Origin of the sequence: Saliterribacillus persicus (assembly GCF_003337485.1) — a bacterium.
Lineage (GTDB): Bacteria > Bacillota > Bacilli > Bacillales > Amphibacillaceae > Saliterribacillus > Saliterribacillus persicus.
Genome location: NZ_QPJJ01000007.1, coordinates 1 through 57,671, shown reverse-complemented (window position 1 = coordinate 57,671; position 57,671 = coordinate 1). Strand labels below are relative to the sequence as shown.

At 34.5% G+C, this 57,671-nt stretch carries 63 protein-coding genes (1 of these 63 running past the window's edge); 21 read left to right on the top strand and 42 right to left on the bottom strand.

Features of this window, described 5'->3' with window-relative positions; all coding sequences use genetic code 11:
• Both hemE and DFR57_RS09390 read right to left on the bottom strand, forming a co-directional pair.
• Nucleotides 1-696, bottom strand: the 5' portion of a protein-coding gene (hemE, locus tag DFR57_RS09395) for a uroporphyrinogen decarboxylase (RefSeq protein ID WP_114352897.1). It extends 339 nt beyond the left edge of the window; the window shows 696 of its 1,035 coding nt (coding positions 1-696); it begins with the start codon at nt 694-696; the stop codon falls past the left edge of the window.
• A gap of 127 nt (nt 697-823) precedes the next feature.
• A complete protein-coding gene (locus DFR57_RS09390; protein ID WP_245937434.1) occupies nt 824-2,962 on the bottom strand; it encodes a transglycosylase domain-containing protein in 2,139 nt (712 codons plus the stop codon).
• 282 nt (nt 2,963-3,244) lie between these two features.
• Here DFR57_RS09390 and DFR57_RS09385 point away from each other — a divergent pair, with 282 nt between their 5' ends.
• Complete coding sequence (locus tag DFR57_RS09385) at nt 3,245-3,742, top strand: antibiotic biosynthesis monooxygenase family protein (RefSeq protein WP_114352896.1); 498 nt, start codon at nt 3,245-3,247, stop codon at nt 3,740-3,742.
• Between the two features lie 37 nt (nt 3,743-3,779).
• Here DFR57_RS09385 and DFR57_RS09380 read toward each other — a convergent pair whose 3' ends face one another.
• Nucleotides 3,780-4,253, bottom strand: coding sequence for a thioredoxin family protein (locus DFR57_RS09380; protein ID WP_114352895.1), 474 nt, complete (start codon nt 4,251-4,253; stop codon nt 3,780-3,782).
• A 2-nt stretch (nt 4,254-4,255) separates the two neighbouring features.
• Nucleotides 4,256-4,678: a disulfide oxidoreductase gene (locus tag DFR57_RS09375; RefSeq protein WP_114352894.1), complete on the bottom strand. Its 423-nt coding sequence runs from the start codon at nt 4,676-4,678 to the stop codon at nt 4,256-4,258.
• Between the two features lie 244 nt (nt 4,679-4,922).
• Here DFR57_RS09375 and DFR57_RS09370 point away from each other — a divergent pair, with 244 nt between their 5' ends.
• Together DFR57_RS09370 and DFR57_RS09365 are read left to right on the top strand one after the other, a co-directional pair.
• The gene (locus tag DFR57_RS09370) at nt 4,923-5,372 is read left to right on the top strand and encodes a ferritin-like domain-containing protein (RefSeq protein WP_114352893.1); all 450 of its coding nucleotides are present in this window, start codon (nt 4,923-4,925) and stop codon (nt 5,370-5,372) included.
• 207 nt (nt 5,373-5,579) lie between these two features.
• Nucleotides 5,580-6,785, top strand: a complete 1,206-nt coding sequence (locus DFR57_RS09365; RefSeq protein WP_114352892.1) for a M20 family metallopeptidase — start codon at nt 5,580-5,582, stop codon at nt 6,783-6,785.
• 106 nt (nt 6,786-6,891) lie between these two features.
• Here the strand turns inward: DFR57_RS09365 and DFR57_RS09360 are convergent, their stop codons facing one another.
• The 4 genes from DFR57_RS09360 to DFR57_RS09345 all read right to left on the bottom strand — a co-directional run bounded on the left by DFR57_RS09360 (nt 6,892) and on the right by DFR57_RS09345 (nt 9,788).
• Entirely contained in the window at nt 6,892-7,107 is a 216-nt protein-coding gene (locus DFR57_RS09360; protein WP_114352891.1) for a helix-turn-helix domain-containing protein, read from the bottom strand.
• A 10-nt stretch (nt 7,108-7,117) separates the two neighbouring features.
• Entirely contained in the window at nt 7,118-7,594 is a 477-nt protein-coding gene (locus tag DFR57_RS09355; RefSeq protein WP_114352890.1) for a DUF2975 domain-containing protein, read from the bottom strand.
• A gap of 237 nt (nt 7,595-7,831) precedes the next feature.
• A complete protein-coding gene (locus DFR57_RS09350; RefSeq protein ID WP_114352889.1) occupies nt 7,832-9,049 on the bottom strand; it encodes an ABC transporter permease in 1,218 nt (405 codons plus the stop codon).
• Nucleotides 9,042-9,788 carry an ABC transporter ATP-binding protein gene (locus DFR57_RS09345; RefSeq protein WP_114352888.1) on the bottom strand — a complete coding sequence of 249 codons (747 nt, stop codon included), beginning with the start codon at nt 9,786-9,788 and terminating at the stop codon, nt 9,042-9,044. The genes DFR57_RS09350 and DFR57_RS09345 overlap by 8 nt, the downstream gene beginning before the upstream one ends.
• 529 nt (nt 9,789-10,317) lie before the next feature.
• On the opposite strand from DFR57_RS09345, the gene DFR57_RS09340 reads away from it, so the two are divergent.
• Both DFR57_RS09340 and DFR57_RS09335 read left to right on the top strand, forming a co-directional pair.
• Nucleotides 10,318-10,755 (top strand): HIT family protein, encoded by a 438-nt coding sequence (locus DFR57_RS09340; protein ID WP_114352887.1) that lies wholly within the window; start codon nt 10,318-10,320, stop codon nt 10,753-10,755.
• 75 nt (nt 10,756-10,830) lie between these two features.
• Nucleotides 10,831-11,217, top strand: coding sequence for a YtxH domain-containing protein (locus DFR57_RS09335; protein ID WP_114352886.1), 387 nt, complete (start codon nt 10,831-10,833; stop codon nt 11,215-11,217).
• A gap of 33 nt (nt 11,218-11,250) precedes the next feature.
• Here DFR57_RS09335 and DFR57_RS09330 read toward each other — a convergent pair whose 3' ends face one another.
• The gene (locus DFR57_RS09330; protein WP_114352885.1) at nt 11,251-11,598 is read right to left on the bottom strand and encodes a DUF1878 family protein; all 348 of its coding nucleotides are present in this window, start codon (nt 11,596-11,598) and stop codon (nt 11,251-11,253) included.
• A 149-nt stretch (nt 11,599-11,747) separates the two neighbouring features.
• Between DFR57_RS09330 and DFR57_RS09325 the strand changes: the two genes are divergently transcribed.
• Nucleotides 11,748-12,287: a DUF3267 domain-containing protein gene (locus tag DFR57_RS09325; RefSeq protein WP_114352884.1), complete on the top strand. Its 540-nt coding sequence runs from the start codon at nt 11,748-11,750 to the stop codon at nt 12,285-12,287.
• Between the two features lie 185 nt (nt 12,288-12,472).
• Nucleotides 12,473-12,652 carry a hypothetical protein gene (locus DFR57_RS09320; RefSeq protein ID WP_114352883.1) on the top strand — a complete coding sequence of 60 codons (180 nt, stop codon included), beginning with the start codon at nt 12,473-12,475 and terminating at the stop codon, nt 12,650-12,652.
• A gap of 241 nt (nt 12,653-12,893) precedes the next feature.
• Here DFR57_RS09320 and DFR57_RS09315 read toward each other — a convergent pair whose 3' ends face one another.
• Nucleotides 12,894-12,977 carry a YjcZ family sporulation protein gene (locus tag DFR57_RS09315; protein WP_114352882.1) on the bottom strand — a complete coding sequence of 28 codons (84 nt, stop codon included), beginning with the start codon at nt 12,975-12,977 and terminating at the stop codon, nt 12,894-12,896.
• A gap of 188 nt (nt 12,978-13,165) precedes the next feature.
• On the opposite strand from DFR57_RS09315, the gene DFR57_RS09310 reads away from it, so the two are divergent.
• Nucleotides 13,166-14,113 carry a peptidylprolyl isomerase gene (locus DFR57_RS09310; protein WP_114352881.1) on the top strand — a complete coding sequence of 316 codons (948 nt, stop codon included), beginning with the start codon at nt 13,166-13,168 and terminating at the stop codon, nt 14,111-14,113.
• Between the two features lie 127 nt (nt 14,114-14,240).
• Nucleotides 14,241-15,461: a hydrolase gene (locus tag DFR57_RS09305; protein WP_245937433.1), complete on the top strand. Its 1,221-nt coding sequence runs from the start codon at nt 14,241-14,243 to the stop codon at nt 15,459-15,461.
• A gap of 162 nt (nt 15,462-15,623) precedes the next feature.
• On the opposite strand, the gene DFR57_RS09300 is transcribed toward DFR57_RS09305, so the two are convergent.
• From DFR57_RS09300 to DFR57_RS09275, 6 genes are all read right to left on the bottom strand, one after another.
• The gene (locus DFR57_RS09300; RefSeq protein WP_114352879.1) at nt 15,624-18,551 is read right to left on the bottom strand and encodes an AAA family ATPase; all 2,928 of its coding nucleotides are present in this window, start codon (nt 18,549-18,551) and stop codon (nt 15,624-15,626) included.
• Between the two features lie 17 nt (nt 18,552-18,568).
• Nucleotides 18,569-19,804: a metallophosphoesterase family protein gene (locus tag DFR57_RS09295; RefSeq protein ID WP_114352878.1), complete on the bottom strand. Its 1,236-nt coding sequence runs from the start codon at nt 19,802-19,804 to the stop codon at nt 18,569-18,571.
• Nucleotides 19,805-20,007: 203 nt separating this feature from the next.
• Complete coding sequence (locus DFR57_RS09290) at nt 20,008-21,276, bottom strand: ABC transporter permease (RefSeq protein ID WP_114352877.1); 1,269 nt, start codon at nt 21,274-21,276, stop codon at nt 20,008-20,010.
• The gene (locus DFR57_RS09285; RefSeq protein WP_114352876.1) at nt 21,269-22,168 is read right to left on the bottom strand and encodes an ABC transporter ATP-binding protein; all 900 of its coding nucleotides are present in this window, start codon (nt 22,166-22,168) and stop codon (nt 21,269-21,271) included. The genes DFR57_RS09290 and DFR57_RS09285 overlap by 8 nt, the downstream gene beginning before the upstream one ends.
• A gap of 186 nt (nt 22,169-22,354) precedes the next feature.
• Nucleotides 22,355-22,705, bottom strand: a complete 351-nt coding sequence (locus tag DFR57_RS09280) for a YlbF/YmcA family competence regulator (protein ID WP_114352875.1) — start codon at nt 22,703-22,705, stop codon at nt 22,355-22,357.
• Nucleotides 22,706-22,771: 66 nt separating this feature from the next.
• Complete coding sequence (locus DFR57_RS09275) at nt 22,772-23,908, bottom strand: DUF445 domain-containing protein (RefSeq protein ID WP_170132952.1); 1,137 nt, start codon at nt 23,906-23,908, stop codon at nt 22,772-22,774.
• A gap of 148 nt (nt 23,909-24,056) precedes the next feature.
• Here DFR57_RS09275 and DFR57_RS09270 point away from each other — a divergent pair, with 148 nt between their 5' ends.
• The 3 genes from DFR57_RS09270 (at nt 24,057) to DFR57_RS09260 (ending at nt 26,559) form a co-directional block, all read left to right on the top strand.
• Nucleotides 24,057-24,269 carry a hypothetical protein gene (locus DFR57_RS09270; RefSeq protein ID WP_114352873.1) on the top strand — a complete coding sequence of 71 codons (213 nt, stop codon included), beginning with the start codon at nt 24,057-24,059 and terminating at the stop codon, nt 24,267-24,269.
• Between the two features lie 100 nt (nt 24,270-24,369).
• Nucleotides 24,370-25,260: a PucR family transcriptional regulator gene (locus DFR57_RS09265; protein WP_114352872.1), complete on the top strand. Its 891-nt coding sequence runs from the start codon at nt 24,370-24,372 to the stop codon at nt 25,258-25,260.
• Nucleotides 25,261-25,458: 198 nt separating this feature from the next.
• Nucleotides 25,459-26,559, top strand: a complete 1,101-nt coding sequence (locus DFR57_RS09260) for an ABC transporter ATP-binding protein (protein WP_114352871.1) — start codon at nt 25,459-25,461, stop codon at nt 26,557-26,559.
• A 195-nt stretch (nt 26,560-26,754) separates the two neighbouring features.
• On the opposite strand, the gene DFR57_RS09255 is transcribed toward DFR57_RS09260, so the two are convergent.
• Nucleotides 26,755-26,955, bottom strand: a complete 201-nt coding sequence (locus DFR57_RS09255) for an alpha/beta-type small acid-soluble spore protein (protein WP_114352870.1) — start codon at nt 26,953-26,955, stop codon at nt 26,755-26,757.
• An 89-nt stretch (nt 26,956-27,044) separates the two neighbouring features.
• Nucleotides 27,045-28,430: a class II fumarate hydratase gene (gene fumC / locus DFR57_RS09250; RefSeq protein ID WP_114352869.1), complete on the bottom strand. Its 1,386-nt coding sequence runs from the start codon at nt 28,428-28,430 to the stop codon at nt 27,045-27,047.
• Nucleotides 28,431-28,635: 205 nt separating this feature from the next.
• Here fumC and DFR57_RS09245 point away from each other — a divergent pair, with 205 nt between their 5' ends.
• Nucleotides 28,636-29,553 carry a zinc dependent phospholipase C family protein gene (locus DFR57_RS09245; protein WP_114352868.1) on the top strand — a complete coding sequence of 306 codons (918 nt, stop codon included), beginning with the start codon at nt 28,636-28,638 and terminating at the stop codon, nt 29,551-29,553.
• A gap of 80 nt (nt 29,554-29,633) precedes the next feature.
• On the opposite strand, the gene DFR57_RS09240 is transcribed toward DFR57_RS09245, so the two are convergent.
• The 3 genes from DFR57_RS09240 to DFR57_RS09230 form a co-directional block, all read right to left on the bottom strand.
• Entirely contained in the window at nt 29,634-30,155 is a 522-nt protein-coding gene (locus tag DFR57_RS09240; RefSeq protein ID WP_114353051.1) for a CueP family metal-binding protein, read from the bottom strand.
• Nucleotides 30,156-30,541: 386 nt separating this feature from the next.
• Entirely contained in the window at nt 30,542-31,348 is an 807-nt protein-coding gene (locus DFR57_RS09235) for a M15 family metallopeptidase (RefSeq protein WP_114352867.1), read from the bottom strand.
• Between the two features lie 263 nt (nt 31,349-31,611).
• Entirely contained in the window at nt 31,612-31,857 is a 246-nt protein-coding gene (locus tag DFR57_RS09230) for an IDEAL domain-containing protein (RefSeq protein ID WP_114352866.1), read from the bottom strand.
• A gap of 219 nt (nt 31,858-32,076) precedes the next feature.
• Here DFR57_RS09230 and DFR57_RS09225 point away from each other — a divergent pair, with 219 nt between their 5' ends.
• Nucleotides 32,077-32,967, top strand: a complete 891-nt coding sequence (locus DFR57_RS09225; RefSeq protein WP_114352865.1) for a cation diffusion facilitator family transporter — start codon at nt 32,077-32,079, stop codon at nt 32,965-32,967.
• A 24-nt stretch (nt 32,968-32,991) separates the two neighbouring features.
• Here DFR57_RS09225 and DFR57_RS09220 read toward each other — a convergent pair whose 3' ends face one another.
• The 9 genes from DFR57_RS09220 to DFR57_RS09180 form a co-directional block, all read right to left on the bottom strand.
• On the bottom strand, nt 32,992-33,528 hold the full coding sequence (locus DFR57_RS09220; RefSeq protein ID WP_245937432.1) for a GNAT family N-acetyltransferase: 537 nt from the start codon (nt 33,526-33,528) through the stop codon (nt 32,992-32,994).
• A 17-nt stretch (nt 33,529-33,545) separates the two neighbouring features.
• Nucleotides 33,546-33,842 (bottom strand): AzlD domain-containing protein, encoded by a 297-nt coding sequence (locus tag DFR57_RS09215; protein WP_114352864.1) that lies wholly within the window; start codon nt 33,840-33,842, stop codon nt 33,546-33,548.
• The gene (locus DFR57_RS09210; protein ID WP_114352863.1) at nt 33,839-34,555 is read right to left on the bottom strand and encodes an AzlC family ABC transporter permease; all 717 of its coding nucleotides are present in this window, start codon (nt 34,553-34,555) and stop codon (nt 33,839-33,841) included. Before DFR57_RS09210 ends, DFR57_RS09215 begins: the two co-directional genes overlap by 4 nt.
• Nucleotides 34,556-34,583: 28 nt before the next feature.
• Nucleotides 34,584-35,339 (bottom strand): type I methionyl aminopeptidase, encoded by a 756-nt coding sequence (gene map, locus DFR57_RS09205; protein WP_114352862.1) that lies wholly within the window; start codon nt 35,337-35,339, stop codon nt 34,584-34,586.
• A 183-nt stretch (nt 35,340-35,522) separates the two neighbouring features.
• The gene (locus tag DFR57_RS09200; protein ID WP_114352861.1) at nt 35,523-35,624 is read right to left on the bottom strand and encodes a YjcZ family sporulation protein; all 102 of its coding nucleotides are present in this window, start codon (nt 35,622-35,624) and stop codon (nt 35,523-35,525) included.
• 108 nt (nt 35,625-35,732) lie between these two features.
• On the bottom strand, nt 35,733-36,488 hold the full coding sequence (locus DFR57_RS09195; protein WP_114352860.1) for an SDR family NAD(P)-dependent oxidoreductase: 756 nt from the start codon (nt 36,486-36,488) through the stop codon (nt 35,733-35,735).
• Between the two features lie 24 nt (nt 36,489-36,512).
• Entirely contained in the window at nt 36,513-37,649 is a 1,137-nt protein-coding gene (locus DFR57_RS09190) for a trans-sulfuration enzyme family protein (RefSeq protein ID WP_114352859.1), read from the bottom strand.
• Nucleotides 37,650-37,815: 166 nt separating this feature from the next.
• The gene (locus DFR57_RS09185) at nt 37,816-38,661 is read right to left on the bottom strand and encodes a DegV family protein (protein ID WP_114352858.1); all 846 of its coding nucleotides are present in this window, start codon (nt 38,659-38,661) and stop codon (nt 37,816-37,818) included.
• A gap of 101 nt (nt 38,662-38,762) precedes the next feature.
• Nucleotides 38,763-39,761, bottom strand: a complete 999-nt coding sequence (locus DFR57_RS09180) for a DoxX family membrane protein (RefSeq protein ID WP_114352857.1) — start codon at nt 39,759-39,761, stop codon at nt 38,763-38,765.
• A gap of 114 nt (nt 39,762-39,875) precedes the next feature.
• On the opposite strand from DFR57_RS09180, the gene DFR57_RS09175 reads away from it, so the two are divergent.
• A complete protein-coding gene (locus tag DFR57_RS09175; protein WP_114352856.1) occupies nt 39,876-40,463 on the top strand; it encodes an HAD family hydrolase in 588 nt (195 codons plus the stop codon).
• Between the two features lie 41 nt (nt 40,464-40,504).
• On the opposite strand, the gene DFR57_RS09170 is transcribed toward DFR57_RS09175, so the two are convergent.
• The 5 genes from DFR57_RS09170 to qoxA all read right to left on the bottom strand — a co-directional run bounded on the left by DFR57_RS09170 (nt 40,505) and on the right by qoxA (nt 45,142).
• The gene (locus tag DFR57_RS09170; protein ID WP_147269782.1) at nt 40,505-41,089 is read right to left on the bottom strand and encodes a hypothetical protein; all 585 of its coding nucleotides are present in this window, start codon (nt 41,087-41,089) and stop codon (nt 40,505-40,507) included.
• Between the two features lie 184 nt (nt 41,090-41,273).
• Nucleotides 41,274-41,579 (bottom strand): cytochrome aa3 quinol oxidase subunit IV, encoded by a 306-nt coding sequence (qoxD, locus tag DFR57_RS09165; protein ID WP_114352854.1) that lies wholly within the window; start codon nt 41,577-41,579, stop codon nt 41,274-41,276.
• Nucleotide 41,580: 1 nt separating this feature from the next.
• On the bottom strand, nt 41,581-42,186 hold the full coding sequence (qoxC, locus tag DFR57_RS09160) for a cytochrome aa3 quinol oxidase subunit III (protein ID WP_114352853.1): 606 nt from the start codon (nt 42,184-42,186) through the stop codon (nt 41,581-41,583).
• Complete coding sequence (gene qoxB / locus DFR57_RS09155) at nt 42,183-44,129, bottom strand: cytochrome aa3 quinol oxidase subunit I (protein WP_114352852.1); 1,947 nt, start codon at nt 44,127-44,129, stop codon at nt 42,183-42,185. The genes qoxC and qoxB overlap by 4 nt, the downstream gene beginning before the upstream one ends.
• Nucleotides 44,130-44,146: 17 nt before the next feature.
• Nucleotides 44,147-45,142 carry a cytochrome aa3 quinol oxidase subunit II gene (gene qoxA, locus DFR57_RS09150; RefSeq protein ID WP_114352851.1) on the bottom strand — a complete coding sequence of 332 codons (996 nt, stop codon included), beginning with the start codon at nt 45,140-45,142 and terminating at the stop codon, nt 44,147-44,149.
• Nucleotides 45,143-45,528: 386 nt separating this feature from the next.
• Between qoxA and DFR57_RS09145 the strand changes: the two genes are divergently transcribed.
• From DFR57_RS09145 to DFR57_RS09130, 4 genes are read left to right on the top strand one after another with little or no spacing between them, the layout of a single operon-like run.
• The gene (locus DFR57_RS09145; RefSeq protein ID WP_114352850.1) at nt 45,529-46,242 is read left to right on the top strand and encodes a response regulator transcription factor; all 714 of its coding nucleotides are present in this window, start codon (nt 45,529-45,531) and stop codon (nt 46,240-46,242) included.
• Nucleotides 46,229-47,629 (top strand): sensor histidine kinase, encoded by a 1,401-nt coding sequence (locus DFR57_RS09140; RefSeq protein ID WP_114352849.1) that lies wholly within the window; start codon nt 46,229-46,231, stop codon nt 47,627-47,629. Before DFR57_RS09145 ends, DFR57_RS09140 begins: the two co-directional genes overlap by 14 nt.
• Nucleotides 47,630-47,631: 2 nt before the next feature.
• Nucleotides 47,632-48,357: an SDR family NAD(P)-dependent oxidoreductase gene (locus DFR57_RS09135; RefSeq protein ID WP_114352848.1), complete on the top strand. Its 726-nt coding sequence runs from the start codon at nt 47,632-47,634 to the stop codon at nt 48,355-48,357.
• A 31-nt stretch (nt 48,358-48,388) separates the two neighbouring features.
• The gene (locus tag DFR57_RS09130; RefSeq protein WP_114352847.1) at nt 48,389-49,411 is read left to right on the top strand and encodes a TIGR00341 family protein; all 1,023 of its coding nucleotides are present in this window, start codon (nt 48,389-48,391) and stop codon (nt 49,409-49,411) included.
• 83 nt (nt 49,412-49,494) lie between these two features.
• Here DFR57_RS09130 and DFR57_RS09125 read toward each other — a convergent pair whose 3' ends face one another.
• Together DFR57_RS09125 and DFR57_RS09120 are read right to left on the bottom strand one after the other, a co-directional pair.
• Nucleotides 49,495-51,306, bottom strand: a complete 1,812-nt coding sequence (locus DFR57_RS09125; RefSeq protein WP_114352846.1) for a bifunctional diguanylate cyclase/phosphohydrolase — start codon at nt 51,304-51,306, stop codon at nt 49,495-49,497.
• Between the two features lie 177 nt (nt 51,307-51,483).
• A complete protein-coding gene (locus DFR57_RS09120; RefSeq protein WP_114352845.1) occupies nt 51,484-52,071 on the bottom strand; it encodes a DUF5317 domain-containing protein in 588 nt (195 codons plus the stop codon).
• 321 nt (nt 52,072-52,392) lie between these two features.
• Here DFR57_RS09120 and DFR57_RS09115 point away from each other — a divergent pair, with 321 nt between their 5' ends.
• Together DFR57_RS09115 and DFR57_RS09110 are read left to right on the top strand one after the other, a co-directional pair.
• Complete coding sequence (locus tag DFR57_RS09115) at nt 52,393-53,307, top strand: cation diffusion facilitator family transporter (RefSeq protein ID WP_114352844.1); 915 nt, start codon at nt 52,393-52,395, stop codon at nt 53,305-53,307.
• Between the two features lie 21 nt (nt 53,308-53,328).
• Nucleotides 53,329-53,634 carry an ArsR/SmtB family transcription factor gene (locus DFR57_RS09110; RefSeq protein ID WP_114352843.1) on the top strand — a complete coding sequence of 102 codons (306 nt, stop codon included), beginning with the start codon at nt 53,329-53,331 and terminating at the stop codon, nt 53,632-53,634.
• Nucleotides 53,635-53,692: 58 nt separating this feature from the next.
• On the opposite strand, the gene DFR57_RS18465 is transcribed toward DFR57_RS09110, so the two are convergent.
• The 5 genes from DFR57_RS18465 to DFR57_RS09085 form a co-directional block, all read right to left on the bottom strand.
• The gene (locus DFR57_RS18465; RefSeq protein ID WP_245937431.1) at nt 53,693-54,127 is read right to left on the bottom strand and encodes a hypothetical protein; all 435 of its coding nucleotides are present in this window, start codon (nt 54,125-54,127) and stop codon (nt 53,693-53,695) included.
• Nucleotides 54,128-54,202: 75 nt separating this feature from the next.
• Nucleotides 54,203-54,502 carry a hypothetical protein gene (locus tag DFR57_RS09100; RefSeq protein ID WP_114352842.1) on the bottom strand — a complete coding sequence of 100 codons (300 nt, stop codon included), beginning with the start codon at nt 54,500-54,502 and terminating at the stop codon, nt 54,203-54,205.
• A gap of 47 nt (nt 54,503-54,549) precedes the next feature.
• Nucleotides 54,550-55,911, bottom strand: coding sequence for a SpoVR family protein (locus tag DFR57_RS09095; protein ID WP_425450965.1), 1,362 nt, complete (start codon nt 55,909-55,911; stop codon nt 54,550-54,552).
• A gap of 187 nt (nt 55,912-56,098) precedes the next feature.
• Nucleotides 56,099-56,842 carry a methyl-accepting chemotaxis protein gene (locus tag DFR57_RS09090; protein ID WP_114352840.1) on the bottom strand — a complete coding sequence of 248 codons (744 nt, stop codon included), beginning with the start codon at nt 56,840-56,842 and terminating at the stop codon, nt 56,099-56,101.
• Nucleotides 56,843-56,892: 50 nt separating this feature from the next.
• Nucleotides 56,893-57,399 carry a protoglobin domain-containing protein gene (locus DFR57_RS09085; RefSeq protein WP_114352839.1) on the bottom strand — a complete coding sequence of 169 codons (507 nt, stop codon included), beginning with the start codon at nt 57,397-57,399 and terminating at the stop codon, nt 56,893-56,895.
• Nucleotides 57,400-57,671 lie beyond the last annotated feature (272 nt).

Below are 57,671 nucleotides of genomic sequence, written 5' to 3'. Positions count from 1 at the left end.
TTGTAAACCGGTGAAAATTTTGTGCATTACGGGTTTAATATAAGTACGATAATCGGCTACGTTTAGAGCCCCTACCCATGAATCGAAAATCTGAATTGCTTTAGCCCCTGCTTTCACTTGAGCTTCTACATAAGTAATGGTCATCTCAGCAAGCTTATCCATTAGCAAAAACCATGCTTTTGTATCGCTATACATAAAGGCCTTGGTTTTATGATAATTTTTAGATGGACCTCCTTCAATCATGTAGCTTGCAAGAGTGAAGGGTGCTCCGCTGAACCCAATCAATGGAACATTTAATTGTTCTTCGGTTAATAATCGTATCGTTTCTAGTACGTAAGGGACGTCTGATTCTGGGTCAATTTCTCCTAATTTTTCAACATCCTTGCTACTTCTAATAGGATTATCGATCACTGGACCAATCCCAGACTTAATTTCAACATCGACACCAATTGCAGGCATTGGGGACATGATATCCTTATAAAGCACTGCTGCGTCAACATTATACATATCTACTGGTAATTTTGTAACATACGCACACAGCTCAGGCTGATGTGTAATTTCAAATAACGAGTATTTTTCTTTTAACTTACGATATTCCTTTTGCGATCTCCCTGCTTGGCGCATATACCAAACTGGTGTATAAGGAGTTTGTTCACCTCTGAAGGCTTTTAAAATTGTATCATTAAAATTTCCCATCTGATTCACCCTTCATATTCGTTCTATTCTACTATAAATTGTTCAGCATTTTCTGTATAGACATTCAGTAAAATGTTCACTAAATTGTAATTATTATAACTAAAAAGTAATTGTAAAGAGATTCACTTTAAAAGTCAACGGATAGCTCTGCGATGTTAGAGGGGTTTCCTTTTTCATTTGTTAATGGATCCATTGGTACAACATAATACTCATAGGTGCGAAATAGGTTGATATTATCTAGCGTATATGTCCCCTTACCTGTCACTGTACCAAGTAAAACATCCTCCCCATCTTTCTTTTCGTATACCTCATAAACAATCCGTTCATCAGGGTCCGCCTTCCAGCTTAGTTCTCCGCGAATTAAGGTCCATCCCCCTAAGCTATAATCGACCTTCAAGTCACTAATAGTAGGTAATTCGATTGGATCTTCTAACTCCTCAACTGTTTCTGGTTTTGAGAAGCTCCCCTCCAGCTCTTTTCTTTTGTCTACCTCTGTTAAAATTGATTTAGTAAGCTTGGTGGGAGCTTCACTACCGCTTGTTAAGTAATTGCTCTTATTCGCTTCATCATAACCCATCCACATCGCGCTAACGTAAGAGGGAGTCATTCCGACAAACCAGGCGTCCTTCACCATACCTTCAACCGTTGGGTGCTGAGTAGAACCCGTTTTACCAGCCAAGGCCTTGTCAAAATCTCCGTGCCTCGCAGTCCCAGATGCTGCTGTTGTTTCTAGCATTCGGACCATATTCCACGCTACTTGTGGATCAAAAACATCCTCATTTTTTCTTGTATTTTGCTTTAAGGGCTGGTTATTTCGATTAAGTACTTCTGTTATAGAGCTAGATTGTATCCATTTACCTTCATGAATAAATGTGCGATAGGCTTCTGTCATTTCAATAGGAGTGACGCCAGTTGTTAAACCACCTAGCGCTATCGCGAGTCCATCGTCTTCAATCACTATATCCATTTTATCCAAATACGATTTACTATAACTGATTCCAATTTGATCTAATAACCAGACTGCTGGTGCGTTTTTGGACTGCACAATCGCATCATAGACTGTAACCTCACCATCAAATAAACCATTGGCATTAGAAACCGAGTAGCCATCAAAGCTTTCTCTTTGATCAGGAATCATATCAAAAGGTTGATAGCTTCCTAGCATCATGGCAGGTCCATAAACCGCTACAGGTTTAAAAACAGAGCCTGGCTGATGTTTTGTAAGTGCTTGATGGTGGTCACCTATCTCATAATCTCTTCCACCTATTAACGCTTTTATATATCCAGTTTCTTCATCCATTAATACAAATGCCCCGTCTACGAGATCATTGGACCCCGGAAAAGCATCAAGATTTTGAAATTGCTCATAAGCAATTTCTTGAATAGTAGAATCAATCGGAACATGAATCGTATATCCACCACTTTTTAATTGTTCTCTACTTAAGTCATACTCATCCGCCAATTCCACAATTACCATTTCCAGATAATCATCAAACCACGGTGGGGTTTCTCTAGTTTCTGTTTTTATATCTAAATTCTTGCCTTGTAAGCTCATCATTTCCTCTGTTGATAGCACATCATAATTAGCCATTGATTGTAAAACTAAATTTCTTCTTTCTTTTGCTAATTCAGGGTTTATCAGTGGAGAATATGTATTAGGCGCTTTAGCTAAGGCTGCAAGCATGGCCGCTTCATCCACTGTAATATCTGCTAAATCTTTATTAAAATAATGAGTCGCTGCAGCACCCACACCGTAAACTCCATGAGCCAGATAAATCTCATTTAAATAAAGTTCCAATATTTTTTCTTTACTGTAATTTCGTTCTAAATAAATCGACGCCATTACTTCCTTTGTTTTCCGCATCCACGTTTTATCATTTGATAAAAAAAGGTTTTTAGCTAATTGCTGAGTAATGGTGCTACCGCCTTCTGCTTTTTCCATTGCAATAATGTCACGATATACAGCTCTTGATACCGCTCGAAAGGATATACCTGCATGTTCATAAAAGCGTTGATCCTCTACCGCTAAAAAGGCATCCTCTACATGCTTTGGTATATCATTTATCGTTACATAATCTCTATTTTCCTGATATATTTTACTAATAACTGTCCCATCTTCTGCAACAACCTTTGAAGCTGCTGGCAAAATAACAGCCTTTTCATCTACTACAAATTTTCCTCCATAGAGAATAAATAAGTAACCAACTACTGCGAGCAAAAGCATTGCAGTCATAACAAAAGAGAATACTTTAAACTTCTTTATCATCTGCCAGACCCGCTCCACCGCTCTTTTCCATTTATCCACCAATTAGACATTCCTTCCTAATAAACACTCTACATGCCTAGAAATATCCTTCTCCATTAAAAGAAGGCATTCACTCCGCACCGATTAAATACCTTAAAAATCAACAATATTAGACAAATTCAATATTACTATTATACGACAGTTAATGTGGAACATAAAGAAATTGTTATTGGTCTAAAATTGCATGAAAAATAGTGACCTGCTAAACTTATTTCATGATGAAAAAAAAGGAGTGAAGATAAATTGAAAGCATTTTTTACAAATGGAACGTATGATTATCTTCAACAATTAAAAGATAAAAATAATGCTATTCTTATTCTTCATACAGATGAAAAAGCAATGGCATATGAAGAAAATGAAACGGAAACAATGTTTGAATCCCCAAGAAGCTATGAAATTGTTGTCGAAAGTGGAGTGTTAACAGAAAAAGGGTTCATTGTTATGAATAATATTCCTGTAACAGATGAAGGCAGACCCATTTTTGAAACACAATTTAAAAAACGAGCTGGTATGATCGATAATGCAGAAGGCTTCCAAGCGATGCGCGTATTAAGACCTGAAAGAGGCAATACTTATATCGTATTAGTGGAATGGGATAATAAAGAGGCCTATTTAAAATGGAAGGATTCCAAATCCTTCGCAGATGCACACAAGAAAAAAGATGGAGATAAAAAACCTCCTTATTCCGCTGGACCTGCTTACGCGACTGAATTTGAAGTCGGAGAAAAAGAAGAGGAATGAAAAAAAGCTTGCCAAATATAAATTGGCAAGCTTTTTCCTATTCTTCTAATACTTCTTGTTCAAAAAATTGTTCGAACTCGGGCTTAGGTTGATTTCCAACAATGCGAGCTACTTCTTCACCATCTTCAAAGTGAACAATGGTTGGAGTTGACTCAATACTATATTTTGCGCCTTGATCATTGAATTCTAATAAATTTAATTTTTTCATATCAATTCCATATTCTTCGGTTATTGGTATAAGCACAGGTGTTGCTTCTTTACAATAAACACAGTCCGGACTATAGAAATAAACTGTTAAATCCTCTCCGCTACTAACTTGTTCTTCAAGCTCATCAGGTAAGATCTGGTTATCGTAGTCAGGATTATCTAATTGTTCAATCGTACCTTGTTTTAATGTCTCTTTATTATAAGGATTATCAGCAGACTGTTGTTTGTTTTGTTCGGTTACCACATAAGTAAGTGCTGCGAATAAGGCAACAAATACAAGTACAAAAATAATAATTTTTTTCAAGGTTAATGGCTCCTTTGTTGCAGAATTATAATGACATGTAAAACAAAAATTACAGTAAATGCAGTTAAAGCAAGAAAAGGTATGGTGATAAATCCGAAGTAATTCACGTAAGTCACATTACAAGGAACTAACCCACAACTTTCACCGACTGAGCTAAGACTAGGTAGCTTTTGAATAAGATAATGATAAACAGAAACCACGATCCCAATCCCGCTTAATATTGCACCAGGCAATGCTAGTTTTATATCCTTTTTAACAACAGCATAGCCATAGATGATAATTAAAGGATACATTAATATCCGTTGAAACCAACAAAGCTCACAAGGAACAAATCCCATCACTTCTGAATAAAACAGACTGCCTAAGGTGGCAACTAAACTCTGTGCCCAAATAATAAAAAGAAGACGTTCTTGTTTTATATTCATCGTCCACCTCTTCTCCTATTCTTTCCACAACTTATTATACATTTTATTATCTTAAAAACAAATTCAAGCCCCCTCACCCATCCATTTGTCACAAAGCTTTCACATTTTAGAAGAAGTATCGTTAAACAACGGTTTTATTGGTAAATGATACCTTTATTTTTCCAATTCCTTTTATTACTATGTTTATAATTTAATTACATGGGTAGAAATATAGTGGATAGAAAATTAGAAAGGGTGTTAATTAATGGCTAAAGATCAAAAGAAAATGAATGAGTTAATTGATGGTTTAAATGAAGACCTAGCAAATGAGTATGCAGCAACCATAATGTATACGTATCACGCATCGGTTGTTTCAGGTTTATATCGATCGTTATTAAAGCCATTCTTTGAGGACGAAATTGAAGATGAAATTGGGCATGCTTTATACCTTTCCGATAAGATTAAAACTTTAGGTGGTTCACCTACAACGACACCAGCTAAAGTAGAACAGCTAACAAATGTAAAGGATATGTTAGAAGCAACTTTAAAAGCTGAAACTGAAACAATCGAACGTTATGAAACACGCAAGAAGCAAGCTGATGAGCTTGGTTTAACAGAGCTTGTAGTAAAATTGGAAGATATGATCTCTGACGAGACCCATCACAAAGAAGAAACGGAACGTCTACTTTCTGACGGAAGTTTTTTTAACAACTAATCGCTAACCCCTCCCCTTTTAAATATAAAAGATAAGTCTTTACCTTTGGGTAAAGGCTTATTTTTATGCATCGTTTGGTCATAATCACCAATCGGCCTTAACTTTAGTTATGCTATAATGAGTGCAATAGAAAAGAGATTAAATACTTAATTTGATAAGAAAAATATTTACTTTCAATAAATATCGAATAACAAGGGGGCTGTTTTTATGATAGAAGAACTTTTTGAAGAAATAGATCGATTATACCCTGAGATGATTAAAATGAGACGCTATCTCCACCAACATCCAGAATTATCCTTTGAAGAGCATGAAACCGCCGCCTTCATTGCGGATTTTTATGAAAAAATTGATGTTCCTTACCAAAAAAATGTTGGCGGTAATGGTCTAGTTGCTACCATTACCGGGGCAAAACCCGGGAAAAACATTGCACTAAGAGCAGATTTTGACGGTTTACCGATTCAAGATGCAAAAGATGTAAGCTACAAGAGTAAACATGAAGGAGTTATGCACGCATGCGGGCATGATGGACATACAACTACTTTATTAACTGTAGCGAAAGTATTTAAACAATTCCAAGAGCAACTAAAAGGCTCCATTACTTTCATTCATCAGCATGCAGAAGAAGTCGCTCCTGGAGGGGCAAAACCAATGATTGAAGCTGGAGTGCTGGAGAATGTTGATTACGTCTATGGAACACACCTGTGGACAAATACACCATATGGGGTGATTCAGACTGCAAGAGGAAACTTTATGGCAGCAGCAGATAAATTCACACTGACAATTGACGGTGTAGGTGGACATGGAGGTATTCCTCATCAAACTAAGGACCCCATAGTGATTGGTGCGCAAGTGATAGCTAACCTACAGCAAATAATCAGTCGAAGAATTGATCCACTATCAACTGCGGTCCTATCGATCGGTACTTTTCATGCTGGGAATGCCTATAATGTAATACCAAGTGCTGCGACAATGACAGGAACTGTTAGAACCTTTGATCCTAAACTACAGGATTATATGATGGAAGAAATGGAGAAAATCATTAAAGGTACCTGTGATAGTTATGGCGCATCTTATCAATTTGATTATGCAAAGGGGTATCCTGCAGTTGAAAACCACGCAGAAGAAGCAGAGCTTATAATAGAAGCTGCAAAGCAAATAGATGGCGTGGAGCATGCTGATTTAGTTGAACCAAGCATGACTGGCGAAGACTTTTCTTATTACTTGAAAGATAAACCTGGAGCGTTTTTCTTTACAGGTGCGCAAATTGCAGACAATTTCGTTCCACATCACCATCCTAATTTTGATTTTGATGAACGTGCAATGGTATTAGCGGCAAAAACGTTAATTAAAGTCACACTTCTGTCTCAGGATAGGAATAAGTTAAAATTAGATTCTAATTTACTAAAAAATTAATTTATTATTTTCACTGACCCGATTATTTTTAAAGGACAAAAATAGATGCATCTATAAGAAGAGAGCAAAAGAGCTTGGTACGCTGACCAAGCTCTTTTTAAATTCACTATACATCTTCTTCATTTTTGTATTCTAAGATATCTCCAGGCTGACATTCCAATGCTTTACAGATTGCATCTAAAGTGGATAATCGTATTGCTTTTGCCTTTCCATTTTTCAAAATGGAAAGATTCGCCATTGTAATTCCAACCCTCTCAGATAGTTCGGTTACACTCATTTTCCTTTTAGCCAACATTACATCAACATTAATTATAATCGCCATGTCACTCACCTCAAACTATGAAAGCATTTTCTGATTTTATATCGATCGCTTCTTTTAAAAGTTTTTGAAGCACAGCCGCAAAGATAGCAATAACCATGGAAGCGAAAATAGGTATCATTCCAACTAAAATGAGTCCTGGTGCGTCGTCTATTTCTGCAACGATATATACGAATGGTAAAATGACTAAATATATTCCACTGATGATCCACGCGCAAAGTTTTATGTTCTTTAAAGCTTTTACTGAAAATTCAGAGAAGGCTTGGTTCTTATCAATATAACTCAAGAGTTTAAAAGCTTGATACAATGCAACCAGAAACGGGAACACTGACACAAATATACCTACTAGAATCGGATAAAATATGTAAGCATAATCGGGATTTACTGAATTATTAGCTAACCATATAAAACCAAAAATAGTTAAAGCAAGAACTGGAATACTAATAAAAATAACTGCTAACTTTAAAAAAAGTGTTGTTCCCCGTTTCATTAAAACCACCTCGTAATTAATTATTACATAAACTTTAACACGTATTTTATTGTTTATCAATAAATAATTACTGTTTTATATTCTTTTTTTATTGTTAAATTAGGAATTTTCACTATTTCGCATTATACAAACCCAAAATTAAGAGCATTCCCACGCGATGGAAATACCCTTTATTCTTGCATGTTTCAGTTAAAATTATTTTGCTAAATTCCACATTAATGAGCACCTATTTTCTACTTAGACTACTATCTTTCTTCGCAAATAATTAGGAAGGATCACAAATATTCCAGCTCCCGCTATTATTACAAAAAGTCCTGCCATACTTATTGATCCTAAAATGAGAAGAAGAAGAGAAAATATCACCCATGGAACAAGGATTAATTGTTGCATCCATTTAATAAAAGAGGCTTGCCTTAAAGATGTAGATATTGGATAAATATCTGTCCATACAAGCAACTGATGATGTTTCCAGAGAGGTACCATTTGAATTAACATCATATACAGGAAAAGGCATGCAAAAATCAATTTGAGCCAATGATTTGGAACATAGTAAATTAATATGCCCCCTATTAAGATTAAACGAAGATAAATTCCAAGGTATTCTGTGCTTCGTATTGTCGTAATGCGATATAAATAAGCGTAGATATTATCTTTTTTTAGTGAGAAACCTTTTGTTAAAAGACGCACCAATAGATGACGTTTTTTAATCTGCTTTTCCAAATGAGGTACATCAGTAAACATATTAGCTAAACGATAGAAAGCTCGCATTCTCTTGTGGTCTTGTACGATTAATATATCCCAATTAATTGCTTTTTTCTTTTCAGATAAATAATAGTTATAACTAAATAAACCTGCAATTAAAAACAACACTACCATCGAAAAAAGAACTGCTTGTTCTAGCATGAAATAAATAAAAATTACTACCGCAATATAACGCACGCCAAGATCTATTGCTCTAATCCTTTTATCTCTAATTTTATGCATCCACCAGTTTGCCAATAAACTCAACACTTTTATAATCGCCAAAATTAAGATAAGTATGAAAAAATTTTGGGAAGAGGAACTACCATATGCCGCAAAAAATAAAGGAGCTAAGGCAGCTGATACTAAAACAAATAAATATAGCTGTGTCACATAACTATATATAAATGAACGATAAAAATAGGGCATCAGTTTATGCTCGGTGGGCAATAAAAAAACTAAATCTGCTCGTTTTAACAAGGTTTGAATAGGACTATATATGGCCACTAATCCAAGAATAATACTGATCACCCATCCAGCAGGAAAACTTAGTGGTAATTCTTCAAGCCATCTTTGATAATAAAAAGCCATTGCTGAGACAATAAAAAACATCGCAATTACTAAATGACCTGTGAAAATATATCGTAGATACCTGCTTAACTCTTTAATATGATTTGACAAACGTTCCATATATAAACGCTTTGCATTAAACATGAGTGTCCGCTTCCTTTGTTAATTGTACATATAAGTCATCCAATGTTGCAGTAGGTTGATTAAATGATTTACGCAACTCTTCCAAGGTACCTTGAGCTTTAATTTCACCATCATGCAGAATGATAAAACGATCACAGTACCTTTCAGCTGTTGCAAGAATGTGGGTCGACATTAAAATTCCTGCGCCATTTTCCTTCATTTTATCCATCCATTGCAAATAGGATTGAATGCCTAACGGATCTAATCCCACAAATGGTTCGTCCACAATGTAAAGAGCTGGTTCTACTAAAAATGCGCACATAATCATCACTTTTTGACGCATACCTTTTGAAAAATGGATCGGAAACCATCGAAGCTTTTTCTCCAGTCTAAATTCTTTCAGTAATGCTTGTACTCTCTCCTGGTACGTTTCTTCTGATAAATCATAAGCCATCGCCGTTAAGCGAAGATGCTCCTCCAACGTTAATTCATCGTATAAAACAGGCATCTCAGGAATATAAGTAAAATGTTGGCGATATGTTTCAGGGGCTTCTGTGAAGCTTTTCCCTTTAATAGAAACCTCTCCAGTTTTTGCTTGCATCAATCCAATAATATGTTTGATCGTCGTACTCTTTCCGGCTCCATTTAGCCCAATCAGTCCAACAATTTCATGTGGATTTACATCAAAGGAAATACCATGTAGAACATCCTTATTTGTATAACCACCACGCAAATGATCTATATGTAATAAAGGTTGCATCCTTATCTTCCTTTCCAATTAAGCAGTTATTCAAATTTTACCATTTCGATTGTGATTTGCCAAAATAATAACGCATAGAGAGACACGCATATGTTCATAATAGAAATACAGGAATAGTTTATACAAACATTTTCAGAGTGAAGTTAAATGTACTACTTCCTCATTTTTTGAAATACTTCTATTGTCTGTCTAAATCAATTCTTGGTTTTTGACACTTTAGTTTGTTTGTATAACTATCCTTATAGCAAAAGTGGAACATCCTTTTTAGGATGATTCACTTTTGTCTCTTTATAGCATTAAAAAATATATTCGAGCACATATAAGTATATGTATTTCGTTTTAAGCAAACCTATCCCATTATAAATATAGATTTCCTACCCCGCTTTTTAAACTTTAATCCATAACAATCTTTTTTTCATTTTTCTCACATCCTTATCAATAAGCGTTGCTTACTAAAAGTCTTAGTTGCGTAACTGTTTTATTCTTTATACAATGTAAATAAGAATAGAAAACAGAAGGAGCGATAACCATGAGCCAGGAGAAGGATTGTATTTTTTGTAAAATAGTAAATGGTGACATTCCTTCCTCAAAAGTGTATGAGGATGAAGCAGTTTATGCCTTTTTGGATATTAGTCAAGTAACCAAAGGACATACGCTTATTGTACCAAAAAAGCACACACAAAATATTTATGAAACAGATGAAGAAACTGCTGGGGAATTATTTAAGCGTGTTCCTAAGATTGCAACCGCATTAAAAAAAGCGTTAAATCCAGTAGGTATTAACTTATTAAATAACAATGAAGAGGCTGCCGGACAGTCGGTTTTTCACCTTCATCTTCATCTGATACCAAGATACGATTCTACAGATGGTTTTAACCCTAACTGGGAAACACATGCAGATAATTACACACCAGAAAAACTCACTGAGATTGCAGAAAACGTATCAAAAAACATTGAATCGAATTGATTCACAAAAATATATGTTTGAAGTAGTGAAAAATAGAGTAAATACATACTATAGGAGAAAGGAGTGTCATAATCAATGATTAATGGAAAATCGCTCATTATTGGTATGCTTGCTGGAGGAATTATTACGGCATCAGCAACATTACTTAGCACACCTAAGTCTGGAAGAGAATTAAGAAGTGAAGTAAAATATCGAGGGGATGTTGCTATTCAATCGTTGCAGCATTTTAAAACGGATGGTTCTGATTTAAAAGAACAAATTACAAAGACTTCTAAAGAAGGAGCAGCTTTATTAAAAGATCTTTCTCAAGAGGTTAAGTCATCAATAGAATCTTGGAAAAGAACTGTAGAGCCTCATCAAAAGAATATCCAAACCTACTTAACTCAAATCGAGAAAAGCTTAAAAGAATTAGAGGAGAAAACAAGAAAAGAAAAAGAAGAAGCATCATCTACTAATCCTTAAGCTTATATCCTCATATTAAAAACGACTAGTCCGCTAGTCGTTTTTTTTACTTTCAAAATGTGATTTCCACATGACATGGACAATCTCAGGGTACTTATTTTCTTTTTTTAACGCAATTAACGTTTTTTCTGGATCAAATTTTTCTGGTAATTGTCCTACAAAGGAAATTAATAAATTTGAAAAATGAACAAATCCATCTTCCTGTTGAAGGTAATATTCTTCCTGTAATTCTTCTAGCAATTGAAATAACCTTCGTAATTCTTCTTCGCTAATATTACTCTCGAGAATTAATTCCGTTAAGGGATATTTCTCTAGAGGAGAAATAGATCTTAAGAGGTCTATTTGAAATTTTAATGATCTCACTTCATTTTCAAAATCCACTTAAAAGATCCCCCTCTCGATTGTTTGTCTAGAATATATACTAATGAAAGCGATTAATCATAATTTTTCCAATAAAAGTATTGATTTTTATATTAAAACATACTATATTCAGTGAGTACTTACTTATAATTAGAACAGGGGGCGATCAAATGAATTGCTGGAAGACAGTTAATATAACAAAACAAGTTGGATTCCATCGTGTATTTATTTTATCCATATTATTTGGTTTGTTTGGGTTCATCTTATTATATTTACCTTTATCCATCATTCATCGCACACCAGTAATGGAAGATTATGGTCTTCTCCCTTTAATGCTTGGATTCGCATTTATGCCTTTAGTGCATAAACTCATGCATATTTTACCATTACTTTGCACTAATAGACAATTTAAATTAGAATGGAAAATTAAAAAAAGAGTGTTCCCAGACTTTAAAGTTTGTCAGAACACAAAAACATCAAAACCAATATTGATTCTCGCATTACTTGCACCGACACTTTTTCTAACACTACCTTTAATAATTGCAAGTTATGCAATACCAAGCTTTTATGCATATTTTCTGCTGTTTGCATCAATTAATCTTGGTCTATCTTATGTAGACTTTTTATATGTAAACCATGTATTAAAAGCTCCCAAAAAATGTGTTATCGCAAATGCCGATCAAGGATATGACATATTGATACAAAGATAAGAGTAGCCTTAAAAGCTGCTCTTTTTTGCACTAACATTGTCTTGATAAACGGACAATAGCATTTATTTTAAAACACAATTATTATTGATTTATCATGGAATTTTTTTACTAATGAAACATAAATAACTGTTCAAAGACTTAATTTTTTGTTAAAGTAGTTCCATAGGTTAAAGGAGGTAAGACTAATGGCAATTTTATTTTCACTTTTTTCATTGTTTATACTTTTTGTATTTAATTCATTGACCTATAAACTTTGTGTACAAACTGAAATGTCTCAAGAAAAACAACCAAATGTGTTTCGAACGATCAATATATTAATTTTAATTTTACTTATTTCATCCTATGTTGAAATAATTTATACATAATACTCTGATATAGGCTAGATCAAGCGAGACATATATACAGTTATTTTGGAGAATATTTAATGAGGATTATAAATGTTATTAGCTAGAATACATATTAAATGAGTCTAATTTATTCTTACACTAATAGGCTTTATAAGATATACCTCATCTTATTATTTTTTAATGACAAAAGCCACAAAGTCTATTAGAGACATTTGTGGCTTTCTTCCATACTGTTTTGGTTATCGTGACCAGAAGTTTCTTACAGCCAAGCTGCGCCGACGATAATTAACAAGATGAATAACACTACGATTAAAGCAAAGCCTCCACCATAAGATGCGCCCATACTTTCACCTCCTAGTCTTATTTAAGGTAGTATATGCACAAAAAATCGAGGCGACTAGGCTGGTGTGCGATTTTATGTAAAAACCATGTAATTATCACGGATGACTATTTTTTTAAGCATAATATGTGGTATATTATTGCAAGAGTTAAAAATTGAAATTGAAATATGGATTAGGAGTGTATTGTATCATGAGAAAATTTGTACTAGCTACAACAATTGCTGCTGGAGTATTAACACTATCAGCATGTTCATCAGATGATCCGGAAACAGTAGTAGAGACTGGTTCAGGTGATATTACGAAAGAAGAATTTTATAATGAATTAAAAAGCACGAGCGGAAGTGAAGTATTACAACAAATGGTTTTAAAAACTATTTTAGAGAATAATTACGACGTTTCTGACGAAGAAGTGGATCAAGAGATTGAAACCTTCAAAGAACAATATGGCGAGCAATGGGAAAGTGTATTAGCTCAAAGTGGCTACGAAGATGAAGAAGCATTCAAAGAAGATTTAAGAATTAACTTACTTCAAGAAAAAGCAGTAACAGAAGATATTGAAGTGACAGATGAAGAGATTGAAAATCGTTACGAGCGTATGCAAACAGATTTAGTTGCTAGTCATATCCTAGTGGAAGATGAAGCGACTGCTAATGAAGTCATGGAAAAGATTGAAAGTGGTGAAGACTTCGCAACTCTAGCTGAAGAATTTTCTACAGATACAGCTTCAGCTGCTAATGGCGGTAATTTAGAACAATTTAGCGCTGGTAGCATGGTTCCTGAGTTCGAAGAGGCTGCTTATGCATTAGAAATTGGTGAAGTGAGTGAGCCTGTTCAAACAGATTATGGGTACCATATCATCAAAGTAACAGACCGTGTAGAAGCGGAAGATGTTGAACCATTAGAAGATGTTAAAGAAGAAATTAGAAAAGAAATTGCACAAACTAAAATTGATCAAACGGCAGCACAAGCTAAATTACAAGAATTAATGGAAAGTGCTGAAATTGATGTAAAGATTGAAGAATTTAAAGATTTATTTGAACAACCAGAAGCTCCAACAGAAGGAGTAACCGAAGAACCCGTAACAGAAGATGAAGCGGAAGAACCGGCAGCTGAAGAAGAAACTGAAACACAAGAGTAAATTCATCTAAACCATATCGCTTCAGCGGTATGGTTTTTTCTTCTTTATCATTCACATATCAAAATAGCATATTTTTTGTTATCATAAAGGAAAATAACGTGTTTACTATTGGAGCTGAATAATTACGATGAAAACAGATTACTTTTATCAAATGATCCCTGTAGAATATGAGGCAACAGATGACTTCATTCAAGATATCCTTCAAAAATTCCCAGTACCAACACTTCCATCTAGCGAGGAAGGCTTTGACTTAGAGCAGGCTGAAAAAGGCCATACAGTAAAAACAAGAGTATTACTTAGTGACTTTGAAACAAAACGAACAAAAACAGATAAACAATTTTTGAAAATGACATTCAGCAACCAAAATGGGACTATTTCCGCAAAAATGTGGGATAACCAAGGTGCTGTGGAGAAAAACGTGCCACTTCTAGAAGAGCATGGCATTTTTGATATTGAGGCATTTGTTGATGAATTCAATGGGTTTAAAAGCTTAACAGTCAATCGCCTTACACCTTGTTACGATGATATCAATCCTTTTTCTTTACTGGCTTATACGAAACAAGATATTCGTGAATTCACTATCGAACTATTCAGCTACATTGATGAATTATCTTCACCTTACCGGGAAATTGCCTATAAAAGCATGGAAAAATTCTGGACGCAATTTTCGATTCGACCAGCAGCGAAAGGATTTCATCACAATTATTTGGGTGGGCTTCTTAAGCATACGGTTGGGTTAATGCGTTTTGCTAGGTATTTATTGAAATTTGAAGTTGATCCGTATCAAGGAATGATGAAATTAATTTTAGTAGTAGAGAAACAGTATAAACAGGAGCTGTGGGAGTCTTTTAAAAAAGAGGAAGAAAGACCACGACTCGTGTGGAAAGATACCATAGATCACTTTTATCGTATGCTACAAGGTATGATGCTGCATAAAGAGGATGTACCAAATTATGATCGGCTGATCACAAGTATCCTATTTCATGACATTGGTAAATTAATGGAATATGATCATGCAGGTAAAACACAGGATAGTTTTTCATATTTATATCCCACTGCTGATTTCAATGAAGTTTCTACCAAACAAGCAGGTATAGCGATGGATCCATTAGGAGTAATGATAGGGCATATTCCATACGGGGTACTTTTACTAACAAAAATTATCGATGATTACAAAATAGAAGTGTCCGCATTAGATATCCACCATATGTCACACAATATTCTTTGCCATCACGGATTACCTGAATGGGGTGCTGCAGTCAGACAACCTCAATCAATGGAAGGCTACCTTATCCACCTGGTTGATTTTTTAGACAGTCGTTATGAAAACACGGAAGAAGTGAAGTAGTCTTATATAGAGATTATTTATTAATAATTAATTTCTCTCTTTTTTAGCACATATTAAATAACGGTTTAAATTTAAAAACAGAATTTTCCTTTTAAAAGTGTTTAACTAATAACTGCAAAAGGAAAATTCTGTTTTTTTAGATTTAGAATTTAATATACCCATTTACTTATTGGATAAATAAACAGCATAACCCGCTTCTTCTTTTAGAGAAGTACTAAAATAAAATATTTGCTGTTTAGCTGAGAGCTTTTTTAATAACTGAATTATCTTTTTATGCCTAATTGGATCAAAATGCACAAAGCCATCATCGATTATAAATGGATATGCTTGTTCTGTCTGCATCACTTCACTTAAGGCAAACCGCAACGCAATATACACCTGATCCATTGTAGCTTGGGATAATTCATCAATTTCAAAGAGGGTCCCATCACCCGCTTTTACTCGAATTCCTATTTTATCACTTGGAGGAAATATAGCTTCGTGATTTTGATATGTCAGTTCCTGAAGCCAGGTACTCGCTTTTTCGAAAATATCAGGGATATATTTTTCTTGAAAAAATTCTTTTGTTTGCTGTAATTTATTCAAGGCAACTTGATAAACCGCCCATTCTTTAGCTTGTTCTTGCAATTTTTCTAACTGCTGGAGATAATCGTGTTTAAAAGTAGAGTAATACTCGCTTTCCTCCAATTGTTTTATCCGCATCTCATGTGTAGCAATCCTCTGTCTTAATTTATCCGCTTCCTCTGCTAATTGACTAAGTATGGTTTCTGTTTCCTCTAATTGATTTTTTAAAATAGTTAAATTTGCGTAATCACCCTTTGAGATTTGCACCAATTCTTCTTGCGTTAACCATGTACTTAATTGAAAATGAAGTGTCTCTCGTTCTTCTTTAAGCTTTTGAACTTTATCATGGTAATCCACCGTTTCCAGAAATTCCGACTCAGAATTTACACCGGTTTCTTTAAACAAATCTGTAATAGCATTCTGATAAGGGTTTTGCTTTGTAACAATGTCTCTTAATTTCTTATCAAGGTCCACTAGCTGGTTATCCAATTGATGAAGCTCTCTTCTTACTACTACACTTTCTTCATAATATTGAGATAAAGCCTCTTTCGTCATCCTATCTGAAGTAGGTGATATTGCAGTTATGTTATTTAAAAATTTCTCTATCCTTTCATTTACATCTGCTTTTTGGTGAGTTAGGTCTCTTTTATCAATTTTCACTTCACTTATTTCTCTCATTCTTTCTTGCAGAGGAAGTAAAGCATGAATGACTTTTGGCCAATAGCTGAGCTCGATTGTTTGTAAAAAGGGAAACTGTTCAATCTGTTCCTTAACTTTTAACTGTACATTTTCTAACTGTTCTTCGGTAAATGAATCCCGTTCTTTTAATTTAAGTAACTCCATATTAATAGACTTTAATTCTTTTTCTAACGAACTCTGTTGTTCTTTATCCTCTTTATAGGAAGCTATTTTTTTCTCCAATTCAGCCTTCTCTTGCTCAGATAAATTTACAGCGTCTCCAGAAGGTAAATTAACAAGCTTTTTTCTTACATTTTTCGAGGAATTCCAGTGAATAAAATACATCGCGCCACTTAAGAATAAAAGAAATGCAGCAATTAGGAGCACAAACTTATCCAAAGCAATGTACATCAAACTTAATACACCAGCCATTATAAAAGATATCCAAAGAACCATCTTTGTTTTTTGTTCTTCATTTTTACCTTTTTTATCTAAATCCATTAAGTGAGCTTTTAAGCTAAGTGCCTCTTCCTGTTCTTTATGTTGTTCTAATCTATTTTCTATTTCACCAATTTCCTTTACCCGTTCTTCATCAATATTGAATTGTGTTAAACGGTCTTTTACTGCCTTTTTTTCCATTTCTAATGTTTTCATCTCGTTTTGAATATAGTTTTTTTCTAACTCCCATTTTTCTTTATTCTTCACCAATTCACTCCAGAGTGATTCAATATGAAAGGGAAGCTCTAATGTTTCCAGATCAGAAGCTGACAATTTAATTTGCAAAGAATCTAATGCATACTCCTGCTTTAATAAAAGCTGATCGATACGAGTTTGAAGTCTTTCTTCTTCTTCCTCCATCCTTTTTATATCTGTTACATTTCCCATTGCATTTTCTAATTGTCTAAATTCCGTATCTGATAGAAATTTCTCTTCTAGCTCTTTTTTCTTTTCTTTTAATTTTTTGTAGTTTTCTTCTAATACAGATTGTTCACTTTTTAAAGGCATTAACATCTGATGGTATTCATCATACGTCTCTTTCGCATGTGCTGGTATTTTATTCTCTCTATCTAATCCTTCTAATCGCTTGCTAAGCACATGAAATGTCTCGATATTTTCATAATAGGCTTTTTTTAATTCTGTATGTTCTTTCGTTTCTTTTTCTGTACGAATTCTTTGCTCAAGTTCATTTAACTTTTGATTTGCTTCATTCTTAGCAGCAATTTCTTTTTGATAATCATTTTCTTCTGCTTCGAGCTGCATGAGCTTCTCTTTTTTCTTTTGAAGGTCTTCAAATGCTTGGTTTAAAGATGGCTTTTTTCCACTTGGTTTAAATTTATCTGCTACCGCTTGTGTTAAGTTTTTTTCAATTTGATATATATAGTCACTGCCTGTCATCCCTACACCGAGAAGGACTTCATTTAGTTCTTTTGCACGCATATCAGGAAGTTTCAGTAACGCCTTGGCATCGAAACTATAAATAGCACGATAATTATCTGCATTTAAACCAGCTAGCTTTACCTTTAACCATTCTTCATCTTTCACTTCCCCGTTTGCGAGGTATATTTTCGCTGCTGCAGCGTATCTATCATGTAATCTTTCTATTGTAATTGGGGTGGAAATAATTTCAGAAACAACTAATTTACCACCCATTCGCCCGCCCTTTTTCGGTAAATACTTTTCTCTTTGTTTTGGACTCATACCAAATAATATAAATAAGAAAAAGTTCTGTATCGTAGATTTTCCCGCTTCATTATCTCCAATAATCGAAATGAAATTTTCATTTTCAAAATCAAACGTTTTATCTTGCCACTTTCCAAATCCATATATCTCAGCTGCTTCTATTCGCATCGATACCCCTCCTCTCTTTAGCCTTTTTCATGAAATAATTGTTCCAACAAAACTCTCGCCTCTGCTTGTATTTCTTCTTGTGCCTCCCTATCAAATGGCTCTATAAATTTTCTACCTACTGGATGTGTTAATAAAGGGTTTAGGATATCATCTAGAGTTTCTCCGCTTTTAAATTGCTTTGAAAGCTCCATTAAAAAGAAATTACCTGATTCCATTCCAATAGCATCAGATGGATTGTAGGAAACTCGAAATTTTGATAAGGCAATAGTTATATTCATAGCTTCTAGTCGATCATTCACTAACTCTTGAACTTCTAACAATTGATTGGTATGATCCCATTCTTTTATTTCTTCATTTGGATTTTTTAATTCTACCTCCACAATACAATTCCCTGTGTTTTGATATACCTGTTCTAATTTTTCTTGAATATCGTTAGTGAAGGTTGGGAGATGATCATAATGGTTTGCTTCAAGTGTTACTTTTTTATATTGAATAGATTGAAAAGGTAGAAAAGTCAGGTTTGTCTCAGTAGTAGTCAATTCTACTAAGTATCCGCCTTTTTCATCTGCTTCTTTTATAGACCTTCCCTGTATATTGCCAGGATAGATAATAGATGGTTCTGTTTTTATTACTTCTCTTTTATGTATATGACCTAATGCCCAATAATCAAATTTTTTCATAATGAGATCCTGCAATTGAAATGGTGCATAACTTGCATGCACTTGATTTTCTTTATCTCCAATGGAACCATGGAGCATTGCAATATGAAAGTGCGATTCACCTTTTCTAACATATTCATCTGTGCGATTTTTGCGTTCTGCTTGCTCTTGATAACTGAATCCGTATAGTGTAGCCACCGGCTGTTTATTTTTATAAAAAACTTTACTTTCTACCTGATTATTTTCAAAGACGTGTACATTATCTGGATAATCACGCTTAAATGTCTGTGCCCGAACAAAATCATGATTTCCAAAGCTTAGATAAACCTGAATATCATGCTTTTTTAACTTTTTAAAACCATCTAATAACTGGATATGTGCTTTTATACTTTGTATTTCTTGGTCAAAGATATCTCCAACAATTAAGACAAAATCCACTTGATGATTAATAGCATTGTCTATTAAGTTTTCATAGGCTACAAAGGTGCTCTCTCTAAGCCTTTCTACCATCTTACTCGGTAAATTCTCTGCGCCCTTAAAAGGGCTATCTAAATGTAAATCTGCACTATGTATAAACGTAAGCTTCGGTTGCATATGCCTGCTCCTTTTTCAAAAAAGATCTATTCTAATTGTAGCAAAGCTCTATATAGAATGCACGTTCGATTATTAATAAAGGTATTTTTCATTTAGAAAGACTTAGATTTCTTATACTATAGCCCAGTTAACTTTATATTTTCCTATTGTGTAATCTAAAAAACGTTTGAAGCCTTAAGCTAGGCTCCAAACGTTTTATATACCTATTCTTTTTTAGAAAGCTGTAATGCTTTTTTGAAATCCTTTAAGGAAGTGGATGTTCCATACATTAATACACCACCGCGATAAACTCTCGCTCCAATAAAAGCTAATATAAGGATAGTTGCGATCATAATAACAATACTTAGCCCAACTTCCCAGAATGGCACCTCCAACATACCTACACGTAAAAACATCGACATTGGTGTGAAAAATGGAATAAACGATGTGATGGTAATAAGAGATGACTCAGGCATGTTTAATCCTATCATCGCAACCATAAAGGCTGCTACTATTAATAAGATAACTGGCATCATCAACTGCTGCACATCTTCCATTCTGCTAACTAATGAACCAAGCATCGCTGACAGGGTAGCATATAATAAATAGCCGAGTAAAAAGAAGACGATCGCATAAATAAATGTAGCCAGTGATGCATCAGCCAAACCAAAGTACTCAAAAAATCCACCAACTAGCTCATCCTTCTTCGTCTGTATCATGAAATAGCCAACAACTATAAATAAGCCAACCTGTGTAAGTCCAAGTAATGCAATCCCTAAAATCTTAGCAAACATTTGACTAACAGGTGATGAGCTAGAAATTAATATTTCCATTACGCGTGATGATTTTTCATTCGCAATATCCATTGCTATCATATTTCCATAGGTTATAACTGCAAAGTAAAGTAGAAATAACATCACGTAAACAAGTCCGCGTGCTCCACTTAATTCTTCTTCCGTTTTAATTTCTCCACCAGTACCTTCTCCACTGCTAATCATTTCTGTTTCGAAATTAACCGGAGCATAGATATCTTCCATGATTCCAGCATCAATTCCAGCTTGGTTTAACGCAATTGCCTCTTTAATTTGCTGCAGTTGCATGCGTAATTGACCATCAATACGAGTACTGGTCTGTGCATTTGAAGAATAAACTGCTTCAGGTAAGTTTTCCTCATTCTCAGAAACAGTTAAAACACCTTGAAATTCCTCTTCAAGTACAGCTTCTTCTGCTTCTTCTTTCGTACCATTAAATTCTTCCAACACAATACTGCTTTCATTTGAACTTAACTGGTTATTGATTTGCTCAGTTATACCTTCCGTTTCGTCGATAACCGCTATCCGATCCGTTTCTTCATTATCAAAAAGTTCCATAATCGATTGAATGTTAGCTAGGGCAATAATAAATACAAGAAAGATTGCTGTAGTAATCACAAATGATTTCGATTTTATGCGACTGAGATAAGTATGAAGTAATACAATCAAAAATTTATTCATACGATTCACCTGCCTTTTCGATAAAGATATCATTTAAACTTGGTTCTTCTAATTCGAATCTACGCACAAATCCTTTTCCTTGAAGGGATTCAAATAATCGACCAGCAACTTCTTCACTTTCGACCTGACAAGTGATACCATCTTGATAGTTTTTTACTCGTACTACACCAGAAATATTCTGGATAAAATCAAGATCAAAATCAGCATGAATAATGACGTTCTTCTTCCCAAACGAACGCTTAATTTCCTTTAAGCCGCCTTGGACCACAGGTTTTCCATTTTGCAAAATGCATAAATACTCACATAGTTCTTCCACATGCTCCATCCGGTGGGAGGAAAACACAATAGACGTACCCTGCTTTTTCAAGTCAACGACTGCTTGCTTTAACATTTCAACATTAAGCGGATCAAGTCCAGAAAACGGTTCATCTAAGATGAGTAGTTTTGGTTTATGTATAACCGCAGATATAAATTGTATTTTTTGCTGATTACCCTTTGAGAGTTCTTCTATCTTTTTATCTAAATAGTCAGGCACTTTGAACCTTTCTAACCAACCATTTAATTCCGTAATGACCTCTTGCTTTTTCATACCACGGAGCTTCCCTAAATAAATCAATTGATCGCGTACTTTTAATTTTGGATACAACCCTCTTTCTTCTGGTAAATAACCAATCATATCACTCTTGCTGTAATCAATTTTCTCTCCATTCCATAATATCGATCCCGATGTTTGATCAATGAGACCAAGAATCATTCGGAATGTTGTCGTTTTACCAGCACCATTGGCACCTAAGAACCCAAATATTTGTTGATCTGGGATTTCTAAGGATAGCTGATCCACTGCCGCAAATGATCCGAATTTTTTCGTCACATTATCTAATTTTAGCGTCATGTTTTAACCCCTCTCTGCTTTTGTTTCCTATAGATAAGTACGTTTTAAATAGTAAAAAGTTTCAGTAATGAATAAATTAATTACCTACATAATCAGTTATATTTTATAAATTCTAATTGCTTATTAACCGATAAGCTTAAAAAACAAAAAAAGAACACCGTCATTTAAACGATGTTCTTTCATGTTTTATTGTTCTTGTACCCCGTAAAGTTCTTCTAGAGGCTTTGTAATAATTCTGCTTACTTCATTAATTAGAGCATTAACTTTTTGTTCTTGCTCCATTAGTTTAGAAATATCTTCATGTTGTTGAACAAGCTCTACCACTTTCTTCGCTTGTTCTACTTCTTCTTCTGTAATTTCTTCCCCTTGCATTTGCTTTTGTTGTAATTCCATTTGTGTATTACGGAAGTTATCAAACATATTTTTAGAAGTCTCATCTTGCATCACTTTGTCATATGCAGTTTTTAACTCTTTGTACTCATCACTTTCTTGAAGCGCTTTTTCTAAATCATGTGCGCTATCGTAAACATTTGCCATAAATAAAATCCTCCTAAAGATTACTTGCGTTTTTTTCACTATTCCACTATAACAAAGATTATACAATTATCCAAAGAAGACGAATATAATGCCTTGGAATGCGCCAATTAATCCACCCAAAACCGCTCCCAAATAAGTAATAAGCTTAAATTCCCGTTTAGATATGGATAAAAGCAGCTGTTCAATTCTTGATGTGGGAAAAGAAGCTACTTGTTCTTCTACTATCTTATCCAGAGCTAGATGATCAAGCATTGTTGGGATTTTAGATGCGATTTTTTCTAATGCTTGATCGAGCATTTGAGGTAATATTCTTTCTAGCAACTCTTTTTCATATGGCTCTATAAAGGTATGGATCGGTTTATCTAATACCTTGCGAATAGGTAAGTTATTCTCAAGTGTTTCCGTTAAAGCACTTTGTATTTGTCTGTTTAAAAGTATTGCTTCATATGCACCAATATCTTTTTTCATCCATTCCTGCCATTGACTCTCTACTAATGAGGCTAACCATTCTTTTCCACTTTTGGATTCTATATATTGAACTAATAGGTGCTGTACTTTTCCGGCAAGTTCTTCGCTATTAAACATAGAAGCAATCATGTTTGCAATAAACCCACGAGACGCAATATATTGCTCAATTACATCTCTTATTTGAGATTTTGTTTCCTCTTCTTTTAGCATGGCTGCAGCTTTGGTTTGCCCAATTTCGACCAGTTCACTGCGCAGCTGTTTTATTTCTTCTTCCCATTTCCCCTCAAAGATACTTTTAAGCGATGTGTCACGGTTTTCTTCTACTTTTTGCTTGTAAAACTCTAAAACGGATGTAGAGATTTTCCTCTTGATATCTTCCTCTTTCACCGTAATATTTAATTTTTCTAATACATTGGTTAAGCTACCAGCATTTTCTTTAAATCCACGCCATTCTTTATTAAAAAAAGTTAATAACTGCTGTTTTAAAGCAGGGTCTTTGAGCTTCTTTTGCATACCATCTGGCGTTATTAAATAGTCTACCACCATGTCTCCTAGTTGAACTGCCAGCTGTTCCCGCCTTTTAGGAATGACACCTGGTGTAAATGGTAATCGCCATTTCCCTATATATTTTGCTTCATAAGGACGAAATAGCATTTTTATTGCAAGCGAATTTGTTAATCCACCTATTAAAGCTCCAATTAAAATCATCGTTAAAATGGTTAACGCTATGCCCATAAAATCTCTACCTTTCTTTTCTATCATGATTCTGCTAATTATAACGAAATCTTAACAGTTCGTCACGAAAATATAGCTATCCTTTTGTATAGATATTATCGAAAAGAACAAAATATATTCGATAGCTATTATTTAAGGAGGAAAAATTATGGCAAAGCCTAGTAGTAAAGAAGAAAGAGATGCCAGAGAAGTTTACGAACTAGATGTTGATCGCATGATCAATGAAGGTATGGCAGGGGGAACTGTTCATAATAAATACGATCAATGGCAAATTGAAGAATCAAGAGAATTACCAAAACAAGAAGAAAAATTTTCCTATAAACCAGAAGATATAAAGCACAGGCACAAAACACACCGTTAATTGGTGTGTTTTTTCTTCAATTATTATCCGTTTACCTTCTTGCTCTTTTAGTTATTTGATATAATGATTAAAAAGCAAATAATGAAAGAGGAATTTACTTATGATCAAAGAATTAGAAGCATTATTCCCCAATTTTATCGAAGCTACAACTGAGACAATGACCAAGACAGAAGGGTACTTTTGGTACTTGACTCCAGATGGATATATTATTGGTATCCCTAATGATGATTTAAGCACAAGGGAACAAAAACTTTTAGAAACTTTTTTAACACCTTACTATGCAAATCAACCACCAACAAATAGTCGTGAAGAAGTATGGATGGACATTTTATTTCACAACAAAATTCCAGATGACAAAATTGATCCTAATACTACAAGTTTTCACTTTGTTTATTTTTCACTCTCTGATGAATCAATTGACCCTGAGTCATTCCGAGAAGCAATCTATGGACTTTTCCCAGAAAAAACTTCGATTCTTTGGGAGAATAATCATGAAGGAGTGATTATTGAGGAACGCCAATTAGCAGAGGAAGATGCGGTATCTTATACCGAGGTAATCGAGGTATTGGTGAGTGATTTCTATATGAATATTCATTTATTTGTTGGTCCTGTCTTACGTGATGTGCAAGAAGCACACCAGTATTATGCATGGATTAAAAAAACCTTCCATCGAACTATAAAACAAAATCATGCTGTTCTCCATTACATTGAAGCAGTTCCTATGCTTTTACTTGGGGATAGCTCTCACGAAGAAAAGCAAGCAATTGCAAGAACAATTCTACAAGATGTAGCAAAAGATGAAGAACTACTTAAAACGATCCGTGTTTTCCTTGAAGCAAACTCAAATACTACCCTTGCTGCTAAGCGAATGTATATGCATCGAAACAGCTTGCAATACCGCGTAGATAAGTTTATCGAAAAAACTGGTATTGATGTCAAACAATTCTCAGGGGCTTTAGCAGTTTACCTTTGTTTATTGCTTAAAGGATAATTATTCCTTTATTTCAACACCTTTTTATAGGCTATTTTTTTACAATAGAGCCCTACAAAAGGTGCTCGGACAACTTCTATGTAACCGTGCACAAACACCAGAATATTTTTTGTGCATGGTTGCTATTTACCTTTTTCAGGATTATGCGTAGACTATGACTTATAGATGAAACGCTTTCAATTACTAGGAGGGAATATAATGGCAGAACTATCACTCAGAAACATTGACAAGATTTATAATAAGGACGAAGGTAAAGCAGTAGACAGCTTCAACCTTGAAATTAAAGACAAGGAATTTGTTGTATTTGTCGGACCATCAGGTTGTGGTAAATCAACTACACTACGTATGATCGCTGGTCTTGAAGAAATTTCAGGTGGAGAATTCTACATTGATGATAAATTAATGAACGAAGTAGCTCCAAAAGACCGCGACATTGCAATGGTATTCCAAAACTACGCGTTATATCCACACATGAACGTGTATGATAACATGGCATTTGGTTTAAAACTTCGTAAGTTTAAAAAGGATGAAATTGAAAAGCGTGTTAGTAATGCTGCAAAAATTCTTGGTCTTGAAGCATACTTAGATCGTAAACCAAAAGCATTATCAGGTGGTCAACGTCAGCGTGTGGCATTAGGTCGTGCGATTGTACGTGACGCAAAAGTATTCTTAATGGATGAGCCTTTATCAAACTTGGATGCTAAATTACGTGTTCAGATGCGTGCTGAAATTCAAAAACTTCACCACCGTCTTCAAACTACAACAATTTATGTAACACACGACCAAACAGAAGCGATGACAATGGCAACACGCCTTGTTGTACTTAAAGATGGTATTATCCAACAAGTTGGTGCTCCAAAAGAAGTTTATGATAAGCCAAACAACATTTTCGTAGGTGGATTTATTGGGTCTCCTGCAATGAACTTCTTTAACGGTACATTAGAAGAAGGTCACATGGTTCTTGGTGACACTAACGTAGAAGTTCCAGAAGGTAAAATGAAAATTCTTCGTGAGCAAGGATATATTGGAAAAGAGGTAGTACTAGGTGTACGTCCAGAGGATATCCATGATGAAATGGTATTCTTAGATGCTAACCCTGGAACTAAAATTAAAGCAACAATTGATGTTGCAGAATTAATGGGTTCTGAGTCTTACCTTTATTCTGAAGTAAATGGTCAAGAATTTGTTGCACGAGTTGACTCTCGTACAGATATCAATGGTGGAGAGAAAATTGATCTAGCATTTGATATGCACAAATGTCACTTCTTTGATAAAGATAACGAACAAAGAATTCAATAATTAATATTTATAGAAGATAGAGAGTGAAGCTTGTAATTCACTCTCTATTTTTTTGTGAGTAGTCATTAGAGTATGAAAACTATAGCTAGCCTACACGAAAAATTATATGGTTTTCACCCAATTGGTCCTTATTTATAAAAAATTAGAGACGTGCAGATTGCACGTCTCTCTTTTTTTATCAATTATTCTATTTTGTTATTGTTGTCCACCTATTTGTTGTTCAGCCATTTGTACCAAACGTTTTGTGATTTCTCCACCAACGGATCCGTTAGCGCGTGCTGTTTCATCAGCACCAAGGTTAACACCAAATTCTTGTGCAATTTCGTACTTCATTTGATCTAGTGCTTGTTGAACACCAGGCACTACTAATTGATTTGAACTGTTGTTATTTGCCATGTTGTATCACCTCCTGTACCACTATTTTGGTCAAAAAGGTGATTCTTATGAGTAATAATCATTAGTAATTTATAGCAAAAATGTTAATCTTATTTTGGATACGTCATTTCTTCTGGTTTAATATAAGAATCAAATTCTTCTGCTGTCAAAAAGCCTAATTCTACAGCTGTTTCTTTTAATGTTTTATTTTCAGCAAAAGCTGTTTTGGCTATTTTGGCAGCATTTTCATATCCGATATGAGGATTAAGAGCTGTCACAAGCATTAAAGAATCATTTAAATTTTTCTTGATTTGTTCATGATTTGGCTCTAAACCTATAACACAACGATCATTAAATGATAGCATACTATCTGCTAATAGTTGTGCTGATTGCAAGAAATTATATGCTATAACAGGTTTAAAAACATTTAGCTCAAAGTTACCCTGACTTGCAGCAAATCCTATCGTTGCATCATTCCCCATTATTTGTGTAGCTACCATTGTAATTGCTTCACTTTGCGTAGGGTTTACTTTTCCAGGCATAATAGAACTACCTGGTTCATTCGCCGGAATAGAAATTTCTCCAATTCCACAGCGTGGTCCACTTGCTAACCAACGAACATCATTTGCAATTTTCATTAAATCTGCAGCAAGTGCTTTTAACGCACCATGTGCAAATACTAATTCATCGTGACTCGTTAATGCATGGAATTTATTCGAAGCGGAAATAAAATCTTTTTTTGTAAAAGATGCAATTTCTTTAGCCACACGCTCTGAAAACTCGGGATGTGCATTTAAACCAGTTCCAACTGCAGTTCCACCGATAGCTAATTCTTTAACTGATGGAATACTTGCATCTATCATTGCTTCCGTTTTTTCGAGCATTCGATGCCAACCACTAATTTCTTGTCCTAAAGTTAAAGGAGTTGCATCCTGCAAATGTGTACGTCCAATTTTAACGACATCGTCAAACGCTTCCATTTTTTCTTTTAAAGTCTTTTTTAATGTGTTTAAAGCAGGAATTACTTGATCTTCTAACTTTAGTACACTCCCAATGTGCAAAGCTGTTGGATACGTGTCATTTGAACTTTGTGACTTATTAACATCATCGTTTGGGTGTAGTACAACGTCACTACCCTGTGCTTTTAACCAATCTGTACCTACATATGCAATCACTTCATTCACATTCATATTTGATTGCGTTCCGCTTCCCGTTTGCCATACAACTAAAGGAAAGTGTTCTTCAAGCTCGCCTGACAAAATCTGGTCAGCCGCATAGCAAATCGCTTTTGCTTTTTCTTCCTCCAATAAACCTAGCTGGCTATTAACAATGGCAGCACTTCGTTTTAAAATAGCAAAACCATCTATTATTTCTTTCGGCATTTTCTCCTGTCCAATTGGAAAATTCTCTTTACTTCGCTGGGTTTGTGCTCCCCAAAATTTTTCAGCTGGAACGTTTATTTCACCAATTGTATCTTTTTCAATACGATAATCCATCATATCTTCCTCCCTAATATAATTCTCCCTTCCCTATTGTATCAAAAAAATTAAAAAGTGTGGAAAAGAAGGTTACGTTTACTTATGATGGTTTTTATTTTCAAACCTAACTCCTTCACAAAATATTGCGAGTTATGGAAACATCTAACAGTCATTTTCTATTATAATTAAGTTATATATCTACAATTGAAAGTGAGGCTATACAATGCCTAATATTTGGACTCATATTCTTTTCTGCGAAGATGTATTAGATGCTGTTAACGCCAAAGAGTATAAAGTAGCAGAGGAAAACTATTTGAATTTAGGGGCGCAAGGACCAGATCCTTTTTTTTATCACCATTTTTTACCTTGGAAAAATGAAAGTAAGATCAATCAATTAGGTACAGTATTACATACAGAAAAGTGTGGAGATTTTCTGATGGAATTAATTATTCAGGCACAGCATGCTAATAAAAATACGAAAGCCTATGTATTTGGATTCTTTACCCATCATATTTTAGACAGAAATACACATCCATATATTCATTATCGCGCGGGTTATGAGAAAAATAAACATCAAAAATTGGAAGTGATAATAGATACTTTATTTATGCAAGGAAGGTATCACCTTAAAACATGGAAAACACCCGTTTGTAAATCCATTGATGTAGGTATGTCATGTGATAAAAATGTTTACAAAGTAATGAATAAAAGCATGAGGAAAATTTATTCAGAAGAAACCAAGGAGCTTTCAAAAGATTATCTACACCTTGCTTATAAGGACATGAAGCATGCACTTCAACTTCTGTATGACCCTATTGGTTGGAAAAATTTTTTATTAGGAAATTTAATATCTCCTTTTTCACACCAGCCTATTTCGGACAATCTAGATTACCTTAATAAAAACCATAAAGAGTGGCGACACCCAGCAACAGATAAACCGTCTTCTAAAAGCTTTTTAGACCTCTATGATAAAGCGCGCACAGAAGGAATTGAAATAGGGTCGTTATTGATGGAATACTGGGAAAATCCATCCACTAATTTAGAAAATAAACTTCGGAAAATTATTGATAATTATTCCTATGATACTGGGTTACCATTAAAAGATAATGCTTCAAATAAATATAGTGATCCTATTGTTTAATAGTTATCAAAAAAGTAAGCGTTCAGATTAATTGTAACCTGAACGCTTTAATAATTTATGATTTAATTGGAATGAAATTGTTAATTTGTCTCTAATTGAATAGTGGTTACACAGGTGTCATCTCCATCAAAGGTAGAAATTTCTGACGTCTGTGATTTACCATCTTTTTCAATGGTTATTTGATAAGTTTTATCTCGCGGCAACCATAAATCAATAAACCCATTATCTAAAGATTCTAATGTCTCATCTACGATTACATTTCCTTCTTCGTCTTCAATATAGACATCAAATTCTTCATTAGCTAATTCACCCATACAACCAGTCAAACTATGAATAGCACATGGATGAGTTTCATTAATGTACGGTGCAATAGAAACAAAAAATTCGTCTTCGGGTAATTCATATGTTGTTTCTTTATTACTTTTTTGTACAATTAACTCTTTTGAATTAATAGAAGCAGCCTCCGCGGTCAAATTATCCACGCTATAATCATGCACTAAATCTTTAATATTTTTCGGTTCCTCTGTAGTTTCATTATCCTCTAGATCAACAACTACAATAAATATAACCAAAGCAGCGATTAGAACTCCAACCGCTAACATTATTTTTTTTAACATTTATTATTCTCTCCTTAGTTCAGTATGGTAAATAATATTTCACGGCACACATTACGTGCAATCATTCACAATATTATTTAATTTTACCACATAATACAAATATTAAAAACTAATTTTTTAACTTTTTTCTTGAATTATATTAAATACAATAAAAGGAAAATAATCGTCTTAATTTGAAGATAAAAACGTGAACCACCTATTTATATTTTTAAGTAAGCTTCAAATGGTTCACGTTAGGTATTAGACGTTTTAATGGTCGAATAACTAATAATTGGCTCTTAATAGAAGCTTGATTTACATAAACTTAGTAAGTTTATTGCTTCGATGAAATTATTTTTGTAATTGAAAAATAGTTAGGAGTTATAATTCATTCATGGCACTAAACCAAAATATTCCTCTAACGTTAACTCCGCTTCATGAATAGCACTCGCTATGTTTTTTCCAACATAACGAAGGTGCCATGGTTCATAACTATAACCAGTTATTGCACTTTTCCCTTCAGGATAGCGAATAATAAAACCATATTCATGCGCATTATTGGCAACCCATTGACCTTCAGGAGTTTGTTTAAATGTTTGTTCTAACGCAAAAGCTTCAGCTGCAGTTGATACATCCATCGCAAGTCCCGTCTGATGCTCACTGGTACCTGGTCTAGCTGAAAATTTATCTGTCTCTTCTTGTCCTCGTGTGGCAACATTATGTTCATATATTTGTTTTTGCCTTTCATAAGATCTATACCCAGATACAGCATGTAAATCTAACCCTACTTGTTTACTTGCTTCAAATAAATCTTCTAATGCCCTTGCTGCTTCTTCTCGTAATTGACGTTTAGGATCATTCGGATCAAATGGAAAAGGAACATCTGGTATGACCAAATCATTTGGTGTATATCCATCTGGTAGCTTCCTTTGTTTGTTAACTACAACTTGTAAGCTTGACGGGTTATTAACTACTGTTAAACCGTCACTATCTACAACTGTTTCTTCTTGCTCTACTTCTTCATTTTGCTCTGTATTTTCATCTTTCTTAATAAGCTTTAAAGTTTCAGGTATTTTCTTTTCTTGTTTTTCAACCATACTTTTTTTCATATCTTCTGTGGCTTTTATATTCTCTTCACATCCAATTAAAAAAGAAGATAGAATTAAAAATATACCACTTGTGATCACAAACTTTTTCATGAATATTTTATCCTCTCATTTTGTCTATCTTTTACTATAACATAGTTAAATTAGGAAAAACATATTCAAAAGTTCTCATTTTAAATCTTTAAAAAGTAAATTATTATTCGACATTGAAGAATCGTTACATTTTTTAGCATACATCGAACCTTTGAACATAAATTTTAAAATTTTCTTGCCCACAAAAAAAAGAGAAAACTGTCAAAAATGACGTTTTCCCTCTATATACTTACTAAGATGCTTACCCTTGGATGTACTAAGTATCAGTATTCCCAAATGTAACTATTATAAGATTCGCTTAATTCTTTAAATTTTTCTTCATTTTTCTCATCAATGGACTGGTTGATATCTTCCTCTAAGCGTGCATGATTCCAACTAAAACATAGCTCATCAAGTATAAGCTGTGACGCTAGCTTAATTTCATAAGAAACTTCTCTTTTTGCAATCAATTTAAGATGCTTGTTACTCGTAAAAGTTCTTAACCTATAATTTACTTTTTGTTTTTTCATGGAACACGCCCCCTGTTCCTTTATTTTTATTATCCTAGATTTACAGCAGGATTGCAATCATTTTATAAAAAATATTCTGAATATTTATAATACACTTCCCTTATTTTGGATAAAGTAAACCATATATACTAATTAAATATTAAATTTTTAAAACTAGACGAAGAGACAAGCTTTTGATACGCTTTACATACTCTTTTAATTCGATTAGGAGCTTTCAAAATGAACCAGTATGAAAAATATAAAAAAGCTGAAAAGGGTGCATGGCTTAGTATTATTGCATATCTTATTTTAGCTACAGTTAAAATTACGATAGCAGAGGTCGGAAACTCAGCCGCGCTAAGAGCAGATGGGTTAAATAATACGACTGATGTCATCGCTTCTGTTACTGTTTTGATTGGACTGAAAATTTCTCGTAAACCTCCTGATAAAGACCATCACTACGGACATTTCCGTGCAGAAACGATTGCCTCTCTTGTAGCTGCATTTATCATGGTTTTCATTGGTTTACAGGTTATTGTGGAAACATTCCGTTCGATTATAAGTGGCGAGTATCATCAGCCTGATATGCTAACAGCATGGACGGCTGTAGCAGCTGCTGTTGTGATGTTTATCATTTACCGGTACAATTTACGTCTTTCAAAAAAAGTTAACAGCTCCGCACTACATGCTGCGGCTCAAGATAATAAATCAGATGCTTATGTCAGTATTGGTGCTGCTATAGGGATATTTGGGGCTCAATTGCATTGGTACTGGCTAGATCCTTTGGCGGGATTCATAGTAGGACTAATCATTTGTAAAACAGCTTGGCACATCTTTTGGGATGCTACCCATACTTTAACGGATGGATTCGACGCAGATGAACTAGAAACAATTAGAGAAAGCATTGGCGCTCACCCTGAGGTAGAAAGCGTAAAGGATATAAAAGGTAGATTGCACGCCAATCAACCACTTATTGAGGCGACTATTTATGTTGATCCAACTTTAACGGTACAAGAAAGTCACGATATATCTGATGAAATTGAAGAAACACTTCAAGCTGATCTTCACGTTCCACATGCACATATTCATATTGAACCATTTAATCAATCCATAAAAAAAGAGCAAGAATGATAAAATTCATCCTTGCTTTTTTATTTATACTTTTAAATTGTTTAATAATTTTCTAATATCCTTAAATCCATATGCTGTTTCCTGATATGTACCCTCACCAATAGTTGTAGCTTCTTCCTCTATTTTTTCAGCACCATATTTAATGTAGAACTGATTCGATGGATTCTGCGTTAACACCCACACAAGAAGAGAACGGTAACCAAGCTTGTCCATTTCTTCTGCGAAAGTACGCAATAACTCTCTTCCCATACCTTTTTGTTGAAACTCCGGAAGTAAATAGATCGCGTATATTTCCCCGTCAATTCCAAATCTTTTCGTTCTTTCACTTCCACCAGAAATAAATCCAATTATCTGCCCAGCTACTTCCATAACAAAGACAGGTTGGCGTTCTTTCGGCAGACTTAAAACAGTTTCCCAAAGTGTTATCCGATGATCAACGGTAGTATTAGAAATATCTTGCTCATTAATTAAATCTTGATAAGTAGCTTTCCAACTTTGTACGTGTACTTCAGCAATTGCCACTTTATCTTCTTTCGTGGCTGCTCTAATCTTCTGTATCATCATTTATTCTCCTTTTCTTACAAGCTAGAGATTAAAAACACAGTTGCAATGGCTCCGCACACAACAAGAATGATGTGCATTCGAAAATAAGACAAAAGAATTGCAACAACCCCACCAGCTATTCCAGCAAAGGCATTGTTTGGTATAACTCCCATTATACCAGGGAAAATTAGGGCGCCGAGGGCAGCATACGGAATCGCCTCTAACATTTTCTCCATCCATTTTGGAAAAGTAACTGATTCTACGATGAAAACTGGAAGAATGCGAGGTATAACCGTGACAAGCGCCATGCCAATAATAATTATCCAGATCACGCTTGTCCCTCCTCCCTAAGCACAAATACTCCGGCTATGGCACCAACAATCGTTCCTAGTACGATCGACCATCCCTGTCCGAGATACGGAGTAGCAATAAAATTTGACACCATAGCAATAACTGCAATGATGACAATCTTCGTTTCCTTGCGAATAGAGGGTACTAATAAGCCGATAAACATTGCATATAATGCGACACCCATACTTTGACTAAGTGAGTGTGGAATCACATCTCCAAGTAAGCCGCCTAATAAAGAACCGAGTACCCATGATAAATAAGCTGATAACATCATCGTCAGATAAAAATACTGTCCATTTTTGTTATTAAATTGCTTTCCGTATATGGAAGCAACAGAAAATGTTTCATCCGTGAGTCCCATTGCTAATGGCAGCTTCCACTTTTTATCAAATATTCTAATGCGATTCATGAGCGATAAACTCATAACAAAATGTCTAAAATTCAACACGAAGGTAGCAATGATGATTTCAATTGCACCTGTTCCAAGTCCGATCATGCCAGCTCCCATAAACTGCGCAGCACCAGCATACACTAAGAGACTCATGCCAGTTAATTCCATTAACGTTAAACCAGATTGCTTAGCAAGAACCCCATACGCAATCGCAATTGGAAGATATCCAACTACTATAGGCATGCCTGCTATCAATCCATCACGAATAATAGCTCTTTTGTTTCTTTCAAATGACGTTTCCATACCATTTACCCCTTTGACTTATCAACCCTTATACTTCATCTTGATCTGTTAGAATTAATGGCTTATCCTTTTGGATTACAATGGTATGTTCAAATTGAGCTGACCTTCCTCCATCTATCGTACGCGCCGTCCACTTGTTATCATCCATCTTACTTTGCCATTTACCTTCATTTAGCATTGGTTCAATTGTGATAACCATACCTTCCTTTAAACGAGGACCTTTTCCAGCTAATCCGTAGTGTGGGATATGAGGAGGCTCATGAATGGTCGGACCGATTCCATGACCTGTAAAATCGCGAACAACACTAAACCCTTCTGCTTCAGCATACTGTTGAATCGCGTGTCCAATGTCACCGATACGATTACCAGCTACTGCTTGCTCAATCCCTTTATAAAGTGATTCTTTCGTTACGTCTAGGAGCTTCTTAGTTTTTTCATCAGGGTCGCCTACTACATAGGTCCAAGCTGAATCTGCTAACCCGCCTTTTAAATTAAATACCATGTCAATGGTAACAATATCACCTTGTTTTAATTTCTCATCACGAGGAAAACCGTGACATATCTCATCATTAATGGAAGCACATGTTGCATATTCATATCCGTTATAACCTTTTTGTTCTGGTGTAGCACCATTTTCTTTTAAAAATGACTCTACAAAATCATCTATTTGTTTAGTTGTCACACCCGGTTTCATTCTTTTTGCAATTTCTTTATGGCAGGAAGCCAATAATTTTCCCGCTTCATGCATCATTTCTATTTCACGTTTGCTTTTTCGAGTAATCATATTCTTCTTCCTTTCTATCTAAATCGCTACAAATCAAACTGTAAACTTGAATTCCTTAGTCATTTTATCACATTTAGAACGAAAATGAATCAGCTATGCTTTAATATGTAAGTACTACATTAGGCAGAAGAATAGCTGATGAGAAAAAATATACTCATCAGCTAGTTTCTTCTTAGCTATTAATTAATAAGATCCATAGCCCCAAGAAGCGCCTATAATGATTAACAAGATAAACAACACCACGATTAAAGCAAAACCAGAGCCGTAATTATAAGTTGCACCCATCTCTTAATCCCTCCTTTTGTGATTCACTTATAACGTATGAATTTTATATAAAAAGGTATGGGCATATTCAAAAATGGGTGTTTAACTATATCAGACTCTCTATCCTATTCATTCTTTTACATAATCATGAATGGAATAATATTCTCCATTTTTTAATTCGTTTTCGTTTTGAAGTATTTTTACTAATACTTCTGCAACGATATTAGTATTTCTTAAACGATTTTCGATTTTTAATTGTTTGAAATTCTCCACCTCTTTAAATTGAGATGTATCCGCAGAACGAATTTCTCCTTGCATTCCTGTATCCATAATACTAGGATCAAATAAGATGATCTTATGTTTATTCTCTAATTCTTCCTGTTCTATTGCTACGGTATCAGAATAACGGTCTAACGCAGCTTTTGTGCTTCCATATGCACTCCAGCCATAAACCGAACGATTAGCAGCTCCTGAGGTTATATTTGCGATTTTTAAGTCTATATTATCTCCCCAAACATTTAAGAAATGATTGGTGAAAAGCATCGGTGCTAATAAATTTACATGTACATGCTTCTTTAAAGAAGTAGTAGACTGTTTGCCTACTTGCTCAATCGGCTGCACGAGCGCTGCGTTATTAATGATTACACATTCCGATATTAGATCATAGTTTAAATTTGAGGTAAATGCTTTTAGCGTTTTTTCCGTTTTATCAACCTCAGACAAATCTAATGAAATATGGTGGTAGCTACCTTTTGCATGATACTTATTCAAATCCTTGTTATCACTTCTTGCAAAACCCACAACCGTGTACCCAAGGTCCATTAACAGTTTTGCAGTAGCTTCTCCTAATCCCTTTGATGTACCCGTTATAAGTGCTAATTTCATGATTTCATCCTCCCTTATTAAATTCTATAATTTAGCCTTTTCAATGGCATTTGAAAAAGCTTCTATAATATCCGTAGCATCTTCTATTCCAACTGAGATTCGCACTAAACCTTTTGTAATTCCTAATTCTTGTTGTGTATCTTTGCTTAAATTACGGTGTGAGGTTGCAATTGGATAAGAGACAGAAGTTTCTACTCCCGCTAAAGTTGGAACAATCTTCACCCATCCTAGGACTTTAAAAAATGTTTCTACATTACATGATTCAGTTATATCAATCGATACAATGGCTCCATTTCCTTTTTCAGAAACATGTTCAGGATAATATACTTTATCAACTAATGAATGTTGTTTTAATGCATCAGCAAGCTTCTGTGCATTTTTCACATGTCTCTCCATCCTTACGCTTAAGGTTTTTAAACCTCTTACTGTTAACCATGCCTCCATAGGACTTAAAGCAGTGCCTAAATTTACACCTTTTTGTTTCGCATGTGTAATAAGTTCTTCATCACCTACCAGCACGCCTGCTGTGATATCACTATGCCCTCCCAAATACTTTGTCGCACTGTGGACAACTAAATTGATTCCAGTTTGATAAGGATTTACAAGATAAGGAGTGGCAAAAGTGTTGTCAATCATTGTTTTTAGTTTGTGCTTTTTAGCAATTCTTACAATATACTCTAAATTTTCTACACGAAGTAATGGATTTGTCACCGACTCAGAATATAATAGGACGGTATTTTCCTCAATAGCTGCTTCAAAATCTTGATTAAAGTCTTGAAACGTTACAGATATTCCGAAATCAGGTAACTCTTTAGCAAACAATTCATAGGTGCCACCATAGATATCACTAGAACAAAGAATGTTATCTCCTGCTTTTGCAACAGACAGAATTCCAAGCAAAATAGCAGATAGCCCGGAGCCGCTTGCTAACCCAGCTGGCGCGCCTTCTAATTCTGCTACTGCTTCAGCTAATTCGTCTGGATTTGGATTGCCTACTCTGGAATATAAATATTCTTTTTCTCCAGCATAAAATTTTTCAATGTCATCGAGATCCTTGAATTTAAATGCGGATGTTTGATAAATTGGGGTGGTTTTACTATGTAAGTCTTGATTAAATTTTTTTGATAAATGCACAGATTTTGTATCAAAAGCTTGTCCCATTTGTAACTTCCTCTCTTTTTTCAATCAAATTATTCTTATCTATACTTTACATTAAATATTGTCACTTTCCAAGATTCGTGCTAAAACCGTATTGAGCTTCTCTATTTTTAAATAAAAAGAAGATAGTCTCACCTATAACGGTTTGACTATCTTCTGATATATATGTTTATTTACTGCGCAGCCATGAGATACACATGGTTCCATGACCAGTATGAACTCCGGCCACAGGGACTAGAGTTTGCACGCGAACTTTAAGATTTTGATGTATTTGTTCAATCTCTTCTTTCCATTTATGCGCTTGCTCTTTTACACCCGCATGTGAAATAGCTATCTCTTTGATGCTATGCTTTTTAATTGCTTCTTCCATTAATTGAATAACTTTTTTCTGTGCGCGTTTCTTAATCCGTACTTTATCATAAATAATAACTTTACCGTTATCAAAGCCGAGGATTAGGTTAATGTGGAGCAAGCTAGCAAAAATAGACTGTGTCGTGCTCACACGCCCACTCTTCTTTAATTGCTCTAAATTAGCCGGTAATAAAAACATTTCACCTAATTCTGGATAGGTACGCATTACCTGAATAACTTCTTCATAGGATTTGCCTTCTTCAAACAACTGAATTCCATTTTCTATCATTTTACCAAGTGCATAATCGCCTATTTTCGAATCAATTACTTCCACTTCAAAACCAACCATTTCTGAAGCACTAATCGAGCTTTGATAGGTGCCTGTTAATTGACTAGACGCGTGAATGGCAATCGCACCATCATATTCTTCTTTTAATTTTTCATACAGGGTTACAAAATCACCATATGCTGGCTGACTTGTTTTTGCATTATCCCCATGTTGTTTGAGTAATGCATAAAATTCATCTTTTGATAAATCAATATCTTCTTTATACGTCTTACCATCTACAATTACATTTAAAGGTAAAATATAAATGTCATGCTTATCTGTGAAGTCTTTGGACAACCCACATGTACTATCTGTTACCCAAGCTATTTTTTTCATCACTATGCCCCATTCCAACTGATTTATTTCTTACGCATCAGAATTGTATAGATACGTATATTTTACTTTATTTGAGCTTTACTGTAAAATTTTTCGACATATTATGCAAAACGATAATATACTAATAAAAAGGTAGCTAATACAAAAATAAAATTAAGAAAAACAAAAATCATTTGATCCAATTTCGTTCTGTGCATTTTAATCGGTGGATGATAAAAGGAAACACCTTCAATGATGAAAATGATAAGCACAATATGAATCATCGCATGTCCAACAATTTCAGTTGCGCCAAATAGCATGGTAGTCAGAATAAAAATAACAGTAACCACTAAGCCTAAAATCCTGTTTAGAATTCCCACTACTAACAAATAACCAACAATAAATTCTACGAATGCGGCCATGATGATAAATGTGACTGGATCAAACCCAAAGGTCGGCACACCATGATTTGCTACTATGTCAATTGTCATTCCTGGATAAACCCATTTTTCAACTGCCACCCAGCAAAGACTTAAGCCTGTACCAAGGTATAGAAATGGAAATCCCCATCCCTCTATTTTCGTACTTCCAATTAATAACACAAAGATGATGGCTACATAAAAACCATAATCGAGCATATAAAACCAGCCATATTCATTCCATAGACTAATAAAAAGCCCAAGCATCAAAGCAGCACCAATTTTTGTAGCAAAATGATGTGGAATTAATAAAGCTACAATTATCCCTGCCATCACGATAGTTTGCCACATTTCTGTTATGACAAATTCAGGTGCAAACATGCTACTGGATAAAAGTTGTATAATAAAAGCTAAAGCCGTTCCATATTTTAAAATATATCTGGAATACTTTCTTAAATTATTCAAATATTTATCTAGTTTATCTGCCCAAGGTATCCGTAATAGATGATCCATTACTTGTGACAATACAGCTAAAACTATTGCTACAATTAATGCAAATGTAAGGAAGAAGGGTGACAATATCTCCTCGATCGGTATTTTTTCAGCAGGTACCTTTGCAAACCACTTCACATGTGCAAAGGCTGTAATCGGTGTTGCTAGTATGAGAGCAACTATAAATGTAACCATTTTTTTATTTATCATGTTAAAAACCTCTTTCTCTCTTTATTTCCTATCTTTGAATTATGATAGATATGGTTGCGATTAACAAGTATTTTTTATACATATTTAAAATTATTAGAAAAAGGTGGCTATATTATGAACAAAGAGATTGCACTAGTCTTAGATGTAGGAGGAGTATTAGCTAAAAACCTTGATCAATTTTGGATAGATGTTTCAACAAAAAGCTCTATTAATTATACAGAAATACGATCCCAATATAAAGTAGAGATCAATGATAGCCTGTGGACTGGAGCGTGTACCATCGATAGATTTTTCAGTTGGCTTTCAAGTATTACGAGTTTATCCATAATTGATTTAGAGGAAACATTAAAATCATGTTTAACAGAACTTCCTGCTATCCGATATTTACCTGAATGGTCCAAGTTTGCTTCGGTCCATATTTTAAGTAACCACCGAAAAGAATGGTTGGAAAACATGCTTCATCCTTATCAATCTTATATTTCTAGTCAAACAATTTCTTCAGAAGTTGGTGCCTTAAAACCAGACGAAATAATATTTCAAAAAGCGCAAATGAATTTTCCTAATGCTAATATAATATTATTTGTAGATGATAAGAATACGAACTTAGCTACAGCTAAGTCATTAGGATGGAAGACAATCGAAGCGGATGAAAAACAAAACTGGATATACCTTGTAAATAACGCACTAAAAAAAGATAGCTAAGGATATTAGGTCCCTGCTATCTTTTTATTATTTCTCTATTATTACTCCGCATCTTCCGGGTATTGAATGCTTTCGATTACCTCTCCTGTTTTAGCATCTTCAATTGTAAGGGTCATCTTAGCTTCCTTCTCTTCTATAACCTGAGGTAACAATCCCTGCATCCCTATACTTTTAATCGTAAACTCAGCCAAACTTCCTTCAAATTTCGTTGCATCAACTTTTACAATAAGCTCCGAAAAGGAATCATTCATTGATATATCCTGTACCGAGGGATATACTTCCTTATCCTTTAACGCTTGAAGCGCTCGGTCCATTTGTGAGGTGATGCCTTTCTTCAGTTCATCTACTTGTGTTTTACTCATTGTATACGTTAGGCTACCATCTTTATTTTCAACTACTTCCTTCAGTCCCTCTGCTTTGGCCTGTGCCTGAGGTTCTTTCATATCTTGTCCTATAACTGCTGCAATTTCAGCGGGAATTGTTAACGTCGTCTCTCCACTATCTAAATTCTCACTTGCTACTTTCGCCTCGATCTTTTCGATTGTTTCACTTGAGCTATTACTATCTCCCATACCACATCCAACCAAAGTTAATACACTCAGTCCTACTACAACCAGTTTTTTCATTGGTAGTGCCTCCTTTTTCATTGGATAAGTCTCCTTTAAGCATACCATATTTTTCCTAATCAGATAGATTCAATTTCTGTAAGTTTTCATGTGACTTAACCGCTCACTGCTACCTACACTATGGCCAAAATAGCGCAAAAAAATACCTGCTCTGTAAACACAAGAGCAGGTAGAATTTCACTTATTAATGAATAGCAGAGTGACCACTAGTTAATACCCAAATGGATCCAAACACAATTACTAAGGCTAAGAAAATACTATAAATAATGTTAATAACATTTAGCATGCCTTCCTTACCTTCTGTAATATGCATGAACATAAATAGCTGAATAAGCGCTTGGAAAATTGCTAGTGTACCAATCACCCACATGATAACTGTTTTTGAAAAATCTGTCTCAAAGGCAATAAATACAGCAAATAACGTTAATAGAATGGAGAGCACAAAGCCAATTAAATGGTTCCAAGGAAATCCGTGTTTTACTGTAGTCATCCTACATCACCATTCCTTTCAAATAAACAAACGTAAAAATAAATATCCATACGACATCTAAAAAGTGCCAATAAAGGCTTGCAATAAAGAATTTTCGTGCTGTTACTTGGGTTATTCCTCTTTTAGCTAGCTGAATAAGCAACAACGCAATCCAAACGATACCAAAGGATACGTGTGCACCATGTGTACCTAACAAGGTAAAGAATGCAGCTGTAAAACCACTTGTTTGTATTGTCGCACCTTCATGGATATAATGGATAAATTCATTTATTTCCATATATAAAAAGCCAAGTCCAAATAGTAAGGTAATTATAGTCCAAAACATCAGACCGTTTTTACTGTTGTTTCGCATGGCATGTATAGCCAAACCACATGTGAAACTACTTGTTAATAAAAGAAAGGTTTCGATTAAGACATCTTTTAAAATAAAAATCTCATGACCGACTGGTCCTCCCGCTGTATTGTGTTCAAGCACGAAATATGAAGCAAACAACGTAGAGAATAGAACAATTTCAGCACCAAGAAAGATCCAAAAGCCGAGAATATTCATTTGATTTTGATTTGTTTGATATTCTAATGGTACATTCGCACTTGTGTGTGCCGTCATTTTAAATCACCTCTCCATGCTCTTTCTTCTTCCTCTAACTCTTCCACTGGTATATGGTACCCTTCATCATAGTCAAAACTATTTGCTACGAGCCCAATAATAATACCTATAGAAGAAATTATCGCTAAAGTGAACCATTCAAATACTAAGAAGAAACCTACCACACCAAATGCAACGCCTAAAAAGATCGGTGTCCATGAATTACTTGGCATATGCACGGGTTTTAAATCTGATTTTTTCAGACCTGTTTCCCCTTTTTTCTTCATATCCCAATATGGATCTAAACGTGTTACTTCAGGTATTTTAGCAAAATTATAGTGTGGAGCTGGTGTTGCAGTAGCCCACTCAAGTGTACGAGCGTTCCAAGGGTCATTTCCGATATCTCTTGGTGCATAACGGAAGCTCCAATAGATGTTATAGCAAAGTGCCGCAAAACCTGCAGCCATAACAATAGATCCTACTGCTGAGAAACCTAACCAACCTTCCCAGCCTAATCCCTCTGAATAAGTGTACATACGACGAGACATTCCGTCTAAACCAACAAAGAACATCGGCATAAATGTTAAATTAAACCCGATTACAAACAACCAGAAATGCCATTTACCAATTTTTTCACTTAATTTAAACCCAAACATTTTTGGCCACCAATAGTAAAGGCCAGCAAATACAGCGAACACAACACCAGGAATTAAAACATAGTGGAAGTGTGCTACTAAAAACATAGTATTATGGTATTGATAGTCTGCTGCCGCCATAGCTAGCATTACTCCTGTTACCCCACCAATAGTAAAGCAAGGAATAAATGCCAACGACCAAAGCATGGCATTCGAAAATTCAATTCGACCCTTTCTAAGTGTGAAGAGCCAGTTAAAGATTTTAACACCTGTCGGAATAGCAATCATCATCGTCGTTAAGGAAAACACGGTATTTACCGATGCACTATTTCCCATTGTATAGAAATGGTGTACCCATACAAGCATACTTAAAAATGCAATCCCAACAACAGAAAATACCATTGATTTGTACCCATACAAATTTTTACGGGCAAATGTTGCGATTACTTCTGAAAACATACCAAACGCTGGTAAAACTACAATATATACCTCAGGATGTCCCCATAGCCAAAATAGATTCAGCCATAGCATTGGATCTCCTCCAGCTGCAACTGTGAAAAAGTGTGTGCCAAATAACCGATCTAACGTCATATAAGCTAAGGCAACCGTAAAGATAGGAAATGCCGCTACGATAATAATAGACGTTACAAGAGATGTCCATGTAAACATTGGCATTTTCATCCATGTCATACCTGGTGCTCTCATTTTTACAATCGTTACGATAAAGTTAATACCCGTTGCTAAAGTTCCGATACCTGCTATTTGAAGAGCTATCGCATAATAGTTATTCCCAACACCCGGTGTAAATTCTTTACCTGCTAGCGGGAAATACGATGTCCAACCCGCGTCCGGTGAACCACCAATAACAAACGATACATTAAATAACATCGCTGCTACAAAAAACAACCAAAAGCTTAGCGCGTTTAACTTTGGAAAAGCAACGTCTCGTGCACCGATTTGAAGCGGGATAACTACGTTCATAATCCCAATTAACATCGGCATAGCCATAAATAAAATCATAATCACGCCATGCGTAGTAAAAATTTCATCATAATGCTGAGCATCTAAAAATTCTAGGTTAGGTCTAGAGGTTTGAGCTTTCATCATTAATCCATCTACCCCACCACGGAAAAACATGAGTACCCCTGCAAGAATATACATGATACCAATTTTCTTGTGATCTACCGTTGTAAACCACTCACTCCATAGCCATTTCCATCTTTTCAAATATGTTACAAGTGCGATAAGCCCTATCATTGTTAAGCCTATTGCAATCTGAGATGCTAATATTAACGGATCACCTGTTACAAAAAATTCATCTAATGACATATCACTCACCACCTATCTTATTGGTCATGTCCACTATCTCCGTGAACATCCGCTTCTTCTTCTGTCTCTACTTCATTTGTATCCTCTTTATTTTCTGAATCCTCATGTCCATCTGTTTCTTCATGTTCTTCATCCCCATGCGTGATTCGGTATAGTTCGGAATCAATATACTGATCTGAACCACCATGCGCATGATCAATCCAATCTAAGTGAGTGTTATTAAAGGTCATTCTTCCAATAACACCAGGCTTTAATATTTCAGCATACTTTTCTTCTTCTAATGGGTCAGCTGTATTTTTCACTTCTTCTACCCATTCATCAAAGTCACTTGGTGATTGTGCTAAGACTTCAAATTCCATATGAGCATAACCCTTACCATTAAAGCTTGTATTTCTTCCCATATATGACCCTGGTTTATCTGCAACCAAAAATAAATTGGTTTGCATATTTGCCATTGTATATTTTTGCCCGCCTAAAGAGGGAATCCAAAAAGATTGCATCGTACCAGCAGAAGTCATTTTAAATTGAATTGCTCTATTAGCCGGTATATTAAGATAGTTTACTGTTTCGATATCTTGTTCAGGATAGCTGAATATCCATTTCCAATCTGCAGAAGTAACGTGGACAACAAGCGGATCTTGATCTTCATACCCTTCAGGGATATCTTCCACCTCATAAATCGTAATTGCTGTAGGAATCATTAAAGCAATAACAATTAGAACTGGAATAACAAACCAAATGATCTCTAAAACATGACTCCCTTTTTCTTCAGGAGGTTCATAATCTTTATTATCTGGACGCGCACGGTACTTCCAGACAATTACACCAAATAGTAAAAATACAACAAGCACTATAATAGCCATAAAAATAATGGAAAACAAAATTAAATCTGTTAAACTCCGTGCAATTGGCCCTTGAGGATCAAAAACTACTAATTTAGATTCACATCCTGCTAAAAATAGGGGCATACTTAATAGAAGCAAATAGTACATACCTTTTTTAAATTTAAGCATCGGTTAACTCCTCTCTTCTCCTTGTTCTCTATTCAAAAAAATTGTTTTACTCTCAATTACTAGCAAATTAAAACCTTTTTCTTTTACTTTTAATAATGAAAAATCTGTCTAGCGATGTTCTTCAAAAAGGAAAATTCTACTTTATATACTTTATTGTTTAATATGTGTATAAACCTTAACCGGACTGTTATTTATTTTCACATATAAATTTGATGAAAGTATGAATATTGAATACTTGTCATAAAATGTTCACATATTCACGAAAGCTAATAGACACGGATTATTTTGCTTTTAGTAAAATAATAGCTAGTCAATACATTTTACTAATGCCATGTTTTTCTTTAATATCTAAATAGAAACTACTTCAAAAAAATGAGAGTGAAAATATGACAAAAGAAACCTTATTAATAGTGGATGACGAGGAACAAATGCGTTCGATGATTAAGCTTTACTTGCAAAGTGACTTTACAATTATAGAAGCAAGTAATGGAAAAGAAGCACTTCATATGGTTTTTGAAAAAAATATCGATATCATCCTGTTAGACATTATGATGCCAGGAATGGATGGACTGACAACCTGCCAAAGAATTAAGGCAGTTTCACCCGATTTACCAATTATTTTATTAACAGCTCTAAATGAAACAAAGCAAAAAGTGGAAGGTCTATCAATAGGTGCTGATGACTATATTGTAAAACCTTTTGAGCCTGATGAATTATTAGCTCGGATACAGGTGCAACTTAGACGTCAAAACAAAGATAAGAAAAGTTTTAATTCAAATACTAAGTTAGTTTTCGAAAATTTAATTATTGATGCGGGAGCGCGTGAAGTCACCGTAGGAAAAGAAAAATTAAAATGTACACCAAAAGAATTTGATTTGCTATTTTTATTAGCATCTCATCCTAATAGGGTATATACCAGAGAACAGTTATTAGATAAGATTTGGAGTTTTGATGATGTTGTTGATATGCGAACTGTAGACTCGCACGTGCGTTATATTCGAGATAAATTCAAAAAATCTGCTCTCTCTTATCAGCCAATTCAAACCATATGGGGCGTTGGATATAAGTTTATTCCAGGTGATAATAATGAAAATAAATAGCATCGTTTTTAAGCTTGGTGCTACTATACTTTTCTTGCAATTGATTGTTTTAATTCCTTTAGGGTATATAATTTTACAGTTGATTCTAAACTACTCCTATAATGAAACCGAAGCCCAATTGCAGTTACTCGCTCAAAAATATGCGGAACAGATTGATACACTTGATAATAGGGAAAACCTATTATTACTTGAGCATGTTAATGAAATGACAGATACACGAGCGATTATATTTGATCAAAATGGTCAGTCTGTAATGGAAACAGCGGGAACCAACCAAGATTTAATCGATACCTTATCACAGCAATCTGACACTCTTTTAGAACCTGGCCATACATTTGTGGAAGAATACACCATTGAAGAAAACTCTTATATTATTGTGGGTCAACCTATATTAAACGGGGGCACTAGTATAGGAAGTGTCTATTTATTTTCTTCTCTGGATCAATTAAGTAGCTCGGTAAAATATATCATCACGTTAATCTTATTAGCTAGCTTAGGAGCTGTTTTACTAGCAATTGGATTTACTTTCTTTTTAACAAAGCGATTAGCTACCCCGCTAATTGAAATGGAAAAGGTAACTAAAAGGTTGGCAGCGAAAAAAGATTTTAACACTCAAATTAATTACACGGCAGATGATGAAATTGGATCACTTGCACGCGGAATAAATCACCTATCTGAAACATTATTGAGGTATCAAGAAAATAGAAGTCAATTCTTCGCAAATATAACCCATGAGCTTAAAACACCTTTAACTTATATTAAGGGATATGCACAGGCTATTCGCAAAAAGCTATACCAGGATGAAAAAGAGAAAGAAACCTATTTAGAAATTATTGAAAATGAAACAAATCAATTAAATAATTTATTAGATGACCTAACGGATTTATCCAAAATCGAAGAAGGTAAAATTGATTTAGAAATGAAAGATATAGATATTAAATTATTAACAGAAAAAATTATAAATAAAATTCAATTTAAAGCAGAACAAAAGGGTTTATCTATTGCTTTAAAAGCAAATGGTTCTACAGCACTTCTTTATGCTGATGAAAATCGAATGGAACAGATTTTAACCAATTTAATCGAAAATGCTATACGGTACACAGAAAAGGGGAAGATTACCGTATGCCTTAAAAATCACCTTTCAGGTTTAGAAATCTTTGTGGAAGATACAGGCATTGGAATTAAAGAAGAAGATATTCCTTTTCTCTTTGAGAGGTTCTATCGAGTGGACAAATCAAGATCTAGAAAGAGTGGCGGAACAGGTTTAGGCTTATCTATTGTGAAGGAACTAGTAGATATGCATGATGGAACAATTGAAATCATCAGTACATTAAATGAAGGAACCCAAATAAAATTATATTTTCCAAATCAAATGGAGGAGAATTAAATATGACATATCATGAAAAAGTAGTCATCGTAACCGGTGGAGCAAACGGCATTGGTGCAGCGATTGCAAAGGAATATGAGAAAGAAGGTGCAATTGTCATCATTGCAGATGTCGATCAAGAAAACGGGGAAGTAATGGCAAGTGAGTTTTCAAATATCCATTTTATTGAAGCTGATATGAAAAACCCTGAAGCTATACAAGGACTAATCGATACTACGTTAGAAAAATTCAAACATATAGATATTCTAATCAATAATGCAGGAGTATCTACCTTTAAGTCTTTTTTTGATGTTACTGTTGCAGAATGGGAGGACGTGCTAAATACAAATCTAAGAGCAGCATTCTTGTGCACACAAGCGGCTGCCAAGCATATGCAACATGCTGCTATTGTAAATATTGCTTCTACTAGAGCTTTTATGTCCGAGGCTGATACAGAAGCCTACGCAGCTAGTAAGGGTGGTATTTTCGCTTTAACACATGCGATGGCGATCACCTTACAAGAAAAAGAAATAACAGTAAATGCCATCAGTCCCGGTTGGATTGCAACTAGTGACTATAAGGATTTAAGAGACATAGATCATAAACAGCATCCCTCCAAACGTGTAGGAAAACCAGAAGATGTCGCTAGAGCTTGTTTATTTTTAACAGATCCTAACAACAACTTCATTACTGGCGAAAATATTGTGATAGACGGTGGAATGACTAGAAAAATGATTTATGAACACTAAGGCTACCTGCTAATTAGAAGGGATAAAGGCTATGGAGCTCCAATTAGTTGAAGTATATATTCCTACTCAAAAATTTGAATATACATCAGAAAAATTAGAAGAATTTGATATTTTAAAGAAATGGTCAACGAGCATTTCTGAAGAAGAGATGTTAATTAAAGTGTTGATAGATAAGCGCTACACTGAAGAAGTATTAAATTTCCTTGAAAAACAAGCTGGAGAGTCGGACGATACGAGGGCACTATTATATAATATATCTACTTACATTCCCCGTATTGAAGAAGATGAAGAGCCAGTTCAAAACGACTCGACAAAGGAAGAGGATGAGGAAGATAATCAAGCCGAAATTATTCGTGCAAGCAGACAAGAATTATACAGCGTTGTTGGAAATTCCAGCAAAGTTACCATCAATTTCACTTGGATGCTAGTTCTTTCTTCTATCGTTGCTACCGCTGGAATTGTAAAGGATAGCGCAGCAATAGTAATCGGTGCAATGGTGATTGCTCCACTTATTGGACCTTTTACCGCGATCGCCTTTTCTTCCATTTTGGGAGATTTCAAATTAATGAAAAGGTCTAGTCTAACTGCATTTTATGGGCTATCATTACCAATTTTCATTGCGATTATTTTCGGTTTTGTTTTTCCGCTCCCATATAATAGTCATGAATTTGCAGCACGTACAAATGTTGAATTAATGGATATCATTGTGGCGATAGCAGCGGGAGCAGCAGGTGCTTTATCTTTTATCAAAAGAGTGTCAGAAGCACTAGTAGGTGTGATGGTATCTGTAGCATTATTGCCACCGGCTGTAGTATTAGGAATGACTATTGGAGATAGAGCATGGAACTTTGTAGGTACCCCCTCTCTTTTACTGCTTGTGAACGTTATGGCAATTTTGTTATCCGCCATCATTGTATTTTGGGTAAGCGGGATTAAACCAACCAAATGGAATGAAATCCAAGCAGCAAATACATCCAAAGTATATTCGCTAATTTTTGTTAGTGTGGTTACAATTGCACTTGCCGTTATCATTTTTATACTTCAACTCAAGTGACATCTTTTCAAGAATAAATGCAATAATCCTTACCCACAATAAAAGCCATTGTTTTTCTATTATTAGAAAAACAATGGCTTTTTTTATACAGTTCTTAGCATAGAATCACTTAAATAGTTTTTAGAAATATAAGCAATAAATTCTTTTGCAAAATACGGATCAAATTGTGTACCTGAGCAACGACTAATTTCATCAATTGCTTCTTCAAATGTTTTGGTTTTTTGGTAAGGCCTTTCTGTTGTCATTGCATCGAAGGAATCAACGACACATAAAATACGAGCAAGCTTTGGTATTTCTTCTTCTTTCAAGCCTTTCGGATATCCAGCACCATCATATCTTTCATGATGCAGTTCTACTAGAGGCAGTATATCCTCGTATTCTGCATTCAAACTAACGATTTCTTTTCCCCACTCCACATGTTTCTGAATGAGCTTCCATTCTTGCTCCGTTAGTTTTCCTTTTTTATTAATTACCTCTCGAGGAACTTCTAGCTTACCTATATCATGAATTAGTGCACCTAACATAAGCACTTTACGTTCATACTCATCTAAATTGAGCCATTTCCCAAACTCGACTGCATATTTAAATACTCGTTTACTGTGTCGATACGTGTAAATGTCGCGAGCACGAAATAATTTTAACTGTTGTTCCATTTCTTCGAGTGGTGTATCTAAATTGACAATCTCCATTTCTTTCCCAAAAATATGTGTATTGTTCTTACCTTGAGATTTAGCATAATACATCGCTTGATCCGCATGATCTAATAAGTTTGTATAGTTTTCCATATCATCCTGCCATTCAGCAATTCCTGCTGAAAAAGAAAGACATCCATAGGGCAATACTTCTACTCCCTCAAAATAAGTATCATTCACGCTTTTTCTAAGTACATCGATAAATTTTGCTGCTCTTTCTTGCTCTGTATTTTTAAATAAAATAACAAACTCTTCCCCGCCATAGCGAGCAAGAATATAGTCTTCATCACTACTAGCATTAGCTAGTGTATCCCCGAAATGTACTAAAAGCCGATCCCCTTGAACATGACCAAAAGAATCATTGTATTTTTTAAAATCATCTAAATCAATCATTGCTAAAGTTAAATGAAGATTGTTATGCTCAGCTTCTTCAATAGCCACTTCTAATAGTTCCTTGAAGTGTCCATGATTAACGAGACCAGTTAAATGGTCACTATTTGCTTTCTTTTGAACCTTTTTATATAAATCAAAATGTTGTCTAAATATATAAGTGAGGATTACAGTGATAGCTACGAATAATGTTACTCCAAAAAATCCTGCAGACTGTATTAATAATCCGCATACAAGCGATAACAATAAGGTTGTTATGTATGTTTCTATTGTGCCGTTTAGCATATCTTTTAAAACAATATGCAATTTCACTTCGTCATGCAATCGGAAATAAATTGCTACTACTAACAAGTTACTTATAAAATAAACACTAAATGCTCCAGCGAATGCAAAAATGTCATCGATTAATATTGCACCAGTTGTTCCACCAAGACCTACGAAAGTATAATAAGTGAGGACCAGCATAAATGTATAAGAACTAAAATTAAAAAGATCCATCCACCATTTAACTTTATTATCCATAAAAATATAAATGATACTTACATAAAATAAAACGATAAGTGCAGTTTCTAAACCAAACATGAATAAGCAAGCTAAATAAATCGAGGTATCCAAGGATAAATTATTGGTAAGTGGGGGCAACTGAATCTTATAATAACAAAGGATTAGACCACTCGCTATTAAGGTATATCCGATTACCCAGTCAGATAGTGAGTCAAATACTAAGCCACCAAAAAATGAAAACATACTAATACCAACTATAGCTACAATTAAAACGTATATTATAGTACTGTATGATAGCTTTTCTTTCATAAATAAAACCCCACTTTGAATATGAAATAGGAAGAGTAAAGACTCTTCCTATTCAAATTTAGTGTCCACCAATTCTAAATCCGGAAGTTAATCCGATGATAAGTGAACCCAAAATAATTGCGTTAATTAAAACTCCTGTTGCTTTTACTCCTGTTTTTGAAGATAGGACTTTTTTCATTATAGCACACCTCCTTTAGCTGGTTCTAATGTTCTTGCGGAACTTTTTCTATTTTCCAACATTTCTTGCTGGATAAATAGGAAAATTCCTATATTCATTATTACATCCCCTATGCTTATTACTTGGTCTTTCGGGTAAGGCGATGTAATAGGAATAATGTCTCCAAGGAAAGGAAGTCTGGTTGATTCGGTTAATAACATGTGCTTTCCATATAATTCCGTCTTAAGTGCATCTATGTATAAAGGGTCTAGAACAACTGCAGCTTCTTCAGAAACTGGCATTCTGCCACCATTTAAAAACATTACGATAAAATTCAAAAAAACACCTATTAAAATAAAATTAAATCCTTTAAGTGTGCGGTTTTTCCACAAAAATATTAAACCAATAATATAGATACTCATAAATATCCACGGACTTACTTGTGCAATCCAAGCAATGTCATTTTGAAAATTAAAAATTAAAAATTGTACTACTAATAATATCGGAAAAATCCATCCCCATTTAAATAATGGTTTAGTTAAAAATTTCAAATTACCTTTTCGAAAAAAACCCACTAATATCGATATAAGAATTCCATCAAATACCATACACATTGCCCCTAAAATAGATTTCATTAAAAAAATGATGCTTTTGAACCACGTCGTTCGTTATATAATGTCATTTATTCGTTAATTATAACAAATTAACTAGATAATGGAAAGATTTTTTTGAAATTATTCAAATTTTTCGATATTATTTTACAACTTTCTTAGTAGTATCCAATATTAACAAATTATTTCCTTAAAAATTCTTCTATCAAACTATATACAATTTTAATCATTCGTTTCCAAAATTATCTTGTAATTTATAAATATTCACCTTATAATATGAATATATGTTCATATGTATTGATATTAGGAGGAATGAAAATGGGTCATTCACATGATCATGATCATGGGCATCACCATCACTCAGGTAATAAAAAAACATTATTGATAAGTTTCTTTTTGATTTTCACATTTATGATTGTAGAAGTAATAGGCGGTTTATTGACAAATAGTTTGGCCCTCCTTTCAGATGCAGGGCATATGCTCAGTGATGCGGCTGCTCTTGGACTAAGTTTATTTGCATTTCAATTAAGTGAGAAGGCAGCAAACAAACAAAAAACCTTTGGATATAAGCGTTTTGAGATTCTGGCTGCATTTATCAATGGGATCACTTTATTAGCCATTGCAATTTATATCTTTTGGGAAGCCTACCACCGATTCCAAGAGCCCCCATCTGTAAATGGAGCTATGCTTTGGATAGCGATCATCGGACTTATTATCAATCTAGTTGTCGCTTGGATTTTAATGAGCGGTGGTGATACAAAAGAGAATTTGAATATGAGAAGTGCTTTACTTCATGTTTTAGGGGACCTTTTAGGCTCTGTGGGTGCTATCATTGCAGGATTACTCATTATGTTTTTCAGTTGGAATATTGCGGATCCAATTGCAAGTGTAATCGTAGCCTTTTTAATATTAATTAGCGGTTACCGTGTATCTAAGGACTCTCTCCACATTTTAATGGAAGGTACACCGAGTAATATTGACCTCCATCAAGTAGAAGAGCAACTACGAACACTTGTGGGTGTAAAAAATGTTCACGATCTACATGTTTGGACAATTACATCTAATTTTCCAGCATTAAGCTGTCATCTAGTAGTGGAGGAAAATATCGATAGAGATCATTTATTACAAAATGCCTCCACACTTTTACATGAGAATTTTTCACTCAATCACACCACTATTCAAATGGAGGGGACAACAAGCAATATTAAAGATCATGAAAATTGTTGTAATTAACAAAGAAGCGGAGGAGTAATTATGTCAGAATCCAATTCCATATTAGATGAAGAAACACTTTTTCTTGTTTCGCAAACATTTAAAGCACTAGCCGATCCTACAAGGATTCGAATTTTACACTTATTATATCAAGAAGAGCTTTCAGTTAATGCTATTTCTCAACAATTAGAATTAAACCAATCCAACGTGTCCCATCAATTACGATTTTTGAAAAATTTGCGGCTTGTTAAATATCGTAGAGATGGCAAAACGATTTACTATTCGCCAGATGATGAACACGTTATGAAAATTTTACAGGAATCAATAGATCACGCCACCCATCATTGATTTTTCATTTGATGATTAAGCAAAAAGAGCAAATCGCGATGAGGCGATTTGCTCTTTTTCACATACAACTAAACGAATTAATGCGATTTACGTCTACACCAAAATAGATCCAGTTAAACCCAGTCCAGCGATATCCTGCCACGGATCTTCTTCCAACAAATACTGGAAAGAACCAGAATGAGTGTCCACCCCGCATCCAAATATAGGTGTATCTGTAAAGACAGCCTCTAATTGCTCCAGGGTCAACAGCCATCACACTAGCACTTTGTTGCATTTGCATAGGAATCATGTCCGGTGGTGCCTGCTGTGGCATCATTCCTTGAGGCATTTGTGGTTGATTCATAAATGCGCCACCTGATGCTGGCGGAAATCCTTGAGGTGTTTGTGGTTGATTCATAAATGGACCTCCTGATGTTGGTGGAAATCCTTGAAACTGTCGCAATTCTTCATCTTCATGTGAATAATAATTTTGATCGTTATTTTCAAAATCCATTAATCTCCCTCCTATCTTTATCAATTTATGTATAAAGATAGGTAAGGTGAATTGTCCATCACGAGACAATTATTTTTAATATCTAAAACCACAAATAGGGCAGGATTTTAGTTTTTCATCATGAGCAGATTGACAGTGAGGACAAATTTTCTGGGTTTCTTTATTATTCCTATTCTTCTCCATCAACCAAGTTTCCAATATTTGAATCATTAACTCTTGTCGCTCTAAAACACGCGCTAATGCAACAAAAAGTGTAGCAATTATTATTCCTCCAAGAAAAAAACCAAAAAACAATAGAAGGGAACCACTAAAAATTCCAAAAATGAATCCTAGTAAACTTACTAAAACTGCAAAACCATAAAGTACAGCGATCATATTATCACCTCTTGTACTTTATTCTATAGAAGAATTCATTTTTCCTGTTAGTTCACTTTGCTTTTTCTCACATTGTCCCCATCATAAGTAAAGTGATATAACCTATCCTCAACCACCGTTTCCATAACCACTTGCTTTCCCCATAGTTTATAAAAGTAAGGTAAGGTTTTTTCTAAATACGGTAGGTCCAGTTCTATACCTTCGTATTGATGCTTTAAAAATAAGGCACCAGTTTTATTATAATCACCATCTTCAACTGTTATATATGGAAATCCACCATTCATTCTCGATTGTATTAATTGTTCCCTCACTTGTTTCCACTCATTATCAACAATTGTATATTTATCATCTTTTTTCTGAAAAAGATATAAATCCTCCCTTTCTACAAAATCTTTTGTTAAATAATTGCGCAAAAACGAAATATCAGATTCTATTTCTCTAATTTCAAATAATTTCTCTCTTCCTTCTTTTTCATCCTCAAATCGATTTTCAATATCCTCAAAAAGCTTCACACCTAAATAATATGGATTAATAGAAGTTTTTGATGGCTGCACGACATTTGCATGTAATTTTGCAAATTCTAGTGATTCTTCAGCATTTAAATCCAAATCTCTTAAAATTCTCTGATGCCAAAACGTTGCCCATCCTTCATTCATTATTTTGGTTTCAAGCTGTGGCCAGAAATATAGCATTTCTTCCCTCATCATCGTTAAAATATCTCTCTGCCAATCTTCTAGTTCTGGGCTATACTCTTCTAAAAAAAGTAAGATATCTTTTTCTGAATTCTGTTTTTTTACTTTTTTAACGAGATCCTTTGTATATTTCTTTTTTGTATCTAAATTCCATAAATCATCATATTCTGATTTACCGGGAGATATCTCTTCTTCTTTAGCTAACGGTTTTAATCGATGCGAATTAGGATCAACATGTTCTTGAATAGCAAGAACAGCGTCTATAAAGGCCTCAACTTCGCTCTCCCCATGCAACTTTTCATACTCTTGAATCCTCTCTTTAGTAGCTGCCATACTTTCAACCATATTTCTATTTGTATAGGCAAACCTAGCATTATTTTTAAAAAAGTCACAATGAGCTAATACGTGCGCAATAATTAATTTATTCTGTATAAGACTATTCGAGTTTAATAAAAAGGCGTAGCAGGGGTTAGAATTAATGACCAGCTCGTAAATTTTACTAAGTCCTAAATCATATTGTATCTTCATTCGATGAAATTGTTTACCAAAGCTCCAATGGGAATACCTCGTTGGCATACCATACGCACCAAAAGTATAGATAATTTCTGGAGGACATATTTCATAACGCATGGGATAAAAATCTAAACCAAATCCCTTTGCGATTTCAGTAATATCATCAATTGCTTTTGCTAATTGTTTTTTATTATTCATTCCCAGTCACTCTCCTCATTCTGAGTTACTGTTAGTATATGAAAGCCTCATTGAATCATGATTAATGAGGCTTGGCTTAACATTTTGCGATTACGACATACACATTAAATTTTTAAGGTAGAATGGTTTAAATAAGACAGGAGAGCAATAAAAAAAGCAAAACCTCTAATAACACGTAGAGGTTTTGCTTTTTTTAACCTTTATTTACTGTCTCAATTAAATCATCAACAGAATTTGTTACCTTCCCCAAAGCTTGATTGACTTCACTCAAACTTTCAAAAAATGTATGTATTTCATTCTCCATTGCATTGCTCTGATCTTTTCTTTCATTCATTTTCAATACGATATCTTCAAAAAATTGATTTATTTCAGTCATATTATCTGCACTTTCTGTTACAGATACTTGTACTTCATCAACGTAAACAGAAACTGTCTCAACTTGCTTATTGGTTTTCTCAATTAGTCCTGTTAAGTTTGCAACAGAATCCTTTGTTTCTTCTGCTAATTTTCTTACTTCATCAGCTACTACAGCAAATCCTTTTCCATGTTCTCCAGCTCTAGCAGCTTCAATCGCAGCATTCAGTGCTAACAAATTGGTTTGGTCTGCGATTCCAGTAACCATTTCGACGATATGTTCTATTTGAGTAGAAACTTCCAGTAAACTTGATGTTTCCTGTTTAATTTGTACAACTTTATTGTCAATTTGCTTTGTTTTGGATTGCTGAACATCTAAATCAACTTTTCTCTCATTTGACAATGTTTCCACAATCGCAGATGTCTCTGTACCTTGTTTAGAATACTCAACAATTTCATCTAACTTAACCATTAAAGTTTGTATATTACTACTCGTTTGTTCAAAAATCGCAGCAAGTTCTTCTGAGGTATCACGAATTTTCTCGTGAAGCTCTACTTTTTCTTGCTCCTGCTTTTTATACATATTATCTACTTCTTGATGATAAGCATCTAATACGAGTTGCTGCTCAATATTTAATATTTTCTAGTAGCATCTATCGCTAAATAAAAATCTTCTTTACTTTCAGTGTGATTATTTATAAGTTTCATTAAGGAGAATAGCAAGTCTTGAAAAGCACACATATACCATTTAGGCTCTAAACCGATTCTAAAATGTATGTTAGCAATCTTTAAGCGTTTCTCTAAAAAGGCATCATCTATTTGCCCGTTGAACATTTCTTGAATATGTACCGTAAGTGTTTGTTTTAATCTTTCAATGGAACTATTATCTTCAATTATGTCCATAAGTGAACTTTCATGTTCTAAATTTTTATAAAATTGATTGACGATGCCTTGAATGTTATTTTCCACTAAGGGTTTTAATCGTCGTAGCTGGATCAAATCTTCCTGCTTTAAATGTACCATTTGAATTTGTTTATAAAAATCACTGGATTTGTCAATTTTCAACCTAACATCTTTACGATCTACTTCCATAGGTTTTTCTGTTATAACCGCTGACTTTTTTCTTTTTAATAATTTCAACTATTTATACCCCCAAATTACCTCATATATTTAAAGCACTCTCTTAACTTATCGGTCTAATTCGTGATAATATTTAGTATAAAATAGATCTTAATACACAAACATTTCACAAACTGATCATTGTTATTTAAAAAAAGATTAAAATAATGGGTAATTATAACTATCTTTATACCATAGAAAGAGGCTGGGACAAAACTCAGTATAAAAAATGAAAAATCGCACCATTCCAAATAATTGGAAGGTGCGATTTTTTTATTGGTTCAGCTATTTTA

Coding starts and splice junctions, on each gene's coding strand:
- DFR57_RS09170 (WP_147269782.1), bottom strand. CDS start 41,089: ATGAAAAAACTGGTTGTAGTAGGACTGAGTGTATTAACTTTGGTTGGA.
- DFR57_RS09335 (WP_114352886.1), top strand. CDS start 10,831: ATGATTAATGGAAAATCGCTCATTATTGGTATGCTTGCTGGAGGAATT.
- DFR57_RS09310 (WP_114352881.1), top strand. CDS start 13,166: ATGAGAAAATTTGTACTAGCTACAACAATTGCTGCTGGAGTATTAACA.
- DFR57_RS09100 (WP_114352842.1), bottom strand. CDS start 54,502: ATGATCGCTGTACTTTATGGTTTTGCAGTTTTAGTAAGTTTACTAGGA.
- DFR57_RS09145 (WP_114352850.1), top strand. CDS start 45,529: ATGACAAAAGAAACCTTATTAATAGTGGATGACGAGGAACAAATGCGT.
- qoxB (WP_114352852.1), bottom strand. CDS start 44,129: ATGTCATTAGATGAATTTTTTGTAACAGGTGATCCGTTAATATTAGCA.
- DFR57_RS09090 (WP_114352840.1), bottom strand. CDS start 56,842: ATGTATAAAAAGCAGGAGCAAGAAAAAGTAGAGCTTCACGAGAAAATT.
- DFR57_RS09200 (WP_114352861.1), bottom strand. CDS start 35,624: ATGGGTGCAACTTATAATTACGGCTCTGGTTTTGCTTTAATCGTGGTG.
- DFR57_RS09225 (WP_114352865.1), top strand. CDS start 32,077: ATGAACCAGTATGAAAAATATAAAAAAGCTGAAAAGGGTGCATGGCTT.
- DFR57_RS09315 (WP_114352882.1), bottom strand. CDS start 12,977: ATGGGCGCATCTTATGGTGGAGGCTTTGCTTTAATCGTAGTGTTATTC.
- DFR57_RS09305 (WP_245937433.1), top strand. CDS start 14,241: ATGAAAACAGATTACTTTTATCAAATGATCCCTGTAGAATATGAGGCA.
- DFR57_RS09370 (WP_114352893.1), top strand. CDS start 4,923: ATGGCTAAAGATCAAAAGAAAATGAATGAGTTAATTGATGGTTTAAAT.
- DFR57_RS09130 (WP_114352847.1), top strand. CDS start 48,389: ATGGAGCTCCAATTAGTTGAAGTATATATTCCTACTCAAAAATTTGAA.
- DFR57_RS09275 (WP_170132952.1), bottom strand. CDS start 23,908: ATGGGCATAGCGTTAACCATTTTAACGATGATTTTAATTGGAGCTTTA.
- DFR57_RS09280 (WP_114352875.1), bottom strand. CDS start 22,705: ATGGCAAATGTTTACGATAGCGCACATGATTTAGAAAAAGCGCTTCAA.
- DFR57_RS09320 (WP_114352883.1), top strand. CDS start 12,473: ATGGCAATTTTATTTTCACTTTTTTCATTGTTTATACTTTTTGTATTT.
- DFR57_RS09245 (WP_114352868.1), top strand. CDS start 28,636: ATGCCTAATATTTGGACTCATATTCTTTTCTGCGAAGATGTATTAGAT.
- DFR57_RS09295 (WP_114352878.1), bottom strand. CDS start 19,804: ATGCAACCGAAGCTTACGTTTATACATAGTGCAGATTTACATTTAGAT.
- DFR57_RS09270 (WP_114352873.1), top strand. CDS start 24,057: ATGGCAAAGCCTAGTAGTAAAGAAGAAAGAGATGCCAGAGAAGTTTAC.
- DFR57_RS09255 (WP_114352870.1), bottom strand. CDS start 26,955: ATGGCAAATAACAACAGTTCAAATCAATTAGTAGTGCCTGGTGTTCAA.
- DFR57_RS09390 (WP_245937434.1), bottom strand. CDS start 2,962: ATGATAAAGAAGTTTAAAGTATTCTCTTTTGTTATGACTGCAATGCTT.
- DFR57_RS09350 (WP_114352889.1), bottom strand. CDS start 9,049: ATGTTTAATGCAAAGCGTTTATATATGGAACGTTTGTCAAATCATATT.
- DFR57_RS09175 (WP_114352856.1), top strand. CDS start 39,876: ATGAACAAAGAGATTGCACTAGTCTTAGATGTAGGAGGAGTATTAGCT.
- DFR57_RS09110 (WP_114352843.1), top strand. CDS start 53,329: ATGTCAGAATCCAATTCCATATTAGATGAAGAAACACTTTTTCTTGTT.
- DFR57_RS09210 (WP_114352863.1), bottom strand. CDS start 34,555: ATGGAAACGTCATTTGAAAGAAACAAAAGAGCTATTATTCGTGATGGA.
- DFR57_RS09235 (WP_114352867.1), bottom strand. CDS start 31,348: ATGAAAAAGTTTGTGATCACAAGTGGTATATTTTTAATTCTATCTTCT.
- DFR57_RS09115 (WP_114352844.1), top strand. CDS start 52,393: ATGGGTCATTCACATGATCATGATCATGGGCATCACCATCACTCAGGT.
- DFR57_RS09125 (WP_114352846.1), bottom strand. CDS start 51,306: ATGAAAGAAAAGCTATCATACAGTACTATAATATACGTTTTAATTGTA.
- DFR57_RS09195 (WP_114352860.1), bottom strand. CDS start 36,488: ATGAAATTAGCACTTATAACGGGTACATCAAAGGGATTAGGAGAAGCT.
- qoxD (WP_114352854.1), bottom strand. CDS start 41,579: ATGACTACAGTAAAACACGGATTTCCTTGGAACCATTTAATTGGCTTT.
- DFR57_RS09340 (WP_114352887.1), top strand. CDS start 10,318: ATGAGCCAGGAGAAGGATTGTATTTTTTGTAAAATAGTAAATGGTGAC.
- DFR57_RS09240 (WP_114353051.1), bottom strand. CDS start 30,155: ATGTTAGCGGTTGGAGTTCTAATCGCTGCTTTGGTTATATTTATTGTA.
- DFR57_RS09180 (WP_114352857.1), bottom strand. CDS start 39,761: ATGATAAATAAAAAAATGGTTACATTTATAGTTGCTCTCATACTAGCA.
- DFR57_RS09290 (WP_114352877.1), bottom strand. CDS start 21,276: ATGAATAAATTTTTGATTGTATTACTTCATACTTATCTCAGTCGCATA.
- DFR57_RS09285 (WP_114352876.1), bottom strand. CDS start 22,168: ATGACGCTAAAATTAGATAATGTGACGAAAAAATTCGGATCATTTGCG.
- DFR57_RS09345 (WP_114352888.1), bottom strand. CDS start 9,788: ATGCAACCTTTATTACATATAGATCATTTGCGTGGTGGTTATACAAAT.
- qoxA (WP_114352851.1), bottom strand. CDS start 45,142: ATGCTTAAATTTAAAAAAGGTATGTACTATTTGCTTCTATTAAGTATG.
- map (WP_114352862.1), bottom strand. CDS start 35,339: ATGATTACTCGAAAAAGCAAACGTGAAATAGAAATGATGCATGAAGCG.
- DFR57_RS18465 (WP_245937431.1), bottom strand. CDS start 54,127: ATGGATTTTGAAAATAACGATCAAAATTATTATTCACATGAAGATGAA.
- qoxC (WP_114352853.1), bottom strand. CDS start 42,186: ATGACGGCACACACAAGTGCGAATGTACCATTAGAATATCAAACAAAT.
- DFR57_RS09230 (WP_114352866.1), bottom strand. CDS start 31,857: ATGAAAAAACAAAAAGTAAATTATAGGTTAAGAACTTTTACGAGTAAC.
- DFR57_RS09185 (WP_114352858.1), bottom strand. CDS start 38,661: ATGAAAAAAATAGCTTGGGTAACAGATAGTACATGTGGGTTGTCCAAA.
- DFR57_RS09120 (WP_114352845.1), bottom strand. CDS start 52,071: ATGGTATTTGATGGAATTCTTATATCGATATTAGTGGGTTTTTTTCGA.
- DFR57_RS09365 (WP_114352892.1), top strand. CDS start 5,580: ATGATAGAAGAACTTTTTGAAGAAATAGATCGATTATACCCTGAGATG.
- DFR57_RS09360 (WP_114352891.1), bottom strand. CDS start 7,107: ATGGCGATTATAATTAATGTTGATGTAATGTTGGCTAAAAGGAAAATG.
- DFR57_RS09375 (WP_114352894.1), bottom strand. CDS start 4,678: ATGAATATAAAACAAGAACGTCTTCTTTTTATTATTTGGGCACAGAGT.
- fumC (WP_114352869.1), bottom strand. CDS start 28,430: ATGGATTATCGTATTGAAAAAGATACAATTGGTGAAATAAACGTTCCA.
- DFR57_RS09220 (WP_245937432.1), bottom strand. CDS start 33,528: ATGATACAGAAGATTAGAGCAGCCACGAAAGAAGATAAAGTGGCAATT.
- DFR57_RS09300 (WP_114352879.1), bottom strand. CDS start 18,551: ATGCGAATAGAAGCAGCTGAGATATATGGATTTGGAAAGTGGCAAGAT.
- DFR57_RS09265 (WP_114352872.1), top strand. CDS start 24,370: ATGATCAAAGAATTAGAAGCATTATTCCCCAATTTTATCGAAGCTACA.
- DFR57_RS09190 (WP_114352859.1), bottom strand. CDS start 37,649: ATGGGACAAGCTTTTGATACAAAATCTGTGCATTTATCAAAAAAATTT.
- DFR57_RS09135 (WP_114352848.1), top strand. CDS start 47,632: ATGACATATCATGAAAAAGTAGTCATCGTAACCGGTGGAGCAAACGGC.
- DFR57_RS09140 (WP_114352849.1), top strand. CDS start 46,229: ATGAAAATAAATAGCATCGTTTTTAAGCTTGGTGCTACTATACTTTTC.
- DFR57_RS09325 (WP_114352884.1), top strand. CDS start 11,748: ATGAATTGCTGGAAGACAGTTAATATAACAAAACAAGTTGGATTCCAT.
- DFR57_RS09355 (WP_114352890.1), bottom strand. CDS start 7,594: ATGAAACGGGGAACAACACTTTTTTTAAAGTTAGCAGTTATTTTTATT.
- DFR57_RS09260 (WP_114352871.1), top strand. CDS start 25,459: ATGGCAGAACTATCACTCAGAAACATTGACAAGATTTATAATAAGGAC.